The sequence below is a fragment of the Martelella limonii genome (assembly GCF_013344475.1).
GTDB classification, from domain to species: Bacteria; Pseudomonadota; Alphaproteobacteria; order Rhizobiales; family Rhizobiaceae; genus Martelella; species Martelella limonii.
Map to the genome: position 1 here is coordinate 57071 of NZ_JABUOU010000012.1, position 56968 is coordinate 114038.

53 protein-coding genes (2 of these 53 cut by a window edge) are annotated in these 56968 nt (G+C 62.0%); 24 read left to right on the plus strand and 29 right to left on the minus strand.

The window, feature by feature from the left end; translation table 11 throughout:
- Window positions 1–1516: the 3' portion of a class 1b ribonucleoside-diphosphate reductase subunit alpha gene (gene nrdE / locus HPQ62_RS19220; protein ID WP_174804216.1), read on the plus strand. Its footprint begins 656 nt before the window's first position; 1516 of the gene's 2172 nt are visible here — the last part of the coding sequence; its start codon lies beyond the left edge, outside the window; the stop codon is at window positions 1514–1516.
- Between the two features lie 17 nt (window positions 1517–1533).
- Window positions 1534–2511, plus strand: a complete 978-nt coding sequence (nrdF, locus tag HPQ62_RS19225; protein WP_174804217.1) for a class 1b ribonucleoside-diphosphate reductase subunit beta — start codon at window positions 1534–1536, stop codon at window positions 2509–2511.
- Window positions 2512–2725: 214 nt separating this feature from the next.
- Here the strand turns inward: nrdF and HPQ62_RS19230 are convergent, their stop codons facing one another.
- Window positions 2726–3874 carry a DUF2778 domain-containing protein gene (locus HPQ62_RS19230; RefSeq protein ID WP_342343736.1) on the minus strand — a complete coding sequence of 383 codons (1149 nt, stop codon included), beginning with the start codon at window positions 3872–3874 and terminating at the stop codon, window positions 2726–2728.
- A 558-nt stretch (window positions 3875–4432) separates the two neighbouring features.
- On the opposite strand from HPQ62_RS19230, the gene HPQ62_RS19235 reads away from it, so the two are divergent.
- Window positions 4433–6259, plus strand: a complete 1827-nt coding sequence (locus HPQ62_RS19235) for an SLC13 family permease (RefSeq protein ID WP_174804218.1) — start codon at window positions 4433–4435, stop codon at window positions 6257–6259.
- A gap of 22 nt (window positions 6260–6281) precedes the next feature.
- Here the strand turns inward: HPQ62_RS19235 and HPQ62_RS19240 are convergent, their stop codons facing one another.
- The 5 genes from HPQ62_RS19240 to HPQ62_RS19260 form a co-directional block, all read right to left on the minus strand.
- Window positions 6282–6656 (minus strand): DUF2147 domain-containing protein, encoded by a 375-nt coding sequence (locus HPQ62_RS19240; RefSeq protein ID WP_244629779.1) that lies wholly within the window; start codon window positions 6654–6656, stop codon window positions 6282–6284.
- A gap of 68 nt (window positions 6657–6724) precedes the next feature.
- The gene (gene nadC / locus HPQ62_RS19245; protein WP_174804219.1) at window positions 6725–7579 is read right to left on the minus strand and encodes a carboxylating nicotinate-nucleotide diphosphorylase; all 855 of its coding nucleotides are present in this window, start codon (window positions 7577–7579) and stop codon (window positions 6725–6727) included.
- 6 nt (window positions 7580–7585) lie between these two features.
- A complete protein-coding gene (locus HPQ62_RS19250; protein WP_174804220.1) occupies window positions 7586–9106 on the minus strand; it encodes an L-aspartate oxidase in 1521 nt (506 codons plus the stop codon).
- On the minus strand, window positions 9103–10074 hold the full coding sequence (gene nadA / locus HPQ62_RS19255) for a quinolinate synthase NadA (protein ID WP_174804221.1): 972 nt from the start codon (window positions 10072–10074) through the stop codon (window positions 9103–9105). Before nadA ends, HPQ62_RS19250 begins: the two co-directional genes overlap by 4 nt.
- Before the next feature lie 151 nt (window positions 10075–10225).
- Complete coding sequence (locus tag HPQ62_RS19260; protein WP_425312653.1) at window positions 10226–11128, minus strand: NUDIX hydrolase; 903 nt, start codon at window positions 11126–11128, stop codon at window positions 10226–10228.
- A gap of 434 nt (window positions 11129–11562) precedes the next feature.
- On the opposite strand from HPQ62_RS19260, the gene HPQ62_RS19265 reads away from it, so the two are divergent.
- The 5 genes from HPQ62_RS19265 to HPQ62_RS19285 all read left to right on the plus strand — a co-directional run bounded on the left by HPQ62_RS19265 (window position 11563) and on the right by HPQ62_RS19285 (window position 16849).
- Window positions 11563–13164, plus strand: a complete 1602-nt coding sequence (locus tag HPQ62_RS19265; protein WP_174804223.1) for an ABC transporter substrate-binding protein — start codon at window positions 11563–11565, stop codon at window positions 13162–13164.
- Window positions 13165–13221: 57 nt separating this feature from the next.
- Complete coding sequence (locus HPQ62_RS19270) at window positions 13222–14229, plus strand: ABC transporter permease subunit (RefSeq protein ID WP_174804224.1); 1008 nt, start codon at window positions 13222–13224, stop codon at window positions 14227–14229.
- 61 nt (window positions 14230–14290) lie between these two features.
- Window positions 14291–15145 carry an ABC transporter permease subunit gene (locus HPQ62_RS19275; protein WP_425312654.1) on the plus strand — a complete coding sequence of 285 codons (855 nt, stop codon included), beginning with the start codon at window positions 14291–14293 and terminating at the stop codon, window positions 15143–15145.
- A gap of 4 nt (window positions 15146–15149) precedes the next feature.
- On the plus strand, window positions 15150–16007 hold the full coding sequence (locus HPQ62_RS19280; protein WP_244629780.1) for an ABC transporter ATP-binding protein: 858 nt from the start codon (window positions 15150–15152) through the stop codon (window positions 16005–16007).
- Window positions 16004–16849 (plus strand): ABC transporter ATP-binding protein, encoded by an 846-nt coding sequence (locus HPQ62_RS19285; protein WP_174804226.1) that lies wholly within the window; start codon window positions 16004–16006, stop codon window positions 16847–16849. The genes HPQ62_RS19280 and HPQ62_RS19285 overlap by 4 nt, the downstream gene beginning before the upstream one ends.
- Window positions 16850–16887: 38 nt before the next feature.
- Here HPQ62_RS19285 and HPQ62_RS19290 read toward each other — a convergent pair whose 3' ends face one another.
- From HPQ62_RS19290 to HPQ62_RS19335, 10 genes are all read right to left on the minus strand, one after another.
- Complete coding sequence (locus HPQ62_RS19290) at window positions 16888–17640, minus strand: 3-ketoacyl-ACP reductase (protein ID WP_174804227.1); 753 nt, start codon at window positions 17638–17640, stop codon at window positions 16888–16890.
- Complete coding sequence (locus HPQ62_RS19295) at window positions 17637–19121, minus strand: FAD-dependent oxidoreductase (RefSeq protein WP_174804228.1); 1485 nt, start codon at window positions 19119–19121, stop codon at window positions 17637–17639. The genes HPQ62_RS19290 and HPQ62_RS19295 overlap by 4 nt, the downstream gene beginning before the upstream one ends.
- A gap of 2 nt (window positions 19122–19123) precedes the next feature.
- Entirely contained in the window at window positions 19124–20233 is a 1110-nt protein-coding gene (locus HPQ62_RS19300; protein WP_174804229.1) for an ABC transporter ATP-binding protein, read from the minus strand.
- 5 nt (window positions 20234–20238) lie between these two features.
- Entirely contained in the window at window positions 20239–21120 is an 882-nt protein-coding gene (locus tag HPQ62_RS19305) for a carbohydrate ABC transporter permease (protein ID WP_174804230.1), read from the minus strand.
- The gene (locus HPQ62_RS19310; RefSeq protein WP_174804231.1) at window positions 21117–22019 is read right to left on the minus strand and encodes a carbohydrate ABC transporter permease; all 903 of its coding nucleotides are present in this window, start codon (window positions 22017–22019) and stop codon (window positions 21117–21119) included. Before HPQ62_RS19310 ends, HPQ62_RS19305 begins: the two co-directional genes overlap by 4 nt.
- A gap of 349 nt (window positions 22020–22368) precedes the next feature.
- On the minus strand, window positions 22369–23625 hold the full coding sequence (locus HPQ62_RS19315) for an ABC transporter substrate-binding protein (protein WP_174804232.1): 1257 nt from the start codon (window positions 23623–23625) through the stop codon (window positions 22369–22371).
- Between the two features lie 95 nt (window positions 23626–23720).
- Entirely contained in the window at window positions 23721–25238 is a 1518-nt protein-coding gene (locus tag HPQ62_RS19320; RefSeq protein WP_244629781.1) for an aldehyde dehydrogenase family protein, read from the minus strand.
- A gap of 2 nt (window positions 25239–25240) precedes the next feature.
- Window positions 25241–26008: an enoyl-CoA hydratase/isomerase family protein gene (locus tag HPQ62_RS19325; protein WP_174804233.1), complete on the minus strand. Its 768-nt coding sequence runs from the start codon at window positions 26006–26008 to the stop codon at window positions 25241–25243.
- A 187-nt stretch (window positions 26009–26195) separates the two neighbouring features.
- Entirely contained in the window at window positions 26196–27770 is a 1575-nt protein-coding gene (locus HPQ62_RS19330; RefSeq protein ID WP_174804234.1) for an acyl CoA:acetate/3-ketoacid CoA transferase, read from the minus strand.
- Window positions 27771–27773: 3 nt separating this feature from the next.
- Window positions 27774–28775 carry a Gfo/Idh/MocA family protein gene (locus HPQ62_RS19335; RefSeq protein WP_174804235.1) on the minus strand — a complete coding sequence of 334 codons (1002 nt, stop codon included), beginning with the start codon at window positions 28773–28775 and terminating at the stop codon, window positions 27774–27776.
- Between the two features lie 333 nt (window positions 28776–29108).
- On the opposite strand from HPQ62_RS19335, the gene HPQ62_RS19340 reads away from it, so the two are divergent.
- The 6 genes from HPQ62_RS19340 (at window position 29109) to HPQ62_RS19365 (ending at window position 33345) form a co-directional block, all read left to right on the plus strand.
- Entirely contained in the window at window positions 29109–29852 is a 744-nt protein-coding gene (locus tag HPQ62_RS19340; protein ID WP_174804236.1) for a sugar phosphate nucleotidyltransferase, read from the plus strand.
- Window positions 29852–30478, plus strand: coding sequence for a PI-PLC domain-containing protein (locus HPQ62_RS19345; protein ID WP_174804237.1), 627 nt, complete (start codon window positions 29852–29854; stop codon window positions 30476–30478). The genes HPQ62_RS19340 and HPQ62_RS19345 overlap by 1 nt, the downstream gene beginning before the upstream one ends.
- A gap of 2 nt (window positions 30479–30480) precedes the next feature.
- Complete coding sequence (locus tag HPQ62_RS19350) at window positions 30481–31131, plus strand: HAD family hydrolase (RefSeq protein ID WP_174804238.1); 651 nt, start codon at window positions 30481–30483, stop codon at window positions 31129–31131.
- On the plus strand, window positions 31128–31868 hold the full coding sequence (locus tag HPQ62_RS19355; RefSeq protein WP_174804239.1) for a glycosyltransferase family 2 protein: 741 nt from the start codon (window positions 31128–31130) through the stop codon (window positions 31866–31868). Before HPQ62_RS19350 ends, HPQ62_RS19355 begins: the two co-directional genes overlap by 4 nt.
- On the plus strand, window positions 31865–32203 hold the full coding sequence (locus tag HPQ62_RS19360) for a hypothetical protein (protein ID WP_174804240.1): 339 nt from the start codon (window positions 31865–31867) through the stop codon (window positions 32201–32203). Before HPQ62_RS19355 ends, HPQ62_RS19360 begins: the two co-directional genes overlap by 4 nt.
- 149 nt (window positions 32204–32352) lie before the next feature.
- Window positions 32353–33345 carry a WavE lipopolysaccharide synthesis family protein gene (locus tag HPQ62_RS19365; protein WP_174804241.1) on the plus strand — a complete coding sequence of 331 codons (993 nt, stop codon included), beginning with the start codon at window positions 32353–32355 and terminating at the stop codon, window positions 33343–33345.
- A 37-nt stretch (window positions 33346–33382) separates the two neighbouring features.
- On the opposite strand, the gene choV is transcribed toward HPQ62_RS19365, so the two are convergent.
- The 3 genes from choV to choX all read right to left on the minus strand — a co-directional run bounded on the left by choV (window position 33383) and on the right by choX (window position 36374).
- The gene (gene choV / locus HPQ62_RS19370; protein WP_174804242.1) at window positions 33383–34438 is read right to left on the minus strand and encodes a choline ABC transporter ATP-binding protein; all 1056 of its coding nucleotides are present in this window, start codon (window positions 34436–34438) and stop codon (window positions 33383–33385) included.
- Window positions 34438–35274 carry a choline ABC transporter permease subunit gene (choW, locus tag HPQ62_RS19375; RefSeq protein ID WP_174804243.1) on the minus strand — a complete coding sequence of 279 codons (837 nt, stop codon included), beginning with the start codon at window positions 35272–35274 and terminating at the stop codon, window positions 34438–34440. The genes choV and choW overlap by 1 nt, the downstream gene beginning before the upstream one ends.
- A 164-nt stretch (window positions 35275–35438) precedes the next feature.
- Complete coding sequence (gene choX, locus HPQ62_RS19380; RefSeq protein ID WP_174804244.1) at window positions 35439–36374, minus strand: choline ABC transporter substrate-binding protein; 936 nt, start codon at window positions 36372–36374, stop codon at window positions 35439–35441.
- Between the two features lie 209 nt (window positions 36375–36583).
- On the opposite strand from choX, the gene betI reads away from it, so the two are divergent.
- The 4 genes from betI (at window position 36584) to betA (ending at window position 42171) form a co-directional block, all read left to right on the plus strand.
- The gene (betI, locus tag HPQ62_RS19385; RefSeq protein WP_174804245.1) at window positions 36584–37159 is read left to right on the plus strand and encodes a choline-binding transcriptional repressor BetI; all 576 of its coding nucleotides are present in this window, start codon (window positions 36584–36586) and stop codon (window positions 37157–37159) included.
- The gene (betC, locus tag HPQ62_RS19390; protein WP_174804246.1) at window positions 37156–38673 is read left to right on the plus strand and encodes a choline-sulfatase; all 1518 of its coding nucleotides are present in this window, start codon (window positions 37156–37158) and stop codon (window positions 38671–38673) included. Before betI ends, betC begins: the two co-directional genes overlap by 4 nt.
- A 3-nt stretch (window positions 38674–38676) precedes the next feature.
- On the plus strand, window positions 38677–40143 hold the full coding sequence (gene betB / locus HPQ62_RS19395; protein WP_174804247.1) for a betaine-aldehyde dehydrogenase: 1467 nt from the start codon (window positions 38677–38679) through the stop codon (window positions 40141–40143).
- A 348-nt stretch (window positions 40144–40491) separates the two neighbouring features.
- Window positions 40492–42171: a choline dehydrogenase gene (gene betA / locus HPQ62_RS19400; protein WP_174804248.1), complete on the plus strand. Its 1680-nt coding sequence runs from the start codon at window positions 40492–40494 to the stop codon at window positions 42169–42171.
- 327 nt (window positions 42172–42498) lie between these two features.
- Here betA and secB read toward each other — a convergent pair whose 3' ends face one another.
- Together secB and HPQ62_RS19410 are read right to left on the minus strand one after the other, a co-directional pair.
- A complete protein-coding gene (gene secB / locus HPQ62_RS19405) occupies window positions 42499–42984 on the minus strand; it encodes a protein-export chaperone SecB (RefSeq protein ID WP_174804249.1) in 486 nt (161 codons plus the stop codon).
- Window positions 42985–43140: 156 nt separating this feature from the next.
- Window positions 43141–43644, minus strand: coding sequence for an FxsA family protein (locus HPQ62_RS19410; RefSeq protein ID WP_174804250.1), 504 nt, complete (start codon window positions 43642–43644; stop codon window positions 43141–43143).
- A 170-nt stretch (window positions 43645–43814) separates the two neighbouring features.
- On the opposite strand from HPQ62_RS19410, the gene HPQ62_RS19415 reads away from it, so the two are divergent.
- The 3 genes from HPQ62_RS19415 to HPQ62_RS19425 are packed head-to-tail and all read left to right on the plus strand — an operon-like array spanning window position 43815 to window position 45481.
- Entirely contained in the window at window positions 43815–44516 is a 702-nt protein-coding gene (locus HPQ62_RS19415; RefSeq protein ID WP_174804251.1) for a Tim44/TimA family putative adaptor protein, read from the plus strand.
- Between the two features lie 36 nt (window positions 44517–44552).
- Complete coding sequence (locus HPQ62_RS19420) at window positions 44553–45119, plus strand: Smr/MutS family protein (RefSeq protein WP_425312656.1); 567 nt, start codon at window positions 44553–44555, stop codon at window positions 45117–45119.
- Entirely contained in the window at window positions 45116–45481 is a 366-nt protein-coding gene (locus HPQ62_RS19425; RefSeq protein WP_174804253.1) for a helix-turn-helix domain-containing protein, read from the plus strand. The genes HPQ62_RS19420 and HPQ62_RS19425 overlap by 4 nt, the downstream gene beginning before the upstream one ends.
- A gap of 30 nt (window positions 45482–45511) precedes the next feature.
- Here HPQ62_RS19425 and HPQ62_RS19430 read toward each other — a convergent pair whose 3' ends face one another.
- Together HPQ62_RS19430 and HPQ62_RS19435 are read right to left on the minus strand one after the other, a co-directional pair.
- On the minus strand, window positions 45512–48031 hold the full coding sequence (locus tag HPQ62_RS19430; protein WP_174804254.1) for an HWE histidine kinase domain-containing protein: 2520 nt from the start codon (window positions 48029–48031) through the stop codon (window positions 45512–45514).
- The gene (locus tag HPQ62_RS19435; RefSeq protein WP_174804255.1) at window positions 48031–48567 is read right to left on the minus strand and encodes a biliverdin-producing heme oxygenase; all 537 of its coding nucleotides are present in this window, start codon (window positions 48565–48567) and stop codon (window positions 48031–48033) included. Before HPQ62_RS19435 ends, HPQ62_RS19430 begins: the two co-directional genes overlap by 1 nt.
- 315 nt (window positions 48568–48882) lie before the next feature.
- Between HPQ62_RS19435 and HPQ62_RS19440 the strand changes: the two genes are divergently transcribed.
- Both HPQ62_RS19440 and HPQ62_RS19445 read left to right on the plus strand, forming a co-directional pair.
- Window positions 48883–50013: a fumarylacetoacetate hydrolase family protein gene (locus tag HPQ62_RS19440; RefSeq protein ID WP_174804256.1), complete on the plus strand. Its 1131-nt coding sequence runs from the start codon at window positions 48883–48885 to the stop codon at window positions 50011–50013.
- Window positions 50014–50038: 25 nt separating this feature from the next.
- Window positions 50039–51556 (plus strand): aldehyde dehydrogenase (NADP(+)), encoded by a 1518-nt coding sequence (locus HPQ62_RS19445; protein WP_174804257.1) that lies wholly within the window; start codon window positions 50039–50041, stop codon window positions 51554–51556.
- Between the two features lie 60 nt (window positions 51557–51616).
- On the opposite strand, the gene HPQ62_RS19450 is transcribed toward HPQ62_RS19445, so the two are convergent.
- Window positions 51617–52693 (minus strand): glycosyltransferase family 4 protein, encoded by a 1077-nt coding sequence (locus HPQ62_RS19450; RefSeq protein ID WP_174804258.1) that lies wholly within the window; start codon window positions 52691–52693, stop codon window positions 51617–51619.
- Window positions 52694–52956: 263 nt separating this feature from the next.
- On the opposite strand from HPQ62_RS19450, the gene HPQ62_RS19455 reads away from it, so the two are divergent.
- On the plus strand, window positions 52957–53712 hold the full coding sequence (locus tag HPQ62_RS19455) for a Crp/Fnr family transcriptional regulator (protein ID WP_174804259.1): 756 nt from the start codon (window positions 52957–52959) through the stop codon (window positions 53710–53712).
- Between the two features lie 62 nt (window positions 53713–53774).
- On the opposite strand, the gene HPQ62_RS19460 is transcribed toward HPQ62_RS19455, so the two are convergent.
- The 5 genes from HPQ62_RS19460 to HPQ62_RS19480 all read right to left on the minus strand — a co-directional run.
- On the minus strand, window positions 53775–54863 hold the full coding sequence (locus HPQ62_RS19460; RefSeq protein WP_174804260.1) for a Gfo/Idh/MocA family protein: 1089 nt from the start codon (window positions 54861–54863) through the stop codon (window positions 53775–53777).
- A 12-nt stretch (window positions 54864–54875) separates the two neighbouring features.
- Entirely contained in the window at window positions 54876–55661 is a 786-nt protein-coding gene (locus HPQ62_RS19465) for a ThuA domain-containing protein (RefSeq protein WP_174804261.1), read from the minus strand.
- Between the two features lie 159 nt (window positions 55662–55820).
- Window positions 55821–56096, minus strand: a complete 276-nt coding sequence (locus HPQ62_RS19470) for an HPr family phosphocarrier protein (protein WP_174804262.1) — start codon at window positions 56094–56096, stop codon at window positions 55821–55823.
- Between the two features lie 8 nt (window positions 56097–56104).
- Complete coding sequence (locus HPQ62_RS19475) at window positions 56105–56506, minus strand: PTS sugar transporter subunit IIA (protein ID WP_174804263.1); 402 nt, start codon at window positions 56504–56506, stop codon at window positions 56105–56107.
- Between the two features lie 157 nt (window positions 56507–56663).
- Window positions 56664–56968, minus strand: the 3' portion of a protein-coding gene (locus HPQ62_RS19480) for an HPr kinase/phosphorylase (RefSeq protein WP_174804264.1). 178 nt of this gene lie beyond the right edge of the window; the window shows 305 of its 483 coding nt (coding positions 179–483); its start codon lies beyond the right edge, outside the window; it ends in the stop codon at window positions 56664–56666.

The following is a 56968-nucleotide window of genomic DNA, read 5'->3' on the forward strand; positions in this document are numbered from 1 at the left end:
GCTGACCAATATCCGCGAGCATGGCGCGCCGATCAAGAAGATCGAGAACCAGTCCTCGGGCGTGATCCCGGTGATGAAGCTGTTGGAAGACAGTTTCTCCTACGCCAACCAGCTTGGCGCGCGCCAGGGTGCAGGGGCGGTCTATCTCAACGCCCATCACCCGGACATCATGCGCTTCCTCGATACCAAGCGCGAAAATGCCGACGAGAAGATCCGCATCAAGACCTTGTCGCTCGGCGTCGTGATCCCGGACATCACCTTCGAACTCGCCAAGAACAACGAGGACATGTACCTGTTCTCGCCTTATGACGTGGAGCGCGTCTACGGCAAGGCGATGACCGAGGTCGAGATTTCGAAGCACTATCGCGAGATGGTCGACAACCCGGAAATCCGCAAGAAGAAGATCAATGCCCGCGCCTTCTTCCAGACACTGGCCGAGCTGCAGTTCGAAAGCGGCTACCCCTATATCCTGTTCGAGGATACGGCCAACCGCGCCAATCCGGTCGCCGGCCGCATCTCGATGAGCAATCTCTGCTCGGAAATCCTGCAGGTTTCGGAAGCCAGCGAGTTCAACGAAGACCTGTCCTACGCCCATATGGGCAAGGATATCTCGTGCAATCTCGGCTCGATGAACATCGCCATGGCGATGGATTCTTCCGATTTCGGCCGCACCGTCGATACCGCGATCCGCGCGCTGACGGCGGTTTCCGACATGAGCCACATCTCCTCCGTGCCCTCCATCGAAAAGGGCAATGACGAGAGCCATGCCATCGGCCTCGGCCAGATGAACCTGCACGGCTATCTGGCGCGCGAACGCATCTTCTACGGTTCGGAAGAAGGCGTCGATTTCACCAACATGTATTTCTACGCCGTGACCTATCACGCGCTGAAGGCCTCGAACCGGATTGCGGTCGAGCGCGGCGTGAGCTTTGCCGGTTTCGAGAAATCGAAATATGCAAGCGGCGAATATTTCGACAAATACACCGAACAGGAATGGGTGCCTGCAACCGAGCGCGTGCGCGAGCTGTTCGAAGAGGCCGGCATCACGCTGCCGACGCAGGAAGATTGGCTGGAACTGAAGAAGGCGGTGATGGAAGGCGGGCTCTACAACCGCAACCTCCAGGCCGTGCCGCCGACCGGCTCGATCTCCTACATCAACAACGCCACCGCCTCGATCCATCCGATCGTCTCGAAGATCGAGATCCGCAAGGAAGGCAAGATCGGCCGCGTCTACTACCCGGCGCCGTTCATGAACAATGATAATCTCCAGTATTATCAGGACGCTTATGAAATCGGTCCGGAAAAGATCATCGACACCTATGCGGCGGCCACCCAGCATGTCGACCAGGGCCTGTCGCTGACGCTGTTCTTCCGCGACACCGCCACCACACGCGATGTCAACAAGGCGCAGATCTACGCCTGGAAGAAGGGCATCAAGACCATCTATTACATCCGTCTTCGGCAGATGGCGCTTTCGGGCACCGAGGTCGAAGGCTGCGTATCCTGCAGCCTGTGATGAGGGGAAGAAATACCATGAACATGCAGAAGAAACCCGTCATCGCCGTGCCGCGCGCCGTCAACTGGAACCGTGTCGAGGACGAGAAGGACCTTGAGGTCTGGAATCGTCTTACCGGCAATTTCTGGCTTCCGGAAAAGGTGCCGCTGTCGAACGACATTCCGTCCTGGTCGACGCTGAAGGAGATCGAACAGCAGCTCACCATCCGCGTCTTCACCGGTCTGACGCTGCTTGACACGATCCAGAACACGGTCGGCGCAGTGACGCTGATGCCGGATGCCGTAACGCCCCATGAGGAAGCCGTTCTGTCGAACATCTCCTTCATGGAAGCGGTGCACGCGCGCTCCTATTCCTCGATCTTCTCCACGCTCTGCTCGATGGCGGAAGTCGACGATGCCTATCGCTGGTCGGAAGAAAACGCTTTCCTCCAGGAAAAGTCGCGTCTGGTGCTGCAGGAATACCGCGCTACCGATCCGCTCAGGAAGAAGGTCGCCAGCGTCTTCCTCGAAAGCTTCCTGTTCTATTCGGGCTTCTATCTGCCGATGTACTGGTCGAGCCGCGCCAAGCTCACCAATACCGCCGACCTGATCCGCCTGATCATCCGCGACGAGGCGGTGCACGGCTATTACATCGGCTACAAGTTCCAGCAGGGCCTGAAGAAGGTTTCTGAAGAAGAGCGCGAGGCGATCAAGGATTTTGCCTTTGGCCTGCTGTTCGAACTCTATGAGATCGAGGCGAAATATACCGAATCGCTCTATGACGCGGTCGGCCTGACCGAGGATGTGAAGGCGTTCCTGCATTACAATGCCAACAAGGCGCTGATGAACCTCGGCTACGAGGCGCTGTTTCCGCCGGAAGCCTGCAAGGTCAACCCGGCGATCCTTTCGGCCCTGTCGCCGAATGCCGACGAGAACCATGACTTCTTCTCCGGCTCCGGCTCGTCCTATGTCATCGGCAAGGCGATTGCGACCGAAGATGACGACTGGGATTTCTGATACGTCCCGTTCAATGTAGATCATAGAAAGGCGGCCTCTGGCCGCCTTTCGTGTTCTGTCGATCGCCGTGTTGCGCCGGTTCGGCCCCGCGGCTGGCAAATGGCCGCAGACGGCTCTCCGGCTTTCATCAGCGCCAAAAAGAAAAGCCGCCTGAAAGATCAGGCGGCGCTTCAATTCATTCACTCTGTGCGTCGGGCCCTGCCGCCGCCCATACTCAGCGATTGGCAAGCTGCATGCTCGCGTCCTTCTCGAGGCTCGGAACGGCGACGATGTAATCGACCTTGCCGGCCTTCCAGGCCTTCAGGAACTTGTAATAGTCCTTGAACACCAGGCATCCGTGGGAATCGCCCGGATTGCGCAGCATGTAGGTGTGGGCAAGAATGCCGGTCCGACCCAGCGGATTGGTGCCGTCGACCGAGGTCATTCTGAGCGCTGGCACGCCATGGAACAGGGATTCCCGCATGGTCAGCTTGTAGGTCGCGGCCGGCACGGCGCCTGCCATCTTCACATGGGTGTTTTTCGGGTCGTCACGATATTTGCCCTTGCCGGAATGGGCTTCCATCACCTCGCCATCTGGCATGTAGACCTTGGCGGCGGAAATGTCATAGACGGCAACCTTCTTGGTGCGCTCGGGAACATCGCCCATGATGCCGTCGAGGCCGTCATTGCCGAAGGATGCGTAGGCGAGCTTCATGGCAGCCGGCCGTTTGGCGGGAACCGGAATTTCGCCAGGGGCCATCCGTGCGGAATCGGCGCCCTGGAGAACGAGCTTGAAGGCGTCGTCGGCCGAGGCCTTGGGGGCGCCCTGCTGAAGAGCCGCGACCGCAGTCGGCGCCGGCTGGGCCGGTGTCGGAACCGCGGCAGGCGTCATGGACGCGACAGGATTCGATGCGGTGCTGGACGCCGACACTGCCCTCGGGGCAAGTTCAGGCGGCACGCCGGCAAGAGCCAGCTCGACTGGCGCATTGTCCGCAATCTGCCTGCCCACCAGCGCCCGCTGGATATTGTCGAGCGCCGTGCGCCCTGCCTGCTTCACCCGGTCCGTCAGATAGGCCTGGCGGACATCATCCGCATTGAGGTCGGACCCGGCGCGGCTTTGTCCGTTCCTGGCAGCCACAAGCCGCTTTTCCTTCGCGCTTTGCGCGCGCTGGAGCGTCTTGAAGGCCGGGTTCACGGTCAGGCTTATGCCCCGCGAGGAGGCAAGCTCAGGTTTGGAAACCGTCGCCGACAGGATCGGCGAGGAGGCTATGATAATGATCGCACCGCCCGCAAAGGCAATCATTGCGCCTGTGGCGACAAGGCGCAGCAAGCCGCTGTTGCGATCACGCCCGGGGCGGGATTTCGAATTCTTGATCGACGTCACGAAACACACTTCCTACGCAAAACTCAAAGACGGTGTGACAGGTGCCAGACCAAAAAATACTGCGCGCAGGGTAAATTTTTCATTACTGCCGGAACCAGACCGGGGGGCATCCGCGTTAAAACCTTGCGTCAAAAAGAGCATTCGTCCGATGTCACAAGGGGCAGAGAGGCGGAAATAAAATTCGCGTGGCGGCATGAAGAGCGATCCTGTGGGCTGAAGTGGCCTTCTCGGTTCTGGGTGTATTGACCTTGACGTCTGCGTCAAAAGGCATGTCCGACTGATCCCTGAAAGGGGAGCGTCTCATGGCTGATAAAACGTTAAAATGAGGAGAGGATGGGGCAAGGTGGCGATCTTTCCATGATCGGCGCCGGTTTTCTGGGTTCCGCAACAGCCAGAACCGTCCCGCGACACCGCGCCAAGGGCTTGCGGACCAGCCCGGAATATTGTCAAACTCTGATTTTCCGATGACGCTGGCGCCGTATTCCTGACGGCAGCGGTGACCGTTCCTTCCGGCGCCGCGGGACGCCGGTGTCCAGATCAGAATGCGGTGGGGCGATCTTGATCGAACATTTTCATCTCGTGGCGACGCTCGCGATCATTGTCCTGGTCGTCGGCCTCTATTCGATCGACCGGTTCTCGATCGAAGCGGTATCGCTTGCCGCGCTCGGCATTCTTCTCGTGCTGTTCGGCACATTTCCGTTCACGATGGCTGATGGCAAGACCTTGCCGATCGAGGATCTGCTTGCAGGCTTTTCCTCGCCGGCGCTCGTCACGGTCATTGCGCTTCTGATCGTTGGAAAGGGGCTGTTTGCGACCGACGCGCTGGAGGGGCTGACCAACCGCATCGGCAGGTTTTACGGTTCCAATCCCCGGCTTCTGGTCATCCTCATCCTGGCTACCTGCGGCATGACCTCGGCATTTCTCAACAATACGCCGGTGGTGGTGATCTTCATTCCGGTGCTCGCCTCGATCGCCGCCCGTTTCCGGCTGCCGCCCTACCAGATCTTCATGCCGCTTTCCTTCATCACCATCCTTGGCGGGATGACCACGATGCTCGGCTCGTCGACAAACCTGATCGCCGCCGGGATCGCGGCGCGCGAAGGCGTGACGATGGGCTTTTTCGACATTACCGGCATGGGGGTCATTCTGGCCCTTGCAGGCTCGGTATACGTGCTGTTCGTGATGCCGCGGATCTTCACCCAGGCAAGTTCGGAAAAGAGGTTCGAACAGGAAACCGCCGGCACCCAGTTTCTGGGAGAAGTGGTCTTGCTGGAGCAAAGCCGGTTCAATGGCGAAAGCGCGCGGTCCGGCTTCTTCCCGTCGCTCGCTCCGATGGCGCTGCATGCGCTGATCCGCGACGACCAGATCCTGCTTCCGCCCTATGAAGACGGCGTGACCTTGCGGCCCGGCGATCGCCTGCAGATGACGGGAACGCGCAAGGGCTTCATGGATCTCATCGCCAAGGGCGAGATCCGGTTGACGGCGGCGCCGGACGGCTCCACGCCCGCCGTCGAGCGTCGCGCTGGCGCGCATTATCATCTGGCCGAGGCCGTCGTCGCGCCGGGTTCCCTGTTCGAGGGGCGCACGGTCCGCTTCAGCGGCATCCAGCAGCGCTTCAACGTCAATATTTTCGGCGTGCGCCGCAAGAGCCGGATGGCCCGTTCGCCGCTGTCGCAACTGCGCTTCGAGGCGGGCGACACGCTGCTGATCGGTGGGCGCGAAGAGGATTTCCGGGCGATGCGCGGCAATCACGACATCCTGCTTCTGGAACATTCGGCCGAAAGCGTGCCGCCGCGCAACAAGGCGCTGGTGGCGAGCGCGATCTTTGCGGCCATCGTGGTGCTGTCGGCGACGGGGATTTCGCCGATGGTGGTGAATGCGGTCACCGGCGCGCTGTTGATGATCCTGTTCGGCTGCCTCACGCTGCAGCAGGCGGCCCGCGCCTTCGACCGCCAGATCTTCCTGCTTGTCGGCGCCTCGATCGCGATGGCGACCGCACTTCAGGCAACCGGCGGCGCGCAATTGATCGCGGAGGGCATCGTCGGGCTTGGCGGTGGCGCCTCGGCCTCGGTGATGATCGTGCTGCTCTTCATCGGCGTTTCGCTCCTGACCAACGTGCTTTCCAACAATGCGGCGGTGGCGCTGTTCATTCCGATCGGAATTTCGATGGCGCACCAGATCGGCGCACCTCCGGAAGCCTTTGCCGCGGCCGTCATCTATTCCGCCAACTGCTCCTTCGCGACGCCGATCGGCTACCAGACCAATCTGATGGTCATGGGACCGGGGCATTACAGTTTCGGCGATTTCATCCGCGCCGGCGTGCCGCTGATCGTGCTGCTGACCGTGGTCTTCGCGCTTGTCGCGCCCTGGTATTACGGGCTTTGAGCGACAGGATCGCGGCCGGGTTTCAGTTGACGCTTGCCCAATCGGCTGACTTGCAGATCAACTTTCCAAGAACGCAGCCGCGCGTGCGCATCGTCTCGCCGCCGAGCGTGATCGACATGCTGTAGGTCATGCCGCGGCGTACATCCTTTGCCCGGCCCTCGAAGCGGGTGGGCGCTACCGGATCGATGTCCATCACCAGTTGATCGCCGACGCGCTCAAGCGGTGTGCCGGGGCGGACCCAAATATTGGTGGCGCAGAAATTGTCGCCGCAGCGTTCGACTTTCACGCGCGCCTTGCCGTCGCCGCGTGCCCAGACCCCTTCGAGATCGTTGGCGATGGCGGCGGATGAGGCTGTCAAAAGGCCGAGACCGGCCAGCAGAAACCGTGATTGCATCATGATCATCTCTCCTTTCCCCGTTCGAAAACGGAATAGACGAGCGAATGGATCAAAAAAAATGGTGCCGCTCAGGCAGCGTGGTAATCGAGCCCGATATCGAGCACCGGAGCGGAATGGGTCAGCCAGCCGATCGAGATCAGGTCGACGCCTGCGCTCGCAACCGCGCCCGCCGTCTCCGGCGTGATGCCGCCGGACGCTTCCGTGATCGCGCGGCCGGCGACGATCTCGACAGCCTCGCGCAGGGTCTGAGGCGACATGTTGTCGAGCAGAACCGCATCCGCCCCTTCCGCCATTGCCTCGCGGAGCTGGTCAAGCGTGTCGACTTCGATCTCGATCTTGACCATGTGGCCGGCGTGTTCTCTGGCGGCCTGAAGCGCCGGCCGTATGCCGCCTGCAATCGCGATGTGGTTGTCCTTGATCAGCACCGCATCGGCGAGCGAGAACCGGTGATTGCCGCCGCCGCCCGCCTTCACGGCATATTTCTCGAGCGCCCGAAGCCCCGGTGTCGTCTTGCGGGTGCAGACAATCTGAGCCTTCGTTCCGGTGACCGCCGCGACCACCTCGGCCGTGACAGTGGCGATGCCGGAAAGATGCCCGAGGAAATTGAGCGCCGTGCGCTCGCCGGTCAGCAACGCCCGCGACGGGCCGGTAACGGTGGCGACGATATCGCCCGCGTCAACTCTGCCGCCATCTTCCACATGCCGTGTCATGACGATTGACGGATCGACCAGGGTGAAGCCGAGTTCGGCGGCATCGAGGCCGGCGATCACGCCGGGCCTGCGCGCCGCCATGACCACGGTGGAGCGGTGGCCCGCAGGGATCACGGCATTGGCGGTGATATCTCCGGCAAGGCCGAGGTCCTCCTCAAGGGCGCGGCGCACGGCGGGTTCGATGATGAGACGCGGCAGCATGGTGTTCTCCATCTTTGCTCAGGCGATTTCGGCAAGCGCAGGCATGGATAGGGCGCGGGCATGGGCGAGCACCGCATCGAGCGTCATGGCGCGTCGCCTGCTGTCTTCCGATTTCAGCGGGAAGTCGGTGCGGGCATGGCCGCCGCGCGATTCCTCTCTCAGCATTGCGAAAACCGCAACCGAGAGCGCAACAATGGCCGGATCCGCGTCGGCCCCGTCTCCTGCCGCAAGCGGCAGCAGCTGAGCAATCGCCTCCCTCAGGCCGTCATGGTTGCGGGTGACGCCGAGCGATGCGGAGACGATCTGGCGCACGCGCTCAAGCCGCGGGGCCAGGGGGAACGCTGCTTCGGGCAGCGTCACGGGCGCCGGGGCAGGGGTGGCGGCAATGTCCGTTGCGGCGGCAAGGCCGGTGACGGCCGCTTCCAGCAGCGAGTTGCTGGCAAGGCGGTTTGCGCCGTGAAGGCCGGTCGCAGCACATTCGCCAACCGCATAAAGTCCTTCGAGCGCGGTGCGGCCTGCCGCATCGGCTGCAACCCCGCCCATGTGATAGTGCTCGGCCGGGCGCACCGGAATGAGATCCGTCGCAGGGTCGATCCCCGCGCGGGCGCAGATTTCGGAAATGCCGGGAAAGCGGCTTTCGAAACGGCTGCCGAGGGCCGCCCGGGCGTCGAGAAACACGGCTCCGCCACGGGCGATCTCGGCGGCGATGGCGCGCGCGACGATATCGCGCGGCGCAAGTTCCGCGCCCGGCGTTCCGGCGAGAAAGCGCTCGCCGCGCGCATTGACCAGCACCGCGCCGTCGCCGCGCACCGCCTCGCTGATCAGCGGCAGTGGGCGGATCTCGGTCTTCAAGGCCGTCGGGTGAAACTGCACGAATTCCATGTCGGCAAGCAATGCACCCGCGCGCGCGGCAAGCATCACGCCCTGGCCGAAATTGCCGGCGGGATTGGTCGAAGCGGCGTAGAGCCCGCCAATGCCGCCGGTTGCGAGCACCACGCGGGAGGCTGAAAGCCGGAACGGATGGCCGTCCCTGGCGCAAAGCAGGCCGCAGACCCTGCCGTCCGCCACCAGCAGCCGGCGGACCTCTACGCCCGTGAAAGCCTTGATGGATGGCGTGGCTGCGACGGCCGCCGAAAGTGCTGCGATCACCGCCGCCCCGGTCGCATCGCCACCGGCATGGATGATGCGGCGGCGCTGATGCGCGGCCTCGAGCCCGAAGGCGAGGCCGCCAGCTGCATCCCTGTCGAAACGCACGCCGTGGCGCTCCAAGAAGGCGATCGCCTCGGGTGTCGCCGACAGGATCGCCTCGGCCGCCGCCGCATCGCAGAGCCCGTCGCCGGCGGAAAGCGTATCTTCGAGGTGGAGACCGGCATCGTCATCCGGTCCAAGGGCTGCGGCAATGCCGCCCTGTGCCCAGCCGGTGGAGGTCTCGGCGCCGAGCGCGGCCTTCGTCACCAGCACGACAGGCATCGGCGCCAGCGCGAGCGCCGTCACCAGCCCGCCAATGCCGGAACCGACGATGGCGACCGGGGCGTTCATACGCTCAGCATCCGCTCGACGGCGCGGCGTGCGTCATCGGCAATCGCGGGGTCGATCGTTACCTCGTGGCGCATGCCCTCCAGCGCCTCCCGGATATTGGCAAGCGTGATCCGCTTCATGTGCGGGCAGAGATTGCAGGGGCGCACGAAATTCACGTCCGGATGGTTGACCGCGACATTGTCGCTCATCGAACATTCCGTCAAAAGCACCACGCGGCCGGGCTTGGTGTCGCGGACATAGTCCGACATGCCGGCGGTGGAGCCCGCGAAATCGGCCTCGGCGACCACCTCCGGCGGGCATTCCGGATGGGCGATGATGGTGACGCCCGGAAAGGCATCGCGCATCTCGCGCACATCCTCGGCGGTGAACAGCTCGTGGACCTCGCAATGGCCGTGCCAGGCGATCAGCTCGACATCGGTCTCGCGGGCGACATTGCGGGCGAGATATTCGTCCGGCAGCATCAGTACCTTCGGCACGCCGAGCGATTCCACCACGCGCTTGGCATTGCCCGAGGTGCAGCAGATGTCGGAGGCGGCCTTCACGGCGGCCGAGGTGTTGACATAGGTGACCACCGGCACGCCGGGATGAGCCTGCCGCATCAGCGCGATGTCTTCCGGCGTGATCGAATCCGCGAGCGAGCAGCCGGCCGCCATGTCCGGGATCAGCACCGTCTTTTCCGGGTTCAGCAGCTTCGCGGTCTCGGCCATGAAGTGGACGCCTGCGAGCACGATCACATCGGCATCGACCCGCGTCGCCTCGCGCGCCAGCGCCAGGCTATCGCCGACGATATCGGCCACGCCATGGAAGATTTCGGGCGTCTGGTAATTATGCGCGAGGATAACGGCGTTTCGCTCCCGCTTCAGCCGGTGGATCGCTTCGATATCGTCAGAAAAGCTCAGCCATTCCGCTTTCGGAATGACATGGGATACGCGGTCATAGAGGCTTGCTGCGGAAAATGGCGCATTCATCGGCTGTCTCCTCGTTGCGGCCCGGCGCGGGTGAATCGGGGAAACCGCGCCGGGCCTGCCAGGGAGGCGTTGGGGCGACCTCGGCCTGGTATAATAATACTCATATTGAGTATATCAATGTCGGCAGAGATAGTGCGTTATTGACGAGGAGTCAAGAACGCGCGATCGGGAGTTTCGAAACGGTCAGTGCCCGCTCTTCGAGGATGGCATGGCGATAGCGGTAGAGCTTGGCGGGACGGCCGCCGGCCTCGCCGGAAACCTCTCCGGTTTCCTCGATCAGGTTCTGCTGATCGATCTGACGGCGGAAATTCGGCTTGTGCAGTTTCAGTCCGGCCAGTGCCTCGACGCATTTCTGCAGCTGCAGCAGCGTAAAGCTTTCGGGCATCAGTTCGAAGATCACCGGGCGATACTTGATCTTGGCGCGCAGGCGGGCGATCGCCGTGGCGAGGATACGGCGATGATCGGCGGCCATCGGCTTGCCGAACCAGAAGGCGGGCGTCTGGCCTGCCTCGGCGATCAGGCCGGCCTCATACATCAGCTCGAAGCGCTGCAGCACCAGCTCCTCGTTCCAGGCCATGTCGTTCATGCCGAATGCGAAGTCGATGCGGTGCCGGCGCTCGGCCCGGCCGGGCCGCTCGCTCATGGCCCATTGCGCCATCATCTCGCTGACCCGCTCGAGAATGTCGGGCCGTCCCTCGCGCAGATCCTCCCACGGGAAATAGGTGTACCAGTCCTTCCACAGCGGCCCAAAGGCGCCGGGCGCGGGTTGTTCCCGCACAAGGCCGAGATAGCTGATCGAAATCGTGTGTTCGCCATTGTCGTCGAACCCGCGGTCGCGGTCCGCAAACGTGTAGAGCTGCTCCAGATAGCCGACCGGATGGCCGGTCTGGCTCTCGATCCAGGATCTGAGCCCGCCCTGGAGCGTGCGGTGGCCGCTTTCGAACGGTCCGGATGGGAGGGCGGCCCCCATGCGCACCGTCATGACCCGGGGCGCATCATTGGTGAGCGCTGCCAGGACGGCAATCAGTTCGGCATGGGTGCGGGCGTCGGTCACGGCAGCTCCGGAAACAGGGGCGGTGTTGGGCTCCATTACGCGATATCACGCTGCCGCGACAGCGGGTCCTCTCAGACTTTAGCATGATAGGCAGACATGGCACGCCCGGTAAGTTCGCCTGTGGATAGTAATTTTCGCAAAGTTTTTATAGTTTTTGCGAAACAGGATTGCAGGGTTGGGCGTCAAGTCTTTGCAAGAATAACATTCTTCTTAAAAGACAAGGATTTCATGCCCTTGCTATTTTGGTGGACGTCCCTCGGTTGTGTTTTTTGATTGCACGGTCAAAAAAAAGCGATAGTCTCGCCACACGTATGTCTGCTGCGGTTGGGCGCAGACAGGCATGCACTATGGACCGGGTCAAAGCCGAAGGGCTCCGGAAGATATAGTCTAATGCCGGCACTGCGGCCGGCACATTGAACCACAAGGGGAAAATGATGAAAAACCTGAAGACCATGGCGCTCGCCACGAGCGTTTTCGTCGCGTTGGGCGGTGCCGCCAGCGCCAAGACACTTGTCTATTGCTCGGAAGGCTCGCCGGCAGGCTTCGATCCGTCTGCCTATACCGCTGGAACCGATTTCGACGCCTCTTCGCGCACCGTCTTCAACCGTCTCCTCGAGTTCAAGCACGGCTCGACAGAAACCGAACCGGGTCTTGCCGAAAGCTACGACGTATCCGACGACGGCCTGGAATACACCTTCCACATCCGTCCGGGCGTCAAGTTCCAGACCACCGATTACTTTACCCCGACGCGCGAGCTGAACGCCGATGACGTCGTGTTCTCGTTCGAGCGCCAGCTCGACAAGGAGAATGAGTGGTACGCCTATGTTCCCGGCCTGTCCTGGGAATATTTCGACGCGATGGGCTTTCCGGGCCTGATCGAAAGCATCGAGAAGGTGGACGACATGACCGTCAAGTTCACCCTCACCCATCCGGAAGCGCCGTTCGTTGCCGACCTCGCCATGGACTTCGCCTCGATCGTCTCCAAGGAATATGCCGATCAGCTGGCAGCTGCCGGCACCAAGGAGCAGTTCAACCAGAAGCCCGTCGGCACTGGCCCGTTCACCTTCGTCGCCTACCAGCAGGACGCCGTGATCCGCTACAAGGCCTTCCCGGATTACTGGAACGGCGGCAAGCAGCCGATCGACGACCTCGTCTTCGCCATCACCACCGATCCTTCGGTGCGCGTGCAGAAGCTGCAGGCCGGCGAATGCCATATCATGCCCTATCCGTCGCCCGCCGACATCGCCGATCTGAAGGCCAACGACAAGCTGAAGGTCGAGCAGAGCGCCGGCCTCAACATCGGCTATCTTGCCTACAACACCACCCAGCCGCCCTTTGACAAGGCCGAGGTCCGCAAGGCTCTCAACATGGCCATCAACAAGGAGGCGATCATCGACGCCGTGTTCCAGGGCACCGGCCAGGTCGCCAAGAACCCGATCCCGCCGACGATGTGGTCCTACAATGACAGCATCAAGGACGATCCCTACGATCCGGAAGCGGCCAAGAAGATGCTGGAAGATGCAGGCGTCAAGGACCTGTCGATGAAGATCTGGGCGATGCCGGTTCAGCGTCCGTATAACCCGAACGCCCGCCGCATGGCCGAACTGATGCAGGCAGACTTTGCCAAGGTCGGCGTCAATGTCGAGATCGTCTCCTACGAGTGGGGCGAGTACCTCTCGCGGGCCAGCGACAAGGATCACGACGGCGCAATCCTGCTCGGCTGGACCGGCGACAACGGCGATCCGGACAACTTCCTCGCGACGCTGCTTGGCTGCGATGCCGTCGGCACCAACTCCAACGTCGCGGAATTCTGCTATCAGCCCTATGAGGACCTGATCCAGAAGGCCAAGGTCACCTCCGACCAGGCAGAGCGCACCAAGCTCTACGAAGAGGCCCAGGTCATCTTCAAGGAACAGGCGCCGTGGGCCACGATCGCGCACTCGACCGTCACCGTTCCGATGGCGGCAAGCGTCGAGAACTTCGTGATCGACCCGCTCGGCTACCACCGCTTCGATGGCGTCGATCTCGCCGACTAAGGCTTTAGACAGCGAAGAGGGCCGCCAACCGGCCCTCTTCCATTCCGGGACACTTCCATGATCAAATTCGTTCTCGGCAAGCTCCTGCTGATCGTGCCGACCTTTATCGGCATCACCATCGTCGCTTTCGGCTTCGTCCGCGTGCTGCCGGGCGATCCCATTCTGCTGATGGCCGGTGAGCATGGCATCAGCCCCGAGCGCTATGCCGCATTGCGGGCACAGTTCGGGTATGACCAGCCGATCATCCTCCAGTATTTCGACTATGTCTGGCAATTGCTGCATGGCAATTTCGGCATTTCGCTTTCCACCAAGACGCCGGTTCTGACGGAGTTTCTGGCGCGCTTTCCCGCGACGGCCGAACTCTCGATCTGCGCCATGATCCTTGCGATTGCCATCGGCCTTCCCGCCGGCGTCCTCGCCGCTGTCAAGCGCGGCTCGGTATTCGACCAGGCGGCCATGGGCGTCGCGCTCACCGGCTATTCGATGCCGATCTTCTGGTGGGGCCTGCTGCTGATCATCCTGTTTTCCGGCATTCTAGGCTGGACGCCGGTCTCGGGCCGGATTTCGCTCCTCTACTATTTCCCCGCCGTTACCGGCTTCATGACGATCGATTCGCTGCTTTCCGGACAGAAGGGCGCGTTCACGTCGTCGCTGTCGCACCTGATCCTGCCTTCGATCGTGCTCGCCACCATTCCGCTCGCGGTGATCGCACGCCAGACCCGTTCGGCCATGCTCGAGGTGATGGGCGAGGACTATGTCCGCACGGCCCGCGCCAAGGGGCTTTCAAGCGGGCGCATCATCGGCCTCCATGCGCTGCGCAACGCGCTGATCCCGGTGATCACCACGATCGGACTGCAGGTCGGCATGCTGATGGCCGGTGCGATCCTGACCGAGACGATCTTTTCCTGGCCGGGCATCGGCAAGTGGATGATCGATTCGATCTCGCGCCGTGATTACCCCGTGGTGCAGGGCGGGCTGGTGCTGATCGCCGGTCTCGTCATGCTGGTCAACCTTTTCGTCGACCTCGCCTACGGCCTCATCAACCCCCGAATCCGTCACCAGTAGGAGGACCGCCATGACCGATACCGTCAACGTCGCGGCCCAGCGCAAACGGGTCCGCCTGCAGATGATGTCCGAGCTCTGGCATTATTTCAGCCAGAGCAAGGGCGCTGTCATCGGGCTTGCCATCATCGTCGCCCTGGTGCTGATTGCCATCTTCGCGCCGTTCCTTGCGCCCCATAATCCGGATGTGCAGAACGTCGCCATGCGGCTCACGCCCCCGGTCTGGGAAGCCAAGGGCACGGCAACCTATTTGCTCGGTACCGATGCGCTCGGGCGCGACATGCTCTCGCGGCTGATCTACGGCTCGCGCTATTCGCTGCTGATCGGTCTCGTGGTCGTCACCATCGCGCTGGTCTTCGGCATCGTGCTCGGCCTGCTCGCCGGCTATTTCCGCGGCTGGGTCGATGTCGCGATCATGCGGGTCATGGACGTGATCCTCGCCTTCCCGCCGCTGCTGCTCGCCCTGGTTCTGGTCGCCGTTCTCGGCCCCGGCCTCGTCAATGCCATGCTCGCGATCGCGCTGGTGCTTCAGCCGCATTTCGCGCGGCTCACCCGTGCCGCCGTCATGGGTGAGGCGCGGCGCGAATATGTGGTGTCGGCTCGTGTCGCCGGTGCCGGCAACACCAGGCTGATGTTCAAGACCATCCTGCCCAACTGCCTGTCGCCGCTGATCGTGCAGGGCACGCTCTCCTTCTCGGATGCGATCCTGAACGCCGCAGCGCTCGGCTTCCTCGGCATGGGCGCGCAGCCGCCGACACCGGAATGGGGCACGATGCTGGCGGAGGCCCGCGAGTTCATCCTGTCGGCCTGGTGGGTCGTGACCTTCCCCGGCCTTGCCATCCTGATCACCGTGCTTGCCATCAACCTCGTCGGAGACGGTCTGCGCGATGCCCTCGATCCCAAGCTGAAGCGGAGCTGAGCCGATGGACAGAACCATGGAACCGCTCCTCGACGTACAGAACCTCTCGGTCTCGTTTCCGACAGCCGCCGGTCAGGTCACGGTGCTGCACAATGCCTCCTATTCGATCAGCCGCGGCGAAGTGCTGGCGATCGTCGGCGAAAGCGGCTCGGGCAAGTCCGTGGCCATGCTCGCCGTGATGGGCCTGCTGCCGCCGACGGCGACGGTGACCGCCGACAGGATCACCTTCGAGGGCCGCGATATTGCGAATATCTCCGCGAAGGAGCGCCGCAAGATCATCGGCAAGGACATTGCGATGATCTTCCAGGAGCCGATCGCAAGCCTCAATCCGTGCTTCACCGCCGGCTTCCAGATCGAGGAAGTGCTGAAGCAGCATACCGATCTTGACCGCAAGGCCCGCCATGCCCGCGCAATCGAACTGCTGGAAGCGGTTGGCCTTCCGAACCCGGAAGACCGGCTGAAATCCTATCCGCACCAGATGTCGGGCGGCCAGTGCCAGCGCATCATGATCGCGATCGCCATGGCCTGCGCGCCGAAGCTGCTGATCGCCGACGAGCCGACCACCGCGCTCGACGTCACCATCCAGAAACAGATCCTCGAACTGCTGGCGGATCTGCAGGCGGAAACCGGCATGGCGATGATCATGATCACCCACGACATGGGCGTGGTCGCCGAGACCGCCGACCGCGTGGTGGTGCAGTACAAGGGCCGCAAGATGGAAGAGGCGGACGTGCTGTCGCTGTTTGAAAGCCCGAAGCATGCCTATACCAAGGCGCTGCTGTCAGCGCTTCCGGAAAACGCCACCGGCGACCGGCTTCCGACCATCGACTATTCCGCCGATTACACCGGAGGTGCCGCATGAGCGAGATCGTCGCTGAGGGAAAGAACATCGTCCGCGACTACATCGTGCCGGGCGGCATGTTCGGCAAGGCGCGCACCGTGCGGGCGCTGAAGGGCGTCGATTTCTCCGTCGAGCGCGGCAAGACGCTGGCGCTTGTCGGCGAATCCGGCTGCGGCAAGTCCACCCTTGCCCGCATCATCACCATGATCGACGCCCAGACGGATGGCAACCTCACCATCGAAGGGCAGAAGATCAACATCACGAAGCACCGGCCGACCGCCGACCAGCGCCGCAAGGTGCAGATCGTGTTTCAGAACCCCTATGGGTCGCTGAATCCGCGCCAGAAGATCGGCGACGTGCTGATGGAGCCGCTGCTTCTCAACACCGATGACACCGCGAATGACCGTCGCGACAAGGCCCATGATCTTCTGAAGAAGGTCGGCCTCGGGCCGGAGCATTTCGAGCGCTATCCGCACATGTTCTCCGGCGGCCAGCGCCAGCGCATCGCGATCGCGCGTGCGCTGATCCTCAACCCGTCGCTGCTGGTGCTCGACGAACCGGTCTCGGCGCTCGATCTTTCCGTGCAGGCGCAGATCCTGAACCTGCTTTCCGACCTGCAGGACGAGTTCGACCTCACCTATATCTTCGTCTCCCACGACCTTTCGGTGGTGAAATATATCTGCGACGAGATCATGGTGATGTATTTCGGCGAAGTGGTCGAACGCGGCGAACGCGATCAGGTGTTTTCCGATCCGCAGCACGAATATACCCAGACCCTGTTCAAGGCGACGCCCCGGGCCGATGTCGAGCACATCCGCGCAAGGCTTGCAGCCAAGCAGGCGAAGCTGGCGGCCGGCGGCTGAGCTGTGTTTCCAGCCGGGTTTCGTGGAGGCCCGGCGGCTTACAATCTTGCGATCGAAAGCCCGCCATCGGCCGCGATCACCGAGCCGGTGGCGAAGGCGAAACGGCCTTCGGCGAGCGGCAGCACTGAGGCTGCGATATCGTCGGGCGTGCCCCATCGGGCGGCTGGAACGAGTCCTGCCTCGATACGGGCGGTATATTTGTCCCTCACGCCAGCCGTCATGCCGGTTTCGATGATGCCGGGGCGGATATCAAAGACGCCGATATTGTCGGCCGCAAGCCGTGTCGCGAACAGTTTTACGGCCATGGCGGCGGCGGCTTTCGAGATGCAGTATTCGGCGCGCTCGATCGATACCATCTCGGCGCTGACCGAGGTGATGAAGATGATCGAGCGGTAGCCCTGATCGTGACCGAGCATCCGCTTCGCCGCTTCCTGCGCCAGAAAGAATGCGCCCTTCAGGTTCACATCCATCACGAAATCGAAGTTCTCCGGTGACAGGTCGAGCATGTCGCCGCGGATCGGCGCGCCGACGCCGGCATTGGAGACGAAGGTGGTGAGCGGGCCGAGATCGTCCTCCACGCGGTCGAGAAGGGCAGGGATGGCGTCAAGATCGCGGACATCGTGGCGGTAATAGCGGGCATGCTCTCCCAGGAGGCCGATTGCATGGCGGACAGTGTCGCTTTCCGGCGCAGCCTCGGCGGCGATCGCGACCGAAAAGCCTACCCCCGAAAGTGCTCTCGCAATGCCAAGCCCGATGCCCTGCTGGCCGCCGGTGATCAGTGCCGTCTTCATCGCGCAAGCTCCCGCGTTATGGCGTCGCCCGCCTTCAGCGCCAATGCTGCGACCGTCAGCGAAGGGTTGACGGCGGCGGATGTCGGCAATGCTGACGCATCGGTGACGAACAGGTTTTCATGGTCGAAACTGCGGCAATCCGGATCGAGCACGGCGGTTGCCGGGTTATCGCCAAGCCGCGCCGTGCCGCACTGGTGCGACGGCACCCGGCCATCGAACAGGCGCGACAGCACGATCGGAAAGCCAGCGCGCCTCAGCGCCTGTTTCATCCGCTTCACCAGCAGATGATGCGCCTCCATGTTGGAGCGCCGCCACAGAAGCTGGATCTCGCCGCCGTTCAGCACCACCCGGCTCTCCGGATCGGGCAGATCCTCCGAGATCGCGTAGAAATCGACGGCGTGGCGGGAGAGGTGGTTGGCGATCGCCATCGGCATCGAAGGCGTCGTCGCCTTCAGGATCTTCGGCACCACGCGGCCGAGCAGTTGCACATTGCCGAGCGGCGGACCATTGGGGCCATCGGAAAGATACCAGTCATTGATTGCGAATGTCTTCTGGTAGACCGCATCATTTTTAAAGCGCGGATCATAGGCGATCATCGCGGTCGCGTTGTGGTTCATGAAGTGGCGGCCGACGGCGCCGGAGGAATTGGCGAGGCCGCATTTCAGAAGCAGGGCTGCGGATTGCACCGCGCCAGCGGCAAGCGCCACGATCCGCGGCGTTACGGTGATGGTCTCGCCGGCCTGTTCATAGGTCACATCGGTGATTTTCCGGCCATCGGGGGAGGCGGAGAGTGCGGTAACCCGTGCGCCGGTCTCGATGCGGACATTGTCATGAGACAATGCAAAGGCCAGTGCGCAGGTCTCCGCATCCATCTTTCCGGAGCGGGTGTCAGGATAGCCATCCCATCCGTCATTGCCGTTCGAAAGCCAGCGGTCGAGGTCGACGCCAAGCGGCAGGGCGGCGGGGTGAAGCCCGGCCTTTTCCAGCCTACGACGCACGGCGGCAAGCGCCGGTTCGTCGGGCACGGCAGGAAAGGGGTAGGGCGCCGCATGTGGCGGCTCGGTCGGATCTTCGGTGTGGTCGCCGCGGACCTGATAGAGCTTTTCGGCCGCATCATACCAGGGTGCCAGCGTCTCATAGGGAAACGGCCAGGCCGGCGAGATTCCGCCCAGATGCTCCATCGCCTGAAAATCCTGGCGCCGGTAGCGGTAAAGCACGGCCCCGTAAAGCTTGGTGTTGCCGCCGACATTGTAATAATTGCCGGGTGAAAACGGCGTTCCGGTTTCATCGAGCCACGTTTCGTCGGAGCGGAAGGCGCTGTTCCTGTAGATCCGGTCGGGATCGCGGGCCGGCGCATCGTCCGGGATCTGGTGGCCGCGTTCCAGGATCAGGATCTCGGCGCCGGTGGGGGCCAGGCTTGCCGCAAGGCTCGCCCCGCCCATGCCGGAACCGATGATCACCACATCAGGTGAAGACCGCATGGTTATTTCAGCCGCTGTTCGGTTTCCGGGTTGAAAGCGACCGCCTTTTCCATGTTGACGGCAAAGGGGAAGGTATCGCCGGGCTTGACCTCGACATCGGCGCGGAAACGGGCCGTGACCTCCTTGCCGCCAAGCTCGGCGACCACATAGGTGTCCGAGCCTGCGGGCTCCGTCACCTCGACTCTCGCCCTCACCACATGCACGGCCTCGGACGAGCGGTCGGCGCCAAGTTCGTCGGTGATCGCCTCCGGACGGATGCCCAGAATGATGTCGCGCCCGTCATGATCGGCCATCTGGTCCCCGGGGAAGGGGAGCGCGGCCGTGCCGCCATCGGCAAGCGCCACATGAGCGACCGCCTTGCCGCCTTCGACCTTCACCTTGGCCGGGAACAGGTTCATCGAGGGCGAGCCCATGAAGCCGGCGACGAACATGTTGGCGGGATTGTCGTATATTTCCTTCGGCGTGCCGAGCTGCTGCACGTGACCGCCAAACATCACCGCAATCCGGGTCGACAGCGTCAGCGCCTCGATCTGGTCGTGGGTGACGTAGACGATGGTGGTGCCAAGCTTCTGGTGCAGCTTCTTGATCTCGGTGCGCATGTCGACGCGGAGCTTGGCGTCGAGGTTCGACAGCGGCTCGTCAAAGAGAAACACATCCGGATCGCGCACCAGCGCCCGGCCCATGGCCACGCGCTGGCGCTGGCCGCCGGAAAGCTGGCCCGGCTTGCGCTTCAAAAGGTGCTTGATCTGCAGAAGATCGGCGACGCTGTCGATCGCCTTCTCACGCTCTTCCTTCGGCACGCCGTGCATTTCCAGCCCGAAGGAAATGTTCTCGCCGACATTCATGTTCGGGTAGAGCGCGTAGGACTGGAACACCATGGCGATGTTGCGGTCCGCCGGCCTGACCCCGTTCATGGTGCGACCATTGATCACGATATCGCCGGAGGAGACCGGCTCGAGGCCCGCAATCATGTTCAGGAGCGTGGACTTGCCGCAGCCGGATGGACCGACGAGCACCAGGAACTCGCCCTCATCGACCTCGATATTGGTTTCGTGCAGCACCGTCAGCGCGCCGAATGTCTTTGTGACCTTGTCAATCTTCAGAAAACCCATGGGTCTTAACCTTTAACGCTGCCGGCCATCAGGCCGCGTACGAAATAGCGTCCAGCAACAATGTAGACGAGGAGCGTCGGCATTGCCGCCATGATCGCGCCGGCGAAATGGACATTGTATTCCTTTACGCCGGTCGAGGACTGCACGAGATTGTTGAGCGCCACCGTCATCGGCTGGCTGTTGAAATCGGAGAACGAGGCGCCGAACAGGAAGTCGTTCCAGATATTGGTGAACTGCCAGATGATGCAGACCACCGCGATCGGGCCGGAAGAGGGCAGCAGGATGCGCCGGAAGATGGTGAAGAAACCGGCGCCGTCGATCATCGCCGCACGCACCAGCTCGCTCGGGAACTGGGCGTAGTAATTGCGGAAATAGAGCGTCGAAAAGCCGATGCCGTAGACCAGATGCACGAAGATCAGACCCGGCACGGAACCGGCAAGCCCCATCAGCCCGAGGATGCGCGCCATCGGGATCAGCACGATCTGGAACGGGATGAAGCAGGCGAACAGCAGCAGGCCGAAGATGATGTTGTGGCCGCGGAACTGCCATTTGGTCAGCACATAGCCGTTGAGCGCGCCAAGCACGGTTGAGATCGCGACCGCCGGCACCACCATCTGGATCGAGTTCCAGAAATAGGGCTTGAGGCCCGTTGCCTGCACGCCGATCTGGGCGGTCGACCATGCGCTCTTCCACGGCTCGAAGGTCAGTGCCGCGGGCAGGTTCATCATGCCGCCCGCCTGGATCTCGCGGAGCGGCTTCAGCGAGTTGACCAGCATCACGTAAAGCGGCAGCAGGTAATAGAGGCAGAAGATCAGGAGCACGGTATAGATGAAGAACCGCGCCGTGCGGCCCGTGGAGACAACTTGGGTGGAAGCGTTGCTGCTCATTGCGGCTTCTCCCTCAGTTCCGACCAGAGATAGGGCACCATGATTGCCGCGACCGACATCAGCATGATCACGGCGGAGGCAGCACCTATGCCCATCTGGTTGCGGGTGAAGGTGTAGGAATACATGAAGGTCGCGGGAAGCTCCGTGGCACGCCCCGGCCCGCCGCCGGTCAGCGCGATGACGAGGTCGTAGGATTTGATCGCCATATGGGCGAGCACCACGATCGCCGACATGAAGGCCGGACGAAGCTGCGGGATCACGATCCGGCGATAGAGCGCGAAGTTGGACGCGCCGTCGATCTGGGCTGCCTTCAGCACCTCGCCGTCAATGCCGCGCAGGCCTGCCAGGAACATCGCCATCACGAAACCGGACGTCTGCCAGACGGCGGCGATCACGATCGTGTAGATCGCCATTTCGTTGGACTTGATCCAGTTGAACTGGAAGCTGGTCCAGCCCCAGGAATGCATCACCGCCTCAAGCCCGATGCCGGGGTCGAGAAACCATTTCCACGCCGTCCCGGTAACGATGAAGGACAGCGCCATCGGATAGAGATAGATCGAGCGGATGAAGCCTTCGGCCCGGATTTTCTGATCGAGGAAGATCGCCAGCATCAAACCGATGAAGCAGCAGAAGACGATGTAGAGCGACCCGAAGATCGCGACATTCTTGATGGCGATCGTCCAGGCGCGCAGCTTGAACAGGTTGATGTAGTTCTTCCAGCCGACGAGATCGAAACTCGGCAGGATGCGGCTGTCGGTAAAGGAGAGATAGACGGTAAAAGCGATGAAGCCGTAGACGAAGATCAGCACCATCGCCAGCGACGGACTGAGGACGATCTTCGGCAGGGCATCGCGTAGAAAATCCCCCGCTCTGCCGCTTCTGTGCGCGGACGAAGCCATTCAAACCCTCCGGATTGGCGGCCCTGCCGCCGGTGTTATGTGATCACCCGCTGTGGCGGGACTGCACGTCGAAATGGATCAGTTGCCCAAGGGCGTCGCCACCCTCTCCAACAATCTCCCCCCTTGAGGGGGAGATGTCGCGAAAGCGACAGAGAGGGGTAAGGGGCATTTCCGCGGACTCCGAACGTGTCGGCGTATGGTTCACCCCTCTCTGCCCTGCCGGGCATCTCCCCCTCAAGGGGGGAGATCGGCGCGGGGCGAGCTCATCGAGCCCAACCAGCTCCGCTTCAGACCAAAACACAGCTCAAGCCGTCCGGGCACAGCAATCGCCGCGCCCGGACAAGCCGCGTTACTGCGCGATCTGAACCGCGTTGACCATTTCTTCGGTTGCCGTTTCGGAATCATACTCGCCGTTGAACTGGGCGGTGATCACGTCGTACATCGCGTTCTTGACCGAGGCCGGGTTGGCGTGGCCATGGGCCATGGAGCCGAACAGGTTGCCGGAGGATGCGGCCGCTGCCAGATCCTTCATGCCCTGCTTGCCGCAGGCATCGAAGGCTTCATCGGACACGTCGGTGCGGGCCGGAACCGAGCCCTTGACGACATTGAATGCCGACTGGAATTCCGGCGACATGATCGCCTTGGCGAGCGCCACCTGCTGGTCGGTCGGCTGGTCGCCCTGCTTGAAGAAGGCGAACTGGTCGGAGTTGAAGGTGACCTGATCCTGCGTGCCGGGGAAGCGGAAGCACAGGAAGTCCTCGCCCGGCGTCAGGCCGGCCTTCAGGAATTCGCCCTTGGCCCAGTCGCCCATGAACTGGAAGGCGGCTTCGTTGTTGATCACCATGGCCGAGGCCAGGTTCCAGTCGCGGCCGGAGAAGTTGTCGTCGACATAGCCGCGCAGAACGGTCATGCGGTCGAAGACTTCCTTCATCGTGTCGGATCCGAGCGCGTCGGGATCGAGGTCGATCATCGAGGCCTGGTAGAATTCCGGACCGCCGGTCGCCATGACAACGGCGTCGAAGATCGTCGCATCCTGCCAGGGCTGGCCGCCATGGGCGATCGCGACCTTGCCGGACGCCTTGACCTTGTCGAGCGCGGCGATCAGCTCATCCCAGTTCTGGGGCTGTTCGATGCCGAGTTCGTCGAGGATCGACTTGTTGGCCCAGACCCAGTTGGTGGAGTGGACGTTGACCGGCGCTGCAACCCAGTTGCCGTCATTCTTGGAGAATTTCTGCAGGGCTTCCGGAACCACGGCGTCCCAGTTTTCTTCCGCCGCGATGTCGTTCAGGTTCGCGAGGGCACCCTCCTGCGCCCAGTCGGTGATGTCGAAGCCGAGCATCTGGACGGCGGCCGGCGGGTTGCCGGCGGTCACGCGGGCACGCAGAACCGTCATGGCCTGTTCGCCACCGCCGCCTGCAACCGGCATATCCTGCCAGCCAATGCCCTGGTCCTGAAGGTTTTCCTTCAGCACGTTCAGCGCCGAAGCCTCGCCGCCGGACGTCCACCAGTGAAGAACTTCCACATCCTCTGCCTTGACGGACGTTGCAGAGGCCGAAGCCGCAACGATGGCGATGACGGCTGCACTTTTCGCAAAATTCAAACGCATAGTGTCCTCCTGTGTGCGTTCGTGGTCCCGCCGGGGAAGCTGTGCTCCTCGGGGCCCGGCAGGCATTCCTCCTCATGTTCCCCTTGCGGGGAACGTCATTCCACCCAGGGTGCGCGCGAGCGCCCGATGCGCATCGTCACGGTTTTTACCTCCAGGTATTCCTCAAGTCCGTAGCGGCCGAGTTCGCGGCCTAGACCGGACTGCTTGACGCCGCCGAACGGCATTTCCGAATATCCATCCATCCAGGTATTGGTCCACACCGTGCCGGCCTGAACGCGGCGGGCAAAGGCGAGGCAGGTGCTGATGTCCTGGCTCCAGACGCCGGCGGAAAGCCCGTAGCTTGCGTCGTTGGCCAGCGCGATTGCCTCCTCAATCGATTGAAAGGTCAGAACCGACAGCACGGGTCCAAAGACCTCCTCCCGCGCTATCGCCATATCGGATTTGACGTTCGTTACAACTGTAGGCGCGTAAAAACGGCCTGACAAGCCTGGGATTTCGAGCGCTTTGCCACCAAGCGGGATATCCGCTCCGGCCTCGCGCGCGGCCTCCACATAGGAACTGATCTTTGCAAAATGCCCCTCGGAAATGATAGCCCCTACTTTAGTAGAAGGGTCGAGCGGGTCGCCGAATGCGACCTTCTTCGAAAGGGCAACCACCTTGTCGGTCAGGGCAGCGGCAACGTCCTCGTGGACGATGATGCGCGAGCCGGAATTGCAGCATTCGCCGGCGTTGAAATAGACGCCGAAGACGATGGCGTCGGCCGCGTCATCGAGGTTGCAATCGGGGAAGATCACCTGCGGATTCTTGCCGCCGAGTTCGAGCGAGACCTTTTTCAGCGTATCGGCGCTTGCCTTCACGATCGCCTTGCCGACGCCGGTGGAGCCGGTGAAGGAGATCATGTCGACGTCCGCGCTCTCGCACATCGCCTGACCCACAGGGTCGCCGTAACCCAGAACGATGTTGACGACACCGTCTGGAATGCCGGCTTCGATCAGCAGTTCGCCGAGGATTACGGTCGAGGACGGGGTCATCTCGGAAGGTTTGACGACGGCGGTGCAGCCGGCGGCGAGCGCATAGGGCAGCTTCTGCGAAATGATCAGGAACGGGAAGTTCCAGGGCGTGATCAGCGCCGCCACGCCGACCGGCTCCTTCAGCACCACGCCCAGCATGTCGTCGCCGAGCGTGTTGTGGCTGTCGCCGGAAAGGGTGCGGGCAAGCGAGGCGGCGAAGCGCCAGAGATCGGCCGCACCCGCGATCTCGCCGCGCGCCTGGGCGATCGGCTTGCCGCTTTCCAGCGTATCGCGCAGTGCGATCTTCTCCAGATCGCGTTCGATCAGATCGGCGACTTTCAGCAGAACCGTGGCGCGGTCCTTGCCGGGAAGGCGCGACCAGCGGCCGTCATCGAAGGCGCGCCGGGCTGCTTCGATCGCGGCTTCGGTCTCCGCCACGCCGCCCTTTGCGGCCCTGGTGACGGTTTGCAGATGGGCCGGCGACTGGCGCTCGAATGTCGCGCCGTCGGCGGAAGCCTGCCATTTTCCGTCGATCAGGTGCTGCGCCTCGAAGACGGGTTCATCGAGGCTCTTGCCGGCGGGAATGATGGTGAGATCGGTCATGCCTATCTGCCCTTGAATGCGGGTTTACGTTTTTCGCGGAAGGATGCCACGCCCTCGGCCTTGTCTTCGGAAGCGGCGATCATGCCGCTGCCGAGCGCTTCGATCATGGCGGCCCTGTCCTCGCCGATGCCGGCGTGGATCATGTATTTCGCGATTTCGGTTGCATAGGCCGAAGCGGCAAGCGCGCCATCGGCAATGTCGAAGGCGGCGGCGCGCGCATCCTCGGCGACTTCGGCGGCAAAGCCGAGTGAGAGCGCCCGTGCCGCGTCGAGCTTGCGTCCGAACAGCGCCATTTCCTTGATCACCGGTTCCGGCAGAAGCCTGCTGACGCGCTGCGTGCCGGACCAGCCGGGCACCATGCCGATCTTCGGCTCAGGCATCGCGATCGTCGCGTTGGGCGTCATGATGCGGATGTCGCAGGTCGCCGCAAGCTCCAGGCCGCCGCCCAGCGTATGGCCGGAGAGAACGGCGATCGTCGGCTTGGAAAGCCGCGCCAGCCGGTCGAAGCGGCGGTGGCCGTCGCGCACCCAGTGGCGGGCGAACTCCGCCGCCGGCAGATCGCCCCATGCCTTGATGTCGGCGCCGGCGCAAAAGGCGCGGTCGCCCTCTGCCGTCAGGATCACGAAACGGATACCGGCGTCGGTTTCAAGCGTGTCGAGGTGGGCATCGAGCGCGTCCAGCATGTCCGGCGTGAAGGCGTTCAGCTTTGCCGGGTTGTCGAGCCTCAGTTCGGCGATGGCGTCGTGGCGGATGAGATGAAGGGCGCTCATGGGGCAGGCTCCGGATCTGCGGCCTGCTGCGGACCGGAGGGTGAAACCGTCCCGGCGCCGCAGCGGACCATGTTATTGACGGGCGTGACTATGCCGCGTTCCGGAGCGATTGGCCATGATGTTTCATGTTTAAAACAAATAGGACCGCTTGTGATGATCCTGTGCTGCCGCGGCGTTGCCGAAATGCTCATATCATCAGCCCCATCGGCTGTTCGGAAAGCAACGACAGCGGCATCACGGTCGCGTTTTCGGCCACCCGCACCCGTCCGCCGGAGGCGCCGACGATGTCGCGCTCGGGCTCGATCCCCGGCATGATCTCCGTTGCCACCAGCCCGTCATCGGTGATCCGCATCACGCAGCGTTCGGTGACGTAGAGCACGTCCTGGCCGGTTTCGCGGGCCCGGCGGCCGGAGAAGGTCACATGTTCGACTTCATCGACCATCTTGGAGAATTTGCCGGGCTTTTCGACCTTCAGGCCATCAGCGGTGAGGACAAGGCCCGCTGCGGCCTCGAAAAGCCCGGCAAAGACGATCCTGCGGGCGTTGGCGGTGATATCCACGAAGCCGCCGCAGCCAGCAGTCAGATACGGCTTCTTGCCGAGTTTGGAGACGTTGACATTGCCTTCGCGGTCGATCTCGAGGAAGGACAGGAAGGTCACGTCGAAACCGCCGCCCTGGAAATAGGTGAACTGGTTGGGAGAAGGCATGAAGGCGTCTGCATTCGACGCGCATCCGAAGGCAAAGCCGGTCAGCGGCACGCCGCCGACGGCGCCCTGTTCGATCGCCCAGGTCACCTTGCCGGCATGGCCCTCTTCCAGCAGGATGCGCGGCACCATGGCGCAGATGCCGAAGCCGAGATTTGCGGTCTGGCCGGCCGCAAGCTCCATCGCCGCGCGGCGCGCGATCACCTTTTCGACGCCGTGTTCGGCGAGGTCGAAATCTTCAAGCGGATGAATGATCTCGCCGGAGATTGCCGGATCGTAGAAGGTTTCGGTGGTCTGGTACTGGCCGGGATCGACCACGATGAAATCGACGAGATGGCCGGGCACGCGCACATCATGCGGGCGCAGCGTGCCGGCGGCGGTGACGCGCTTGACCTGGGCAATCACGATGCCGCGGTTGTTGCGCGCGGCAATGGCCTGATCGAGCCCGCCGAGATAGGCGCCCTCATGCTCATAGGTGAGGTTGCCGTGCTCGTCTGCGGTGGTGGCGCGCAGGATGGTGACGTCGGGCGCGAAATTCTTGAAATGCAGCCAGGTATCGCCGGCAAATTCGACGCGGGAGACGATCGGGCTTTCGCTGGCACGCGCGTTCATCGCGCAACCCTCTCGGAGCGGATCGACAAAGGTGTCGAGGCCGACCTTGGTAAGCACGCCGGGGCGTCTGGCGGCAACATCGCGCTGCATGTCGAACAGGATCCCGGAGGGCACGTTATAGGCCGCGATCCGGTTGTCGACGACCATCTTCCAGATTTCCGGCATCGGGAGCGACGAGGCGCCGCTTGGATAGGAGCCCGCAATCACGGTATCGAGAAGGCCGTCCTGGGCAATATGGTCGATGCCCTTGATGCCGTACATGTCGCCGGCGGCGATCGGGTGGATGGTGGTCAAACGGCGCGGATGGCCCGTTGCCGCAAATCGCGCCCCAAGGGCCTCAAGCACCTTGTCCGGGCAGCCGAGGCCCGAGGAGGAGGACACGGAAACGATTGCCTGATCGGCGATATGGCTGACGGCGGCCTCGGCGGTGACGATCTTGCCCGGCATTCTTCACATTCCTTCGTAATTGACGTCGACGGCCCGGCCTTCGTGCGCGGACTGGCGCACGGCCATGGCGACAGCGAGCGATTTCACGCCGTCGACGCCATCGGCTGCAGGCCTGCCCGTGCCGGAAACGGCGCGGTTGAAGGCGGCGAGCGCATAGTCATAGAGATTGCCGCTGTCATAGGGCAGTTCGGTCTCGCCCGAAGCATTCACCAGTGTGACCGTGCCCTTCGGCTGCTGGGTCATGACATTGCGTGCGAAGATCGAGCCTTCGGTGCCGTGGACTTCGAGCCCGGAGCCCGCAAACGGATGGGTGAAGCTTTCATGGCTCTGAACCATTACGCCGGACGGCATCGTCCAGACCGACATGACGCTGTCTTCGACACCCTGGCCGAGGCCGGAGCTGACCGCCTGGGCGACGACCCGCTCGGGGTCCTCGTCGAGGTAGAAGCGGACGGTATCGGCATCATGTACGGTGATATCGGGGATCACGCCGCCGCCGGCATCCGGATTGTCGATCCGCCAGCCGCGCAGGTGTTTCGGCAGCAGGACCGCATGGAACACCCGCATCGACAGAACCTTGCCGATCCGTCCCTCGGCAATGGCGGCCTTGGCGGCCCGGTGGGTGCCGGCGCAGCGCAAGTGATGGTTGGTGGCAAACACCACACCTTTTCTGGCGGCGGCGTGCACCATCGCCCTGGCATCGGCAACGCTCATCGCCAGCGGCTTCTCGCAGAGCACGTGCTTGCCCGCGGCAATTGCCGCCAGCGCCTGGTCGCGGTGCTTCTCATTGGTGGTCGAGATGTAGACGGCATCGATAACGGGGCTTGAAAGCAGGCTGTCGAGATCGGTCTCGGCCCGGACGATCCGGTGGCGTTCGGCATAGGCTGCGCCGCGTTCCCTGCTGGACGACAGCACGGCCTCGACGCTGTTGCCGTTCTGGGCCCTGATCGCGCCGATGACGTGTTCGGCAGCAATCGTGCTGGCCCCGATGAGACCCCATTTCATGCCGCTCCTCCCGATTTGGCACGTTCCAATTTTTCTTATGTTTAGCCCTTGGGTTGCGCTCAGTCAATCTGCCTTCGAAAATTAGGTATAGAACGGGACAGAAAAATGAGAGGAAGGCGTCCGTCTGTCTGCGGGAAGCGCATGGAAAACCGGCAGGCGGGCGCGGTCATTTCTGGTAAAACGGGTCTCATCCATGCGCAATCGCTGTTCATATTATGCGACTACAGGTAAGTAATGTTGAGCGCAGTGGATGCGGTGATCTGATATAGAGAGGCAAATGCCCTTGCGTGAGCGGGGTGCATTCGGCTGAGGGAGCCGGCAGGGAAAAATAGAGTGCTGAATATTGTTATACCGATGGCTGGCCGGGGCAGCCGTTTTGCTGATGCCGGCTACACCGACCCGAAGCCGCTGATACCGGTTCACGGCAAGCCGATGATACAGGTCGTGGTGGAGAATCTGACGCCTGACGTCGATCACCGTTTCATCTTCATCTGCCAGTCCGCCCATATCCGCGAATACGGCCTTGAAGAGAAGCTGACGGCGCTTGCCGGCAATGTCGAGATCATCGGCATCGATCATATCACCGAAGGGCAGGCCTCGACCGTGCTGCTCGCAGAGCATCTGATCGACAATGACGATCCGGTCATGACGGCCAATTCCGATCAATATATCGATATCGACATCAACGACTATCTGCGCTTCATGGACGAGGGCGGATATGACGGGATGATCATGACGATGAAGGCGGATGACCCGAAATGGTCGTTCGTGCGCGCCGAAGGCGGACATGTGGTTGAAACCGCGGAAAAGCGGGTGATCTCCGATGATGCGACGGTTGGCGTCTACAATTTCAGGACCGGGCGCGATCTGGTCTCGGCAACCAAGGCGATGATCGCCGATGACGAACGCGTCAATGGCGAGTTCTATATCTGTCCCGCCTATAACCACCTGATCCGCGACGGCCGCAAGATCGGTCATTATTCGATCGGCACCGAGGCCGATGGCATGTACGGTCTCGGCATTCCCGCCGATCTCGACCTGTTCCTCAACCATCCCGTATCGGAAAAGGTGCGCTGATGGAGGTTCTGTCGCACCGGGGGCTCTGGGAGAGCGCCGAGGAAAAGAACGCGATGACGGCCTTTGCCCGCTCGTTCGATCTCGGCTTCGGCACCGAAACCGATCTCAGGGACCATGAAGGCGAGATCGTGATTGCTCATGACATGCCGAAAGGGAACGAGCCGCGGCTTTCGGACGTTCTGAAGCTGATGGCAGGGCGAAATCTGATGCTCGCGCTGAACATCAAGGCGGACGGGCTGAGTGCCAAGGTGAAGGAGATACTGGAGGCCCACGGCCATACCAGTTATTTCGTGTTCGACATGTCGCTGCCCGATCTCGTTCGCCAGCTTGCCGATGGCCTGACGGCGTTCACGGGACTGAGCGATCTGCAGCCGAACCCGCCGCTGATCGATGAATGCGACGGCGTCTGGCTCGACTGTTTCCGCTCCGACTGGTACGGGCCGGGTCTGATCGACGGGCTGATCGGACGGGGCAAAAGGGTCTGTATCGTGTCGAGTGATCTGCACCGGCGCGACACGGCCTTGCAGTGGTCGATCATAAAAACGGCCAAATGCATCGATAGCCGCCAGCTCTATCTGTGCACGGATGCTCCGCTTGCGGCGCGGGACTATTTCGGGGGAGAATGACGATGACGATCAAGGCAGTCATTTTCGATATGGACGGCGTCCTGATCGAAGCCAAGGAATGGCATTACGATGCGCTCAACCGGGCGCTGGGTCTGTTCGGCTTCACCATCGAGCGTCACGAGCATCGCACGGTCTATGATGGTCTCCCGACGCGCACGAAGCTGCAGCGTCTGACGACAGAGAAGAAGCTGCCGCCCTATCTTCACGATTTCATCAATGAGATGAAGCAGCTCTACACGATGGAAATCATCTATGAGCGCTGCCGTCCGCGGTTCGATCACGAATATGCGCTGTCGCGGCTGAGGATGGAGGGCTATCACCTGGCGGTTGCCTCCAACTCGATGCGCGATACGGTGACGCTGATGATGGAGAAGGCAAGCCTTGCGCCCTATCTCGACTTCCGTCTGTCGAACCAGGATGTCAACAAGAGCAAGCCAGATCCGGAAATCTATCTGAAGGCGATCGAACGCATGGGGCTTTCCGCGAAGGAATGCCTGATCGTGGAGGACAATCCGAACGGCGTGAAGGCGGCAACGGCTTCCGGTGCGCATGTGATGGTCGTGAAGGAAGTCGACGAGGTCACCTATGCCCGCATCAAGGCGCGCATCGCGGAGATCGAGGCGGCGGAAAAGGCAGTGGGGTCGGCAGCATGAAGATCGTGGTTCTCATGGGCGGGGGCAATCTCGACATCAAGAGCGAGCGCTATCCCCTCTACATGACCGAGTTCAATGAGGAAATGGTGCTCGAGCGCCAGATCGCCGCCCTGCAGAAACTCGAGCCGCGCGACATCATCTTCTGCGTGAGAAGCACGGATATCAGCAATTTCAACGTTGACGACATGATCCGCCAGAGCGCCGACAATGCGATCTGCGTGGAGGTCGCCGGGCCGACGGCCGGATCGGTCTGCACCGCGCTTCTGGCTGCGGAGCATATCGACGACAATGAGGAAGTGGTGCTGGTTGCCGCCGACGAGTTGATCGACACCGATCTATCCGAGATCGTCAAGGCGTTTCGCGCACGGCAGTGCGATGCCGGTGTCCTGTCGTTCCGCTCGGTCCATCCGCGCTATTCCTTTGCGCTGGTCGATGAGGACGGCAATGTCTGCGAGATTGCCGAGAAGAAGCCGATCAGCAAGCACGCGCTGGCAAGCTTCTATTACTTCCGCTCGGGCCGCGATTTCGTGCGCTCGGCACTCAACGTGGTGCGCAAGGATCGCAAGATCAACAATGCCTTCTATATCAGCCAGACCATCAACGAGATGATCCTCAGGCATGCGAAGGTCGGGATCGAGCATATCGCGAATGATTGCTTTCATCCGCTGAAGACCGAGATGCAGCTGGCGCAATATATTTCCCAGCTCAACGATCACAAGGAAGGCTTGCTCCATTGAAGACCGCACGGCTCGACGACATGGTGAAGGGCTGGTTTATCGGGAACTTTGATCCGAGCCTTGCCAAGACCGAAGACGTGGAAGTTGCCGTAAAGCGATACAAGCGCGGCGACAGCGAGGTGATGCATTTTCACAAGATCGCCACCGAATATACCGTTGTGGTGCAGGGGCGGGTCTTGATGAACGGCGTCGAATACGGCGCGGGCGATATCATCGTGATGGAACCGGGCGAAGCGACCGATTTCGAGTGCCTGGAAGACGATACTGTGAATGTGGTGGTCAAGCTCCCCGGCGCTTCGCATGACAAGTATATCAGCGATCGGGCAAGTCAGTAGATAGAGTGGACAGAGTTTTAATCGACTGAATAAAGTTCACGATATGATTGAACTCAAAAAAGGCTCGATCGGACGGCTCTACAATATTAGAGTTGCGTGTAGTATAAGAATAGATCCGAACTGAGGCACGCCTTCTGCGTGTAGGTAAGATGGACAAGAGCGAAATCACATTTGTGTTTCAGGGCGTGGTCGACAAATCGTTCCTACGCTGCAGTTTCGCGGCTGTGCGACGTTTCTTTCCCTCGTCGAGGATCATCCTGTCGACCTGGAAGGGAACCGATACAGCCGGGCTGGATTGCGACGAGGTGGTGCTGTGCGACGATCCGGGCTTCTTCTACTATTCGCCGCGGGCCGGTGAAAAGCCGAACAACGTCAACCGCCAGATCGTCGGTACCATGGCAGGTCTTGCAAAGGTGAAAACGGAATACTGTTTCCGCATGCGCACCGATTTCAGGCTGACCGGCGATGATTTCCTGCGCTATTTCGATGCCTATCCGGACAGCGCTGAGCCCTACAAGGTGTTTTCGCACAAGCTCCTGGCCGCCTGCTATTTTTCGCGTAATCCGCGTTCCAGGGTGAGTTTTCCGTTTCACCCCTCCGATCTCGCCTTCTTCGGGCGCACCGACGATATCCGCAAGATGTTCGACGTGCCGCTGATGACGGAGAAGGAGGCGAACTGGGATACGGGCGGCGCGCGCTACAACCGCTACACGCCGGAACAGCACATCTTCGTCAATGCGCTGCGCCGGGACGGACGCAGCGTGCCTTGCGACTATTACAAGGACGCCAATCCGCAGGCGATCCTGGAGACCGAGAAGTACTTCGCCTCCAACTTCATATTCCTCACCTTCGACCAGTTCGACCTGGCACCCTCGAAGCCCACCTTCGTGATGAAGGTGCATCCGAACTCGTTCATGACCTGCTACACCCACAATGAATGGATCGGGCTTTACCGCAAGCATGTCGATGCGAGCACGCCGGTGCCTTCAGAAGACGCCGAGCGCGAGAAGATCGAGAGGTTGTACAAGCCCTACAAGGTCTGCCGCCTGATCGGCAATGTGATCTCGCTTCCGTTCAAGAGCAAGGTCCGCCGTCGGGCGATCCGCACCGGCGTTCTGGAATTCTTCCTGCTGCCGCGCTGAGAGCACGGCGGCAGGAAAAGGCTAGAGGAAAAGCCGGTCAGGTTTCCGACAGGCTGTCCTCTTCCATCCCGTTTGCGGGGTTGAGTGCGGTCACGACATCCGAGGGGCGGATGCTTCCGAGGCTTTCGCCATCCTTGCCGACCACCTTGAGCACCGCGCCGTTGCCGAGCGCATCCATCATCGCCGAAAGCTTGGTTTCCGCCCCGACGGTGGGGGAGTCCGCGGGAGCGTCCTCGCTGCTCATCACGTCGCGGGCGCGCAGCACGCCGAGCGGATTCACATTGGCCACGAAATCCGCGACATAGGCGTTTGCCGGCTTGCGCACGATTTCCGACGGTGTGCCGCACTGGACGATGCGCCCGCCTTCCATGATGGCAATCCTGTCGCCGATCTTGAAGGCTTCGTCGAGGTCGTGGCTGACGAAGATGATGGTGCGCTTCAGGTTCTGCTGAAGCTCGATCAACTCGTCCTGCAGGCGGGTGCGGATCAGCGGGTCGAGCGCGGAGAACGGCTCGTCCATCAGCAGGATGGGCGCCTCGGTGGCAAAGGCGCGGGCAAGGCCGACGCGCTGCTGCATGCCGCCGGAAAGTTCGCCCACAAGCTTGCCGCCCCAATCCTGAAGGCCGACCAGCTTGAGCTGCGCCTTTGCCTTTTCCAGACGCTCCTTCTGGCCCATGCCGGCAAATTCCAGACCCAGAGCGACGTTTTCCAGAACGGTGCGCCATGGCAGCAGGCCGAACTGCTGGAACACCATGGAAACCCTTGAGAGCCGGATGTTGCGGAGCGTCTTGGCGTCGGCGGCGGTGACATCGATCATGCCATTGCCGTCATTGACCAGGACGCGGCCGCGGCAGACCGGGTTCAGCCGGTTGACGGCCCTCAGCAGCGTCGACTTGCCGGAGCCGGAAAGCCCCATCAACACCAGAAGCTCACCCTCGCCGACCGTCAGCGAACAGTTGTGGACGCCGAGTACCTGGTCGGTCTCGCTCTGAACCTCGGCGCGGCTCTTGCCCGCGTCCATCAGCGGCAATGCGCTTTTCGGTCGATCGCCGAACACGATGTTCACATCTTCGAAAACAACAGCATCAGCCATCAGTGCTTCCTCTCGATCTTGAGAACGCGGTCGAGAATGATGGCAACGACGACGATGACGAAGCCGCTCTCGAACCCGAGCGCCGGATTGACCTGGTTGAGTGCCCGCACCACCGGCACGCCGAGGCCGTCGGCGCCGACAAGGGCTGCGACCACCACCATCGACAGCGACAGCATGATGGTCTGGTTGAGGCCCGCCATGATCTGTGGCAGCGCGTAATGGAGCTCAACCTTGGTCAGCTTCTGCCAGCCGGTGCCGCCAAAGGCATCTGCGGCCTCGAGCAATGGCTTGGGCACGGTGGAAACACCGAGATAGGTGAGCCTGATCGACGCCGGCACCACGAAGATGACGGTGGCGAGAAGCCCCGGCACCATGCCGATGCCGAAAAAGACGATGGCCGGAATGAGATAGACGAAGGTCGGCAGCGTCTGCATAAGGTCGAGAATGGGCTGCAGAACCTGATAGAGGCGCGGCCGGTGCGCGGCGAAGATGCCGATCGGAACGCCGATCGCCATGCAGATGATGCAGGAAGAGATCACCAGCGCGAGGCTCTCGGTGGTTTCTTCCCAATAGCCCTGGTTGACGATGAACAGAAAGCCCAGGAACACGAACAGCGAAACCTTCCAGTTGCGCTGCAGCCAGTAGGAGGCTGCCGTCACGATCACGGCGATCACGATCGGTCCGGGCGCCTGAAGGATCCATAGCAACTGATCGATCAGCCAGCCCATCACGTCGGCAAGGCCATCGAAGAACCAGCCGCCATGGGTCTGCAGCCAGTCGAAAATGTTCTGGGCCCAGTGTCCCAGCGGGATCTTGTAGTCCGTCAGCCAATGCAAGAGACTGCTCCTTTTTTCCCCGTGTCGTCCGTCTGCCGGTCCTGGCAGAAGGCGATCCTGCCCGACGATCTTCGGCGGGCGCGTGCGGCGTGATCAACACCGGCACGCAAACGTCATCAGAAAAGAAAAAGCCCGGTAAGCGGAGGCTTGCCGGGCTTGAAGTGTTAAAGACCGAGCGATTTCTTGACCGCCGGAAGCCCCGGCTCGCCCGAGGTGGTGGTCACGCCGTCGAGCCAGGCGTCGAGCGCATCCGGGTTGGCCTTGAGCCAGGCCGCCGTTGCATCAGCCTCGTTCTCGCCGTCGTTCAGGATCTTGCCCATGACTTCGTTTTCCATCGGCAGTGTGAACTTCAGGTTTTCAAGAAGCTTGGCGACGTTCGGGCAAGCCTCTGCATAGCCCTTGCGGGTCACGGTGCGCACGATGCCTTCGCCGCCGAAGAAGTCTTCGCCGCCGGTGAGATATTTCAGCGAATAGCTGGCATTCATCGGGTGCGGTTCCCAGCCGAGGAACACGATCGGCTCGTCCTTGCGGTACTTGCGGCCGACCATGGCCAGCATGCCCTGCTCGGAGCTCTCGACGACCTCGAAGCCCTCCAGGCCATGCTTGTTCTCATCGATCAGCGAGACGAGGTAGGCATTGCCTTCATTGCCGGGCTCGATGCCATAGATCTTGTGATCGAGTTCGTCGCCGAACTTGGCGATGTCGGCATAGGTCTTCAGACCCTTGTCATAGGTGTAGGTCGGAACGGCGAGCGTGTACTTCGTGCCTTCCAGATTGGTGGAGAGCACATCGATCTCGCCCTTGTCGATATAAGGCGTGATGGCGCTGCTCTGGGCGGGCATCCAGTTGCCGAGGAACACGTCGACGTCGTCGCTTTCGAGCGATGCGAAGGTCACAGGCACGGAGAGAACCTTGACGTCGACCTTGTAGCCGAGGCCTTCCAGCAGATGCTTGGCCGTCGCGGTGGTTGTCGTGATGTCTGTCCAGCCCACGTCGGAGAAGCTGACGCTGTCGCAGGCGGTTTCGGCTTTGGCCGCGCCAGCGGTAAGGGCGGTGGCGGCGGCAAGGGTGGCAATCGTCATTTTCAGGTAATGAGACATGTCAGCTTTCCTTTCGGGTCTGTTGGTACAAGGCCGTTATGGATGGTTCGGCGTGTCAGAAATTAACCATGGCTTTTTGATTGATCACTCAATCAATATAACATATGTTAATTTCTGTAAACGGCGACGCATCCAGAAATGCATAGTTTTTCGCCAAAGATCAGCAGTGAGCAATTTTTCAGCGAGTTGAGCCGATGCCGAAAATCGGAATGGAAGCCATACGCCGCGAGGCGCTTGTACAGGCGGCTATCACCGAAGTCGGCCAGGTCGGCATGGTGGAAGTCACGGTCGCAAAGATCGCCAAGCGGGCCGGCGTTTCGCCAGCGCTTGCGCATCATTATTTCGGCTCCAAGGAGAAAATCTTGTTTGCGGCCATGCGGCGCATCCTTGATGAGTTCGGAACCTCGGTCAAGGCCCGATACAAGGATGCGTCCACGCCGCAGGACCGGCTGGAGGCGATCATTCAGGCTTCGTTCGGGCCGGATCAGTTCGATCCCGCCGTCGTGGCTGCCTGGCTCGCATTCTATGTTCAGGCGCAGCGCAAGGGCGACGCCAGCCGTCTGCTGTCCATCTACGAGGCGCGGCTGCGCTCGAATCTGATCTTCGCGCTTCGCCAGCTCGTCACCGTCGAAGCCGCCAGGCGCATCGCGACCGGCCTCGGATCGCTGATCGACGGCTTCTACCTGCGTGCGGCGCTCAAGGATTTCGGTGCCGGCCGGGACGAGGCGGTCGAAATGACGCTGGAATATCTCGAACTCATACTCGCCAAGGAGATGTCCGCATGAGTGCACGACCGAACATTCTTGTTCTGATGGTCGATCAGCTTGCCGGCACGCTGTTTCCCGACGGCCCGGCCGATTTTCTGCACACACCCAACCTGAAGAAGCTTGCAGAGCGCTCCGCGCGGTTTCAGAACGCCTATACCGGATCGCCGCTCTGTGCGCCGGCGCGTGCCGCATTCATGGCCGGCCAGCTTCCCCGGCGCACCCGTGTCTATGACAATGCCGCCGAATTTGCTTCCGACATTCCGACCTATGCCCATCACCTGCGCCGTGCGGGTTACCAGACGTCACTTTCCGGCAAGATGCACTTCGTCGGTCCCGACCAGATGCATGGCTTCGAGGAACGGCTCACGACCGACGTCTATCCAGCCGATTTCGGCTGGACGCCGGATTATCGCAAGCCCGGAGAGCGGATCGACTGGTGGTATCACAATATGGGCTCGGTGACGGGCGCCGGCATTGGAGAGATCACCAACCAGCTCGAATATGACGACGAGGTCGCCTATGAGGCGGTGCGCAAGATCTACGATCTTGGCCGCCGCAAGGAAGACCGGCCGTTCATGCTGACCGTCTCCTTCACCCACCCGCACGACCCTTACGTGGCGCGCAAGAAGTACTGGGACCTCTACGAGGACTGCGCCCATCTTGATCCTGAAATCGGCACGCTTGATTACGACCAGCAGGACAATCATGCCAGGCGCATTCTGGATGCCAACGACTGGCACAAGGCCACCATCGAGAAACAGGACATCCGCAATGCGCGGCGCGCCTATTTCGCCAATGTCTCCTATATCGACGACAAGATCGGCGAGATCCTCTCAGCGCTCGACAGCGTCGGCTTTGGCGAAGATACCGCGATCGTGTTCGTCTCCGACCATGGCGACATGCTGGGCGAGCGCGGGCTCTGGTACAAGATGTGCTTCTACGAGGGCTCGGCGCGCGTGCCGCTGATGGTGGCGGCGCCCGGCGTTGCGCCAGGTCTTGTCAAGACGCCGGCGTCCTCGATCGACATCGCCCCGACGCTTGCCGATATCGCCGGGATCGATCTTGGCGAGATCGAACCGTGGGTGGATGGAGAAAGCCTGTTGCCGGTGGCGGCAGGCGCCGAACGGAAACGGCCGGTGCGGATGGAATATGCGGCGGAGGCCTCTCAGGCGCCGCTGGTCTCGATCCGCGAAGGCCGGTTCAAGTATAATCACTGCGAACTCGATCCGCCGCAGCTCTTCGATCTGCAGGCCGATCCGCACGAGCTGAAGAACCTTGCCGATGAACCCGCGCATGCCGAAACGGCGGCGGATTTTGCCGCGAAGGTGCGGACATACTGGGACATGCAGGCCTTTGACGACGAGGTGCGCGAAAGCCAGGCGCGCCGCCATGTCGTCTACGAGGCGCTCAGGGCCGGCCAATACCGGGCCTGGGATTTCCAGCCGGTCAAGGATGCATCCGAGCGCTTCATGCGCAATCACATGGACCTGAACATACTTGAGGCCAGCCAGCGCTGGCCACGAGGGGAGTAAATCATGCGGGCACAACCCGAAGCCAGCCATTTCATCGATGGCGCCTATGTTGAAGACGATGCCGGAAAGGCGTTTGAAAGCGTTTATGCCGCCACCGGCGCGGTGATCGCGAAACTCCACAGCGCGACGCCTGCGATCATCGAAAAGGCGATGGCCTCCGCCGTCCGTGCCCAGCGTGAATGGGCCTCATGGCTGCCGGCCGAGCGCGCCCGCGTGCTGCGCCGCGCCGCCGACATCATCCGCGCGCGCAACGAGGCGCTGTCGGAACTCGAAACGCTCGACACCGGCAAGGCCATTCAGGAAACGCTGGTGGCCGACGCCTCCTCCGGCGCCGACAGTCTCGAATGGTTTTCCGCCCAGGCCGCCTCGCTTTCGGGTGAAAGCGTGCCGCTTGGCGATGACGCCTTTGCCTATACGGTGCGCGCGCCGCTCGGCGTCTGCGTCGGCATCGGTGCGTGGAACTATCCGACCCAGATCGCCTGCTGGAAGGCCGCACCCGCGCTCGCCGCAGGCAATGCCATGGTGTTCAAGCCATCCGAAATGACGCCGCTCTGTGCGCTGAAGCTTGCCGAGATCTTCATCGAAGCCGGTGCGCCCAAGGGGCTGTTCAACGTGGTTCAGGGCTTCGGCGATGTCGGCGCGGCGCTTTCCACCCACAAGGATACCGCCAAGGTCTCGCTCACCGGTTCGGTGCCGACGGGAGCGAAGGTCTATGCCGCAGCCGCCTCCGGCATGCGTCATGTGACCATGGAGCTTGGCGGCAAGTCGCCGCTCATCGTGTTCGAGGATGCCGATCTCGAAGATGCGATCGGCGGCGCGATGCTTGGCAACTTCTATTCGACAGGCCAGATCTGCTCCAACGGCACGCGTGTCTTTGTCCAGAAATCGATCCTGGAAAAATTCCTGAGCCGCCTTGCAGAGCGCACCGCGGCGATCCGTCTCGGCGATCCGCTCGATCCCGAAACCCACCTCGGCCCGCTGATTTCGCAAGGCCAGCGCGACAAGGTGATGTCCTATATCGAGAAGGGCAAGGCAGAACGCGCGCGCCTCGTGATCGGCGGGGGCATTCCGGCAGGGGACGGCTTTGAGAAGGGCGCCTATATCGAGCCGACCGTATTCGCCGATGTCACCGACGACATGACGATCGCGCGCGAGGAAATCTTCGGGCCGGTGATGAGCGTGCTCGCCTTCGAAACCGAAGACGAGGTGATCGAACGCGCCAACGGCACGGAATTCGGGCTCGCCGCCGGCCTGTTCACGAAGGACATCGCCCGCGCCCACCGCGTGGCGGGCAAGCTCGCCGCCGGCATCTGCTGGATCAACACCTATAACCTGACGCCCGTCGAAATCCCCTTCGGCGGCGTGAAGCATTCCGGTTTCGGGCGTGAAAACGGCAAGGCCGCGATCGAGTTCTATTCGCAGCTGAAGACGGTGCATGTGGCGCTGGGCAGGGTGGACGCACCTTATTGAGGAAAGAGGACGCTGCCACTTGTTCCTCCAATCTCCGCCCTTGAGGGGGAGATGCCCCGACAGGGGCAGAGTGTGAAGGTTGGGTTTTCACAAAAGGCCCTCCTTCTCCTTCGGCGTCATCCTCGGGCTTGACCCGAAGATCCAACCACGTCGGTCGCGAGCGGAGTAGGCGGGTCTTGCAGTGAAATACCCTAGCGGGACAGCCGGTACGCGTCTCGTGTTGAAAGGTGATTAGATCCTCGGGTCAAGCCCGAGGATGACGCAGAGAGAGGGGGAGAGGGTGTCGGTAGCGACGGGGCGATCAAAGAGCGCAAGCGGCGCCTCGCAAAACGCTCGCCCACCGAGGCAATGAAAGGTATTAAATTGGCTGAAGCAGATTTTGTCATCGTCGGTTCCGGTTCGGCAGGTGCGGCCATGGCTTACCGCCTGTCGGAAGACGGCAGGTATTCGGTGCTGGTGCTGGAATATGGCGGCACGGATATCGGGCCGTTCATCCAGATGCCCGCGGCCCTTTCCTATCCCATGAACATGAAGCGCTATGACTGGGGCTTCGAATCCGAGCCCGAGCCGAACCTCGGCAACCGCCGTCTCGCCACTCCGCGCGGCAAGGTGATCGGCGGCTCGTCCTCGATCAACGGCATGGTCTATGTGCGCGGCCATGCGATGGATTTCGACCATTGGGCCGAGGCAGGTGCGTCGGGCTGGGGCTATGCGGACGTGCTGCCCTACTTCAAGCGGATGGAAAACTGGCACGACAGCGGCCATGGCGGCGATCCGTCGTGGCGCGGCACGTCTGGTCCGCTCCATGTCCAGCGCGGTCCGCGCAAGAACCCGCTGTTTCACGCTTTCGTCAAGGCGGGAGAGCAGGCCGGGTTCGAACTGACCGACGATTACAACGGCGAGAAGCAAGAAGGCTTCGGGCCGATGGAGCAGACGGTCTGGAAGGGCCGGCGCTGGTCGGCGGCAAACGCCTATCTGAAGCCGGCGCTGAAGCGCGAAAACCTCGACATGATCCGCTGCTTCGCCCGCAAGGTGGTCATCGAGAACGGCCGCGCGGTCGGCGTCGAGATCGAGCGCGGCGGCAAGGTCGAAACCGTCCATGCGCGCCGCGAGGTGATCCTCGCCGCCTCGTCGATCAATTCGCCGAAGCTGCTGCTGCTCTCAGGCATCGGCCCGGCGGCGGAACTTGCAGAGCACGGCATCCCGCTCGTTGCCGACCGCCCCGGCGTCGGCAAGAACCTGCAGGATCATCTGGAGGTTTATATCCAGCAGGCGAGCACCCAGCCGATCACGCTTTACAAGCACTGGAATCTGTTCGGCAAGGCGCTGGCGGGTGCCGAGTGGCTGTTCTTCAAGACCGGCATCGGCGCTTCCAACCAGTTCGAAAGTGCAGCCTTCCTGCGCTCGGCTGCGGGCGTCGACTATCCCGATATCCAGTATCACTTCCTGCCGATGGCGGTGCGGTATGACGGCAAGGCGGCGGCGGAAGGTCACGGCTTCCAGGCTCATGTCGGGCCGATGCGCTCGGCCTCACGCGGCGCGGTCACGCTGAAAAGCGCAGATCCGGCAGAGGATCCGAAGATCGTGTTCAACTATATGAGCCATGAAAAGGACTGGGCCGATTTCCGCCGTTGTGTCCGGCTGACCCGCGAAATCTTCGCGCAGCCCGCTTTTGATCCCTATCGCGGCAAGGAAATCCAGCCGGGCGCGGATATTCAGACCGATGACGAGATCGACGCCTTCATCCGCGAACATGCCGAAAGCGCCTATCATCCCTGCGGCACGACCAGAATGGGCGACAAGAATGATCCGATGGCGGTGGTCGATCCGGAATGCCGCGTCATCGGCGTCGAGGGCCTGCGCGTTGCCGACTCGTCGGTCTTCCCGCGCATCACCAACGGCAATCTCAATGCCCCCTCGATCATGGTCGGCGAAAAGGCGAGCGACCACATTCTCGGCAAGGCGCCGCTGGCACCGGAAAACGCCGAGCCCTGGATGAACCCGCGGCGGGCGACATCCGACCGCTGAGCCTTCGGTTGCTCTCATCCTCTCCGAGCGTGAGGGAAGGATTGCAAACAGAACAAAAAACCCGGTCTTGCGACCGGGTTTTTCAATTCTGGTATGCGCTGGCGCTCAGTTGGCGGGCTGCCGTTGCACAGTTTCTGCGTCATCCTCGGGCTCGACCCGAGGATCCAGGAAGCGCTCTCCTTGTGGCATGGATGCTCGGGTCAAGCCCGAGCATGACACGATAAACGGCTGAGCGAGCCCATAGAGGAGCGGCTAGAGCGGCTAGAGAAGGGGGCTGATGCGAACAGCCCTCAAGCCTGGTGTCCTTGTCTGCTAATGCGCTGCCGCTCAGTTGGCGGGCTGCTGCTGGACCTTCGCGCGGGCCTGTTCTTCGGCCATGCGCTTCTGGAACATCTGCGCGAAATCGATCGGGTCGACCAGCAGCGGCGGGAAGCCGCCATTGCGGGTGGCGTCGGCAACGATCTGGCGCGCGAACGGGAACAGCAGGCGCGGGCATTCGATGAACAGCATCGGCAGCACGTGCTCCTTGGGGAAGCCCGATACGCGGAAGACGCCGCCATAGACCAGCTCGCACAGGAACATCGGCTTGTCGTTGGACTTGGCTTCCGCCTTCAGCGACAGCAGAACGTCGTAATTGTCGTCGCCAAGCGGGTTGGCATTGACATTGACGGAGATGTTGATCGCCGGCTGGGTGTCGCGCTTCTGCAGCGAGGCGGGCGCACCCGGATTTTCGAAGGAGAGATCCTTGATGTACTGGGTGAGAATGCTGAGCGACGGGCTCTGCTTCTGTTCCGCTCCGTTTTCCTCGGCCATGACGCGTCCTTTCGAGTGACTTCAAATTTCTTGCCGCATTTGCGCCACCGGCCGGGAAGCCAGCCTTGCCGCGAAATGCTCGGGGTGAATGCCAGTTAGCATTTAGCCGCGGGCCGTACAACCCTTGGCCGCCGGGCCTGGCGTGCCCGAAACGGCCTATTTCGGCCTGTCGGGATCGTCCGGCTTGCCGCCATCCGCCCAGGGCGAGTTCGGATCAGGATCGTGGGAAAAATCCGCAGCATCGAGATCGACCACCTTGGGGGTCTCGCGGCGGGGTTCGGGCCGGCTGCGGAAGGTCGCGCCGCGCGAGACGACCACCATGTTGCGGCTCATCCGGCGCCAGACGAAGTCCCGGAGCGGCGGTATGAACAGCAGCAAGCCGCAGATATCGCTGACGAAACCCGGGATCAGAAGCAGGATGCCGGCGAGCACGATCATGCCGCCATGGACGAGGTCGCGGCCGGGATTGCCGCCGTCGCGGACATCCTGGTTCAGCCGTTGCAGCACGCTGAAGCCCTGGATCCGCAGCAGGATCGCGCCGATCACGGCGGTGAGCATGATCAGGCCAAGGGTCGGAAACAATCCGATGGCACGGCCGACAATGATGAAGCCGGCAATTTCGACGAAGGGATAGAGAATGATAGCAATGAGAAGCGGCAAGTCGGTGTCCTGTCTGGCTTGTTTTATCCAGCTTGTCTTTTCTGGCTTTCGTTCGTTTTCCGGCCCATGGGAAATGCTAATATTTATACGATGTGTTACATTTGAATCATGGCCCTGTGAAGTCTATATGGGGATAGGAAACAACAAGGAAAACGGCGGTTACCATCAAAATGGGCACAAGCGATCTGATAACCCTCTTCTTCCTGATTGCCGCAGTGGTGATTTTCTTCCAGCTGCGCAACGTGCTCGGCCGGCGCACCGGCAATGAGAAGCCGCGCTATGAGCAGCCGGCGGTGCGTTCGCGCACCGATGCCATCGATGCCGGCCGCAGCGAAGGCAAGGTGATCACGCTTCCGGGCGTCGAGAAGGAACAGCAGGCCGCCCGCAAGGCAGCGATCGACAAGATCGCGCCCGCAGGCAGCAATGCCAATGCCGGCCTGAAGGCGATTGCGGAGGCCGATCCGCAATTCGATCCGGATGCCTTCCTGAAGGGTGCGCAAGCGGCTTACGAGATGATCGTGATGGCCTTTGCGGATGGCGATCGCCGCAGCCTCAAGAACCTGCTTTCGAAGGAAGTCTATGACGGCTTCAATGCCGCCATCAGCGAACGCGAGGCCAAGGGCGAGACGGTGAAGGCGAATTTCGTCGGCATCGAGAAGGCGGAGATCACCGAAGCCGAGCTGGAAAAATCGGAAGCCCGCATCACGCTCAGGATCGTCAGCCAGATGATTTCTGCGACCTATGGCAAGGATGGCGAGGTCGTCGACGGCGATCCGGAAGAGATCGCCGAGGTGCGCGATCTTTGGACCTTTGCGCGCGACACCAAGGCGCGTGATCCCAACTGGAAGCTGATCGCCACCGCCTCCGAATAGGCGATGAGCCGGCGGCCCTTCGCCTGACGGGAGTGACTGATGAGCCGGCGCAAGCTCTCGTCCGAGGAACGTGAACTTTGGAACAAGGTCGCGCGCACCGCGCGGCCGCTGCCCGGGCGAAAGCATGCACGGCCCGACGCGCCTGCGGAGGATTTCGCGGCGATGATGGCGCCGAAGCCGCCGTCGCCGGCCAAGGCGCAGCCTGTGAAATCGGGCGTGTCGCCGTTTGCGATCAGCCGGCAGAAGCCGGAGCCCACCCGCCACCATCCGCTCGAACGTCCGGTCAAGAAGAAGCTCGCCAAGGGTCGCATCGGCATCGATGCCCGGATCGACCTCCACGGCATGTTCCAGGACGAGGCGCATGCGTTTCTGCTCGCCTTCCTGCGCCGCGCCCATGACAAGGGACACCGCCACATCCTGGTGATTACCGGCAAGGGCGCTTCCTTCGGCAGCGACGGGGTTTTGAAGCGCACCGTGCCGCTGTGGTTCTCGCTCCCCGATTTCAGGCCCCTGATCTCCTCCTATGAGTCCGCATCCCGTCAGCATGGCGGCGAGGGTGCGCTCTATGTCCGGCTGGCCCGCAGGAAAGGGGATCCGGAATGACCCCCTTCGGCGATGCCGTCCGCCGGTTGCGCGCCGAGCGCGGCGTCACGCAAAAGCAGATGGCCGAGGCGATCGGGGTGTCGCCGGCCTATCTGTCCGCCCTTGAGCACGGACGGCGCGGCAAGCCGAGCTTCGATTTCCTGCAGCGTGTCGCGGGCTATTTCCACATCATCTGGGATGATGCCGAGGCGCTGTTCGAGATTGCCGATCATTCCCATCCACGGGTGACGATCGATACGATCGGCCTGCCATCGTCCCACACCGCGTTTGCAAACCGGCTGTCGCGCACCATCGGGATGCTGGATGAAAACGCGATTGCAGAGCTTGATGCAGTGATCGGGCGAAGGCTGCCCCGGCCGTGATGCAGCGCCCCCTTCAGGAAGCGCCGGTCTTTATTTGCTGAACAGCGAGCGGATCATGTCGTTGTCATAGGGTTTCGTCAGAATCCTGATCTCTTCGAGATCTTCCGGGAGGGTCAGGCTGTCGCCGTAACCGGAAGCGAAAAGGAAGGGCGTGTCGATCTGCTTCAGCCGGCGCGCCACCTCGAAACTGGTTTCATTGCCGAGATTGATGTCGAGCAGCGCGAAGTTGAAGCTGCGGCTGTCGAGCATGTCCATGGCAGCCTTGACCGTCGAGGCGACCGCCGTGTCATTGCATCCAAGCCGTTCGAAGATCATTTCGGCATCCATCGCGATCATCAGGTTATCCTCGACGATCAGGACGGATTCAGGCGCGCCGAAGGACATGAGGGTAGAGGCTTTCTGACCCTGCTCCGGCGCTGGTGGCACATCGTCCAGAACCACATGTTCTGCCGGTATCCAGAATTTGCCGGTAACCCCTTCCAGGCGGTAGGCAATGTCTGCCCGCCCGGACAGTTCGAACGGAATGGTCCGCTCGATGATGGTCGAGCCAAAGCCGCGCCGTTCGGGTGCCTTAACCGGGGGGCCGCCAACCTCGCGCCACTCGATGTTGAGGCTCGCGTCGTTTCCAAGCGTCCACTTGATCCGCACCCGGCCGCGCGCACTCGTGAGCGCGCCGTATTTGGCCGAATTGGTCATCAGTTCGTGGATGACGAGTGCCATCGACGTATAGGCTGTCGATGTCAGAAGAACCTGCGGTCCTTCGGTTTCGACCCGATCCTTCTTGTCGAGCAGATAGCTGTCCGCTTCGGTGCGGATCAGCTCCTCAAGTGCCGTCGGCGCCCAGTGATGACGGGTGATCTGGTCATGGGCCCGCGCCAGCGCCTGAATGCGGCCATCGAGCTTGGAAACCAGCTCGCCGGTCGAAATCGCGCCGACGCTGGTCTGGGAGATGAGGCCGCGCACAAGCCCCAGAATGTTGCGGACGCGGTGGTTAAGCTCGGCGATCAGCAGTTCCTGCTTCTGGCTGGCAAGCTTGCGCTCGCGGCTCGCCTCGTCCGTGAGCCGGAGAACGACTTCCAGCAGCATCACCCTCAACTGCGATGCAGCGCGCACATCGGCTGGCGTCCACGGCGCGCTCTGGCCGCGCACCGTCGTCTGCCAGGTCTCGAAACTCTTGCGTGGCGTCAGCCGGGCGCCATTCGGGCCGTAGCTCACCGGCTTTTCCGGATTGCCGGCCCAGTTGACGAGCTGCACCAGTTCGGCGCGGAAGAAAAGCAGATAGTCGCGCGGAGAGCGCGAGATCGGGATTGCCAGCACGCCTGCGGCGGTATCGATCAAGCTCTTCGCCTCGGGCATCAGGGTTTCGATCGCATGGTTGGCGTAGACCGCATTGCCGGGAAGCGCATTCAGATGATCGCAGAGCGCCAGGATATCCTCCTCGCTCGGCGTCCTGCCGCCGCCGACAACCATCTTTTCCTGCACCACGGCATAGCCGTCGGCGTTCAGGATATCCGCGAAGGATTCTGCCGACGAGCGCAACAGATCGGGCGTCGTCGTGTCCTTCGAAAGCGTGCGGGAGATATGGGCTGTCAGCCGGTTGACGACCTCGTCATTGGCGCGTTCGTCGGCGGAAAGTCGCGTCTGCAGCACGAGCGACAGCATGTGGCCGAACAGCAAGGCCGCATTTCTGAGGCGCATCGACGGCACGTGGCGCTTGCCGTGGTGGCAGGCTATCAGTCCCCAGAGCTGGCCGTTGACGATCACCGAGATCGACATCGACGCGCCGACATTCATGTTCCTCAGATATTCGAGGTGGATCGGCGATACGCTCCGAAGCCTGCTTCCCGAAAGATCCAGCGTCTCGTCATTGTCCGAAAGGATCGGCGAGCCCTCATCGGCGACCGACCCGATCAGCCGGATCGGGTTCTCGATGTAGAGCGCGCGGGCCTGTTTGGGAATGTCGGTTGCCGGATAGCGCAGGTTCAGGAACGGCTCGAGGTCGTGCTTCCTCGCCTCGGCCACCACTTCGCCGGTTTCGTCGGCGCCGAACTTGTAGAGCATCACCCGGTCAAAGCCGGTGATCACCTTTACGAAACGGACGGTATGATTGTAGACGGCGGCAAACGACGGCAGCTCCGCCATCCTGTCGATGGCGTTGCGGACATTGGCCATGTCGTTCGCAGCGCCTTCGACCGGTGTGGCGGGTTCGAATTCCAGGATGATGACACTCTCGAACCGGTGAACCGAGGCATCGAAACGCGCCTCCGTGCCGCAGAGTTGAAGGTCGTAGATGACCTCGACACCGCGATGCGGGTTCAGGAACTGCAGGCGGTTGCGGATGGTATGGATCGTATCGGGCGGCAGCAGCGCATCCGAGGGCTGGCCGATCAGCGAGGTCGCATCCATGCCCAGGAAATCATGAATGTTCTGAGAGGCATGCGAAATCACCCAGTCTTGCGAGACGGCCACCAGAAAGCCGAATTCCTGAACCCGGCCAAGAAGGTGGATTGGCTCGCGATCGCAATTTGTGAGGTCAACCTGGTTGTGCATCATACTCCCTCTGGGTCTCGCACGGCGTCCAGGTAGGCGGCAAAAACGGCTCTGGCTGACGTGACGGCCGCTTCAACGGCGCTTGGTGTTGCGGGCTGGCTCGCAAGCCAGTCCCGGAATGTTTTCCAGCAGTGCTGCCCTTCGCCATGGCGCAGAAATGCGTCGGGCACGCTGATATCGGATTTTGCAAGCTCTGCAAGCAGGTAACGCGCGCCAAGCCGCGATCCTTCCAGAACATAGGCGACGCCGGCCACCGAATCCTCATCGTTGAATGCGACCTTCGTTTCAGGTGGTGCCTCGAGTTCGAGCGCGTCCAGATCCTGCATGAGCGCATCCGTGCGCATCCGGTCGCCGGGCAGCGATGCAAAAGCTGGCTCTCCGGCAAGCCAGCGTTCCGCATGGGGCAGCACGCGGGCATGCATCAGCAGAAACCGTGCATAGCCGGCACGCGATGCGATCGGTGTCTGGCTGACGGCCCTGTCGAGGCGTTCATGAAGATGGGTTGTGTGCGTTCGCAGCTCGGCAAGAAAGTCCATTTGCTACTTAAATCGTTTTCGAAATGCGTAAATAACGGACTTGTAGATGAATATTTCTAGCAACGCCAGCGCTTTGCAAGAGAATATTTTGACGCTGCGCGGGGCATTAATCTAGTTTAAAATAATCAATGCTTCATGTCCAAGTAATGCAATTTTGTCGGCGCGACGGGCGCGGCCGAAGCTGTCATCCCGGCTTGGCCGTCATGATGCGCTGAATGGCGGCCCTTCCGGGCGGAACCTGCCGTTCTCCGGTGCGAAGTGCTTGCGCGGGCGCTGAAATTCCGCATGCTGGCAAACGTTTGACGGGAGGCAGGCATGATTGATGACAATAAAGGCACCTATATCGGCCGCGTGATGGTTCCAGAGGGGCCGGCAATCGTAACGCTGCGCGATGGCGGGATATACGACATTACCGCGAAGGCCGCGCCGCTGGTGCGCGATATCTGCGAAATGGCCGATCCGGCAGCCTATGTCCGCAATGCCGAGGGCCGTCATCTCGGCACGCTCGAGGAGATCGCCGCTGCAAGGCCGGGTGATTCGGACAGGATCCATTTTCTGAGCCCCTGCGATCTTCAGGCCATCAAGGCCTGCGGGGTCACCTTTGCGCGCTCCATGGTCGAGCGGGTGATCGAGGAGAAGGCGGACGGCGATCCGAAAAAGGCGGAATCGATCCGTGCACGAATCGGCGAAAAGATCGGCGACAGTCTCAGAAATATCGAGGCGGGCTCTCCCGAAGCGGCTGCGGTCAAGCAGGCGCTGATCGCGGAGGGCCTCTGGAGCCAGTATCTGGAGGTCGGCATCGGCCCCGACGCCGAAGTGTTCTCCAAGGCGCAGGTCTTGTCCTCGGTCGGGCCGGGCGCCGATGTCGGCCTTCATCCGGTTTCGAAGTGGAACAATCCGGAGCCCGAAATTGTTCTCGCTGTATCGTCGACGGGCAGCATTGTCGGCGCCACGCTCGGCAATGACGTCAATCTGCGCGATGTCGAGGGTCGGTCGGCCCTGCTGCTCGGCAAGGCCAAGGACAACAATGCTTCGGCGGCGATCGGTCCGATGATCCGGTTGTTCGACGATGGCTTTACGCTCGATGACGTGCGGAAAGCGGAACTGACGCTGACGGTGGAAGGCGAGGACGGCTACACAATGACGGGACACTCATCGATGTCCGAGATCAGCCGCGATCCGGTGCATCTCGTCAGCCAGACCATCGGCCGGCATCACCAGTATCCGGACGGGCTGATGCTCTATCTCGGCACGCTGTTTGCCCCGACCGCCGATCGCGACGTTCCGGGTGAGGGCTTCACCCACAAGGATGGTGACCGGGTGACGATTGCGGCGCCCGGGCTTGGCTCGCTCGTCAACACAGTTCGCCTTTCGACCGAATGCCAGCCCTGGACCTTCGGCATTCGTGCGCTGATATCCAATCTGTCCGAGCGCGGACTGATATGAAACCGATACCTGGAGGAGACCCTCAATGACCTTCGAACCCCATGGCATGCACCTGATCGGCGGAGAGTGGAAGGAAACCGCTCAGCGTTTCTCGTCCCAGCCCGTCAGCGGTGCATCGCTCCAGTTCAGCGAGGCCGATGCGGACGTCGTCGACGAGGCTGTCAAATCCGCCGAGGCGGCGTTCTGGGACTATGGTTATACCGACCGCCATGCCCGCGCGGCCTTCCTGGAGAAGGTTGCCGAAGAAATCGAAAGGCGCGGCGCCGACATCACCGCAATCGCCACCGCCGAAACCGGACTGCCGGAACAGCGGCTGGAAGGCGAACGCGGCCGGACGGTCGGCCAGCTCCGGCTTTTTGCCAGCCATATCAGGCAGGGCGATTATCTCGACCGCCGCCATGATGCGGCAAAACCCGATGCAACGCCGCCGGCTCCGGACCTGAAGCTGGTGCAACGGCCGATCGGCCCCGTCGCCGTATTCGGCGCGTCGAATTTCCCGCTCGCCTTCTCGGTTGCTGGCGGCGATACCGCCTCTGCCCTTGCCGCCGGATGTCCGGTGGTGGTGAAGGGGCATCCCGCCCATCCCGGCACCTGCGAGATCATCGCCGAGGCGATTGCGGCGGCTGCAGAAAAATGCGGAATTCACCCCGGCGTCTTCTCCATGCTGCAGGGCGCCTCCCATGAAGCGGGGACGCTGCTCGTGACCCACGATCTCATCAGGGCCGTCGGCTTTACCGGTTCGCTCGCGGGCGGGCGGGCGTTGTTTGACCTTTGCGCGCGACGCGAGGAGCCGATCCCGTTTTTCGGCGAACTCGGTTCGGTCAATCCGAATTTCCTGCTCCCCGATGCGCTTGCCAATCGTGGCGACGAGATTGCGAAGGGCTGGGCGGCTTCGCTCACCATGGGCGTCGGCCAGTTCTGCACCAATCCCGGGCTCATGGTCACGCTTTCGGGGCCCGAGGCCGATCGGTTCACCGAAGAAACGGCGGATGCGCTCTCGAAGGTGGGCTCTGCGGTCATGCTGACAGAAGGCATTGCGACGGCTTTCCGAAAGGGCAGCGATGCGATTGCCAATGCCTGCGGCGTGAAGACGCTGATCAAGGCGGAAGCGCGCGGCAGAAACGCAGCGCCCGCGCTCTACAAGGTCTCGGCCAAGGCGTTCATGGAAGACCCGTCGCTTGCGCATGAAGTCTTCGGCCCGCTCGGCATCGTCGTCCTTGCTTCGAATGCGCAGGAAATGCGTGCGGTTGCGGAGCGGCTGGAGGGCCAGCTCACCTGCACGCTGCACATGGACAACGATGATACCGAATTTGCCCGGACGCTGATGCCGGTGCTGGAGCGCAAGGCCGGACGCCTGATTGCCAACGGATTTGCGACCGGCGTTGCCGTCAGCGACGCGATGATCCATGGCGGCCCCTATCCGGCCTCGACCAATTTCGGGGCGACATCGGTCGGCACCATGGCAATCCGGCGCTTCCTGCGGCCGGTCAGCTATCAGAACATGCCGGCTGCCCTGCTGCCGGATGATCTCCGGCACAAATGACAAGGCGCTCCCCGGCCAAGCCGCCGGGCGGCCCGTTCACGGCACGGCCCTTCACGTATTTTATCTGGAGGGACCTGCCGGGGCGGCGATATCGATCCCCGTTGCCCCTTCATTGGTGAAAGCGCGGGCTTCCGGCTGGCCGGTGAGCTTGCGCGCCCAGATTGCTGCGATGGCCGAAAGGCGGAACTGGGGTGAAACGGGAAGAACCGGCAGTGCCTTTTGCCACTCCTCGATTTTTCCGGCGAGCGCCGGGAGGTTGCTTGTGTCGATGCACTGGCCGCCAGCGCCCAGGATTTCACGATTGATGTCGAGCGCTTCGTCCGCAATGACCGGTGTTCCAACAGCATTCGCTTCCGCAAGCGGCAGTCCGAAGGGCTCCTGATAGCGGGTCTGCGGATAAAAGATGCAGAGCGAACGGCGCATCTGGTCGATCATCTCGTCATCTTCAAGCCGGCCAAGGAAGGTCACGCCTGCCGGCGGCTTGCCATCAGGCCAGATCATGTTGCCGGCTTCGGCGATGTCCAGCCGCAATTCCGGCAGAGCCTGGCGGAGCAATTCGAACTTGGTCAGGACTTCGGACATGCCCTTCAACGGCGTGCCGGGAAAGAACATGCGGTTCCTGTCGCGCTGTGTCGCGTTTGGCAAAAGCGTGTCATCGACCGGATTATAGATCGAGCTGATCTTCGGAAGCCTTTCGTTCTCAGCGCTCAAGAATTCGCGGACATGGCGGGCATGGGACTTGGAGACGCAGACGATCTCGATATCCGCGTCCGCCAGGGCATTGCCCATGCGGCGGTTGTGGCGGCCGGGATTGGAATGAAGACGCAGCATGATCGGGCAATGCGGATTGAGCCTGCGCGCCTTCAAGGCCGCCTTCCACGAGCTGATCACGACAATCGCCTGCACGCCGGCCAAATCGTCGGCACGCATGGCTTCGATCGGGCGATAGAAACCACAGCTATCCCGGTCGATATCGTTCCGACCGTTCTGATAGAAGTGGAACCGGAAATTTGAGCCCTGGATCCGCGCCACCCGCATTGAAATGGCTTCAGCGCCGCTCAGCGCACCGCTCTCGAGCGCGCTCAGCGTGTACGGCGTGAGGCAGTAGGGATCGATGACGGCGATGGCGGAGGACATTATAACGCCTCCCCGTGCCGAAGGCCCGCGGGCATGGACATATGGTTTCTCCTCGTTCTCGTCATCTAACTGGACCGCCCTGAGACGAAGCGCATTAAACTGGTTACAAATAGAGACGAATTGAGGTGAAAAGGTGCGATACGGGAAAAATCTGCCAAGAAACGCGCACTGGTTGATTGCGCTTTGCGCCATCATTCCGCCATAATTGCTGACGCAATGCAGCTTCCACCGACCATAACTTCTCTTCCGGGAGGCCTTCACACATGAATATGCACAAAAAAAGCTGCCTTGTGCAAAGGCTTTCGCATTACACTGATCTCGACGAGACCTCGCTCGACAGCATTGCCCGTTTCGAGCGCGAGGAGAAGGATGTCTCCAAGAACGAAGAGATATATCAGGAGGGCGACCACAATATTCATCTCTACGTGGTCAAGCGCGGATGGCTTTACAGCTATGCCGACCTGAAGGACGGGCGCCGGCAGATCGTCGAGATCCACCATCCCGGCGACATTATCGGCTTTCCCGACATCGCCTTTACCGAGCGCACCACGGTGCTGAAGGCGGCCGAGGATGCCCGGCTTTGCCCGTTTCCGAAGAAGGACCTGGATGAGGTCTTCAAGGCCTCACCCCAGCTTGCCGCGTTGCTGTTTGCGCTTGCCGTGCGCAACCAGGTGATCATGATCGACTTCCTGCGGGCGATCGGGCGGATGAGCGCGCGCGAGCGGATCGCCTATTTCCTGCTCGACATGCAGGCGAGGCTGCGCGTCACCAACAAGGTGACGCCCGGCATCTTCCGACTGCCGCTGAACCAGACCGAAATTTCGGACGTGCTGGGCCTGACCAATGTCTATGTCAGCCGCAGCTTTACCGCGCTGGAAAGAGACGGTCTGATCAGCCGCTCCAACGGAACGGTCGAAATCCTGGAGGAGGAGCGCATGAAGCAGATCTGCGATTTCTCCGATCGCCATACCAAACTCGATACCACCTGGTTTCCAGGCGCATACGCGACCGCCGGCTGAAAGGCCACCGCGAACATGATCTCCTGAACGCGGTGGCGAAGGCTTGCGGGCGGCGCTTCAGCTCACGCGTCGGCGGCCTTGTCGAGCGGTAGCGATCGGTTTCCCATCTCGCCGGAACGGCCTGCAAGGTCGAGCACCTGCTGCAGCTCGGCCCCGCGCAGGAACGTCGGCTCCGCCGCCGCCTCGCCGCGGATCGCGGCAATGAAGCGCTCGTAGATGGTTGCGACCGGCGGGCAGTCGATGTCGATCCATTCTTCCTTCAACAGCGCGTCCGTTCCGATCGCGGCCCGCAAATGGCTGGTGCCGCGCTCGAACAGGACCTGCAGGCCGCCCTTGTCGCCATAGATCCTCAGGCGCAGATCATTGTGGTGTCCGGAGGCAAAGCGGGTTGCGGCAATGGTCCCGATGGCGCCGTTATCCAGGTCCATATGCATGACGAAACTGTCATTGGCATCGAGTGTGTAGTCGCCGATCCGGTCGTCCGGCGCCTTGTGGAACACGGCCGTGCGGCAGGAGACGGAGCGCGGCGCCGATCCCGCGGCATAGGTTGCGAAATCGATGATGTGGATGCCGACATCGCCGAGCGCGCCCTTGGAGCCGTGCGCCGTGGACAGGCGCCACAGCCAGCCGGGCTCGCTCTTCCAGTCGCCCCAGGCCGCCTGCGTCAGCCAGCTTTGCAGATAGGATGCCTCGAAATGGCGGACGGTGCCGATCGCGCCCTCCGCGACCATGGCGTGGGCCTTTTCGAGCGCGGCAACCTGGCGGTAGCTGAGATTGATCATGTTGACGATGCCCGCCGCTTCCGCAGCCGATGCCATTTCGGAGGCGAAGGCATAATCGGTGCTGAGCGGCTTTTCGCACAGCACGTGCTTGCCCGCCTCGATCAGCGGCATGGTGGTGGCATAGTGCACGCCGTCGGGGGTGACCACGGAGGCGGCATCGAAATCGCAGGATGCAATCGCCTCGGCAAGGCTTGTGAACCGGCCCTCGATCCCGTGCCGGTCGCAAAACGCATCGAGCACCTCCGCACGGGGATCGACACCTGCGACCACCGTGACACCGTCGATCTTGCGATAGGCGTCCGCATGCGCGCCGCCCATTCCGCCGGTGCCGACGATCAGCACCCGCACGGGTTTCTTCCTGGTCTTCATGGGGTCACTCCGTCAGCGAAAGCCGTCTTCACCGGGGTTGTGCAGCGTTTCGCCGCGCGCGGTGATCTTCTCCGGGGCCTTCTCGACCGGCACATTGGGGGCCGCCGTCGGCTCGGCGATCCGCCTTGCGGGGTTGTGGGCCCACTGCACGGCGTTGGTGATCACCCGCTGGACATTGGCGTCGTGATAGGTCGGATAGGTTTCGTGGCCGGGCCGGAAGTAGAATACATTGCCGGCGCCGCGCTTGTAGGTGAGGCCCGAGCGGAACACCTCGCCGCCCTGGAACCAGCTCACGAACACGGTTTCGAGCGGTTCCGGAATGCCGAAGGGCTCGCCATACATTTCCTCATGTTCGAGTTCGAACATCGGGCCGACGCCTTCGGCAATCGGATGATTGGCGGAGGTCACCCAAAGCCGTTCGCGCTCGCCCGCCTCGCGCCATGTAAGATTGCAGGGCGTGCCCATCAGCCGCTTGAAGGGTTTCGAGAAATGGGCGGAGTGCAGGAAGATCATGCCCATGCCGCTCCAGACGGCCTCGCAGACCCGCTCGACGACCGCATCGGAAACGTCGCCATGCGCGGCATGTCCCCACCATAGCAGCACATCGGTCTCGGCAAGCCGTTCCGCCGTCAGGCCGTGCTCGGGGTCCTGCAGCACGGCGGTGTCGGCTGAGATAAGCGCGCTGCGGGAAAGGCTCTCGGCAATGGCGGCATGCATGCCGCGGGGATAGAGTTCGGAAACGGTTTTGTTGGTCCGCTCATGGACATTCTCGCCCCAGACCAGTGCTCTGATTGTCATGTCATGTCATCCTGCTATCGCATTTCGCAGTCAGCTGGTAACAGCCGACATGCGCGGAAATGTGTCAAAACAAATAGATAGATCGGCTTAGCGTCTCCCTGAAACGGCAAACACGTCTCGACGTCTCGCTTCAGGTCCGCTTCACCCGCCTGGGCGGGCTCAGCATTCCTCGCCGAAACGGTCTGAAACCAGCGCTTCGATCGCATCGAGCGCCTGGTCCGCTTCCGCGCCGGCGGCTGACACAAGGATAGTGCTGTTGATGCTGGCGGCAAGCATCATCAGGCCCATGATCGAGGTTCCGCCAACCTGCATGCCATCCTTGGCGACAGTGATCGTCGCATCGAACTTTTCGACCGTCTGGACGAATTTGGCGGAGGCACGCGCGTGCAACCCCCTCTTGTTCACGATCGTCAGGCGGCGGGTCAGGGGTTCCATGTCGCCGGTCAGTTCCCGCTCAACACGCGGCTTGCGACATTGATGTAGCGGCGGCCGGCATCTTCCGCTTCGGCCAGCGCCTTTGCCATGTCGTTTTCCTGGCGCACGGCAACGAGCTTGATCAGCATCGGCAGGTTGACGCCGGCGATCACTTCTGTTGTGCCGTTGTTCATCACCGAAATGGCAAGGTTGGAAGGCGTGCCGCCGAACATGTCGGTGAGGATGATGACGCCATTGCCGCCATCGACATTGCCGACCGCGCGCACGATATCGTCGCGGCGGCGATCCATGTCATCTTCCGGGCCGATCGAAATCGTCTCGATGGCATCCTGGGGCCCAACAACATGCTCCACTGCAAGGCGGAATTCCTCCGCAAGGCGGCCATGGGTCACAAGAACCAGTCCGATCATTCACGACGCTCCTTATTCGGCAGAAAACAGGCCGATCAAGTGCGCATCTTGTCGAAGCGGGCGGGAAGTGCAAGCCAAAAGGCTGAAATTCTCACATGAAATCAGAGAGCGTGGCATGGCTGATACAGCCCGGCCACACGCGTGGCGTGCGCGCCTCTCAGCGGTCGGCAAAACGCGGCGTTGCAGCAATCCCCTGGGCAAGCCCGGGACACAGGGCGCAAAGGGCTGCAAACGGGTCAGCGTCCGGAAACCGGAGCCTTACGAGCGGCACGCCGTGGCCATCGGAAACCGCAAGCGTTTCTGATGGATCGGGCAGCCGCTCGGCCTTTGCCGGATCGACCGGAAGAAGGGCGAAATCGATCACCGCTTCCGCCAGATGGTCGCGTTCGACGATGCCCGTGCCGCGGATTTCCATGAGGCCGGCAATCGCGGGCGGCGCGGACGCCAGAACCCGGCCGTTGC

Excerpts from the sequence above, each read along its gene's own strand:
- betA (WP_174804248.1), top strand. The coding sequence starts at position 40,492 with ATGAAAGGTATTAAATTGGCTGAAGCAGATTTTGTCATCGTCGGTTCC.
- HPQ62_RS19455 (WP_174804259.1), top strand. The coding sequence starts at position 52,957 with ATGAATATGCACAAAAAAAGCTGCCTTGTGCAAAGGCTTTCGCATTAC.
- HPQ62_RS19295 (WP_174804228.1), bottom strand. The coding sequence starts at position 19,121 with ATGCGGTCTTCACCTGATGTGGTGATCATCGGTTCCGGCATGGGCGGG.
- betB (WP_174804247.1), top strand. The coding sequence starts at position 38,677 with ATGCGGGCACAACCCGAAGCCAGCCATTTCATCGATGGCGCCTATGTT.
- nrdF (WP_174804217.1), top strand. The coding sequence starts at position 1,534 with ATGAACATGCAGAAGAAACCCGTCATCGCCGTGCCGCGCGCCGTCAAC.
- HPQ62_RS19310 (WP_174804231.1), bottom strand. The coding sequence starts at position 22,019 with ATGGCTTCGTCCGCGCACAGAAGCGGCAGAGCGGGGGATTTTCTACGC.
- HPQ62_RS19450 (WP_174804258.1), bottom strand. The coding sequence starts at position 52,693 with ATGTCCTCCGCCATCGCCGTCATCGATCCCTACTGCCTCACGCCGTAC.
- HPQ62_RS19240 (WP_244629779.1), bottom strand. The coding sequence starts at position 6,656 with ATGATGCAATCACGGTTTCTGCTGGCCGGTCTCGGCCTTTTGACAGCC.
- HPQ62_RS19280 (WP_244629780.1), top strand. The coding sequence starts at position 15,150 with ATGGACAGAACCATGGAACCGCTCCTCGACGTACAGAACCTCTCGGTC.
- choV (WP_174804242.1), bottom strand. The coding sequence starts at position 34,438 with ATGGCTGATGCTGTTGTTTTCGAAGATGTGAACATCGTGTTCGGCGAT.
- HPQ62_RS19285 (WP_174804226.1), top strand. The coding sequence starts at position 16,004 with ATGAGCGAGATCGTCGCTGAGGGAAAGAACATCGTCCGCGACTACATC.
- HPQ62_RS19425 (WP_174804253.1), top strand. The coding sequence starts at position 45,116 with ATGACCCCCTTCGGCGATGCCGTCCGCCGGTTGCGCGCCGAGCGCGGC.
- HPQ62_RS19290 (WP_174804227.1), bottom strand. The coding sequence starts at position 17,640 with ATGAAGACGGCACTGATCACCGGCGGCCAGCAGGGCATCGGGCTTGGC.
- HPQ62_RS19465 (WP_174804261.1), bottom strand. The coding sequence starts at position 55,661 with ATGACAATCAGAGCACTGGTCTGGGGCGAGAATGTCCATGAGCGGACC.
- secB (WP_174804249.1), bottom strand. The coding sequence starts at position 42,984 with ATGGCCGAGGAAAACGGAGCGGAACAGAAGCAGAGCCCGTCGCTCAGC.
- HPQ62_RS19430 (WP_174804254.1), bottom strand. The coding sequence starts at position 48,031 with ATGCACAACCAGGTTGACCTCACAAATTGCGATCGCGAGCCAATCCAC.
- HPQ62_RS19440 (WP_174804256.1), top strand. The coding sequence starts at position 48,883 with ATGATTGATGACAATAAAGGCACCTATATCGGCCGCGTGATGGTTCCA.
- choX (WP_174804244.1), bottom strand. The coding sequence starts at position 36,374 with ATGTCTCATTACCTGAAAATGACGATTGCCACCCTTGCCGCCGCCACC.
- HPQ62_RS19335 (WP_174804235.1), bottom strand. The coding sequence starts at position 28,775 with ATGAAATGGGGTCTCATCGGGGCCAGCACGATTGCTGCCGAACACGTC.
- HPQ62_RS19320 (WP_244629781.1), bottom strand. The coding sequence starts at position 25,238 with ATGACCGATCTCACCATCATTCCCGCCGGCAAGAGCCTCGATGAACCC.
- nadC (WP_174804219.1), bottom strand. The coding sequence starts at position 7,579 with ATGGAGAACACCATGCTGCCGCGTCTCATCATCGAACCCGCCGTGCGC.
- HPQ62_RS19325 (WP_174804233.1), bottom strand. The coding sequence starts at position 26,008 with ATGAGCGCCCTTCATCTCATCCGCCACGACGCCATCGCCGAACTGAGG.
- HPQ62_RS19330 (WP_174804234.1), bottom strand. The coding sequence starts at position 27,770 with ATGCCGGGCAAGATCGTCACCGCCGAGGCCGCCGTCAGCCATATCGCC.
- betC (WP_174804246.1), top strand. The coding sequence starts at position 37,156 with ATGAGTGCACGACCGAACATTCTTGTTCTGATGGTCGATCAGCTTGCC.
- HPQ62_RS19470 (WP_174804262.1), bottom strand. The coding sequence starts at position 56,096 with ATGGAACCCCTGACCCGCCGCCTGACGATCGTGAACAAGAGGGGGTTG.
- HPQ62_RS19475 (WP_174804263.1), bottom strand. The coding sequence starts at position 56,506 with ATGATCGGACTGGTTCTTGTGACCCATGGCCGCCTTGCGGAGGAATTC.
- HPQ62_RS19265 (WP_174804223.1), top strand. The coding sequence starts at position 11,563 with ATGAAAAACCTGAAGACCATGGCGCTCGCCACGAGCGTTTTCGTCGCG.
- HPQ62_RS19445 (WP_174804257.1), top strand. The coding sequence starts at position 50,039 with ATGACCTTCGAACCCCATGGCATGCACCTGATCGGCGGAGAGTGGAAG.
- betI (WP_174804245.1), top strand. The coding sequence starts at position 36,584 with ATGGAAGCCATACGCCGCGAGGCGCTTGTACAGGCGGCTATCACCGAA.
- HPQ62_RS19315 (WP_174804232.1), bottom strand. The coding sequence starts at position 23,625 with ATGCGTTTGAATTTTGCGAAAAGTGCAGCCGTCATCGCCATCGTTGCG.
- HPQ62_RS19345 (WP_174804237.1), top strand. The coding sequence starts at position 29,852 with ATGGAGGTTCTGTCGCACCGGGGGCTCTGGGAGAGCGCCGAGGAAAAG.
- HPQ62_RS19270 (WP_174804224.1), top strand. The coding sequence starts at position 13,222 with ATGATCAAATTCGTTCTCGGCAAGCTCCTGCTGATCGTGCCGACCTTT.
- HPQ62_RS19250 (WP_174804220.1), bottom strand. The coding sequence starts at position 9,106 with ATGAACGCCCCGGTCGCCATCGTCGGTTCCGGCATTGGCGGGCTGGTG.
- HPQ62_RS19275 (WP_425312654.1), top strand. The coding sequence starts at position 14,291 with ATGATGTCCGAGCTCTGGCATTATTTCAGCCAGAGCAAGGGCGCTGTC.
- nadA (WP_174804221.1), bottom strand. The coding sequence starts at position 10,074 with ATGAATGCGCCATTTTCCGCAGCAAGCCTCTATGACCGCGTATCCCAT.
- HPQ62_RS19435 (WP_174804255.1), bottom strand. The coding sequence starts at position 48,567 with ATGGACTTTCTTGCCGAGCTGCGAACGCACACAACCCATCTTCATGAA.
- HPQ62_RS19305 (WP_174804230.1), bottom strand. The coding sequence starts at position 21,120 with ATGAGCAGCAACGCTTCCACCCAAGTTGTCTCCACGGGCCGCACGGCG.
- HPQ62_RS19300 (WP_174804229.1), bottom strand. The coding sequence starts at position 20,233 with ATGGGTTTTCTGAAGATTGACAAGGTCACAAAGACATTCGGCGCGCTG.
- HPQ62_RS19460 (WP_174804260.1), bottom strand. The coding sequence starts at position 54,863 with ATGAAGACCAGGAAGAAACCCGTGCGGGTGCTGATCGTCGGCACCGGC.
- HPQ62_RS19355 (WP_174804239.1), top strand. The coding sequence starts at position 31,128 with ATGAAGATCGTGGTTCTCATGGGCGGGGGCAATCTCGACATCAAGAGC.
- HPQ62_RS19365 (WP_174804241.1), top strand. The coding sequence starts at position 32,353 with ATGGACAAGAGCGAAATCACATTTGTGTTTCAGGGCGTGGTCGACAAA.
- HPQ62_RS19415 (WP_174804251.1), top strand. The coding sequence starts at position 43,815 with ATGGGCACAAGCGATCTGATAACCCTCTTCTTCCTGATTGCCGCAGTG.
- HPQ62_RS19350 (WP_174804238.1), top strand. The coding sequence starts at position 30,481 with ATGACGATCAAGGCAGTCATTTTCGATATGGACGGCGTCCTGATCGAA.